General features: G+C 60.2%; 43 protein-coding genes and 1 pseudogene (2 of these 44 cut by a window edge). 21 read left to right on the top strand and 23 right to left on the bottom strand.

The genetic code is table 11. The features are described 5' to 3' along the window. Nucleotides 1-297, bottom strand: the 5' portion of a protein-coding gene (gene recF, locus OBACDRAFT_RS07015) for a DNA replication/repair protein RecF (protein ID WP_043584121.1). It extends 831 nt beyond the left edge of the window; 297 of the gene's 1,128 nt are visible here — the first part of the coding sequence; the start codon lies at nt 295-297; its stop codon lies off the left edge, out of view. A 173-nt stretch (nt 298-470) separates the two neighbouring features. Between recF and ilvE the strand changes: the two genes are divergently transcribed. Both ilvE and OBACDRAFT_RS07005 read left to right on the top strand, forming a co-directional pair. After that, nucleotides 471-1,337 (top strand): branched-chain-amino-acid transaminase, encoded by an 867-nt coding sequence (ilvE, locus tag OBACDRAFT_RS07010; protein WP_043584071.1) that lies wholly within the window; start codon nt 471-473, stop codon nt 1,335-1,337. A 115-nt stretch (nt 1,338-1,452) separates the two neighbouring features. Further along, nucleotides 1,453-2,820, top strand: coding sequence for an O-acetylhomoserine aminocarboxypropyltransferase/cysteine synthase family protein (locus OBACDRAFT_RS07005; RefSeq protein ID WP_052361378.1), 1,368 nt, complete (start codon nt 1,453-1,455; stop codon nt 2,818-2,820). A gap of 87 nt (nt 2,821-2,907) precedes the next feature. Here OBACDRAFT_RS07005 and OBACDRAFT_RS07000 read toward each other — a convergent pair whose 3' ends face one another. The 3 genes from OBACDRAFT_RS07000 to OBACDRAFT_RS06990 form a co-directional block, all read right to left on the bottom strand. Further along, complete coding sequence (locus tag OBACDRAFT_RS07000; RefSeq protein WP_043584069.1) at nt 2,908-4,944, bottom strand: ATP-dependent helicase; 2,037 nt, start codon at nt 4,942-4,944, stop codon at nt 2,908-2,910. 73 nt (nt 4,945-5,017) lie between these two features. Then, nucleotides 5,018-5,491, bottom strand: coding sequence for an SsrA-binding protein SmpB (gene smpB / locus OBACDRAFT_RS06995; RefSeq protein WP_043584068.1), 474 nt, complete (start codon nt 5,489-5,491; stop codon nt 5,018-5,020). A gap of 165 nt (nt 5,492-5,656) precedes the next feature. Next, nucleotides 5,657-5,854 (bottom strand): DNA-directed RNA polymerase subunit omega, encoded by a 198-nt coding sequence (locus tag OBACDRAFT_RS06990; protein ID WP_043584066.1) that lies wholly within the window; start codon nt 5,852-5,854, stop codon nt 5,657-5,659. A gap of 274 nt (nt 5,855-6,128) precedes the next feature. Here OBACDRAFT_RS06990 and cysC point away from each other — a divergent pair, with 274 nt between their 5' ends. From cysC to OBACDRAFT_RS06975, 3 genes are read left to right on the top strand one after another with little or no spacing between them, the layout of a single operon-like run. Next, the gene (cysC, locus tag OBACDRAFT_RS06985; protein WP_043584064.1) at nt 6,129-6,800 is read left to right on the top strand and encodes an adenylyl-sulfate kinase; all 672 of its coding nucleotides are present in this window, start codon (nt 6,129-6,131) and stop codon (nt 6,798-6,800) included. Next, nucleotides 6,797-7,858 (top strand): sulfate adenylyltransferase subunit CysD, encoded by a 1,062-nt coding sequence (gene cysD, locus OBACDRAFT_RS06980; protein ID WP_081721864.1) that lies wholly within the window; start codon nt 6,797-6,799, stop codon nt 7,856-7,858. Before cysC ends, cysD begins: the two co-directional genes overlap by 4 nt. A 40-nt stretch (nt 7,859-7,898) precedes the next feature. After that, nucleotides 7,899-9,227, top strand: a complete 1,329-nt coding sequence (locus OBACDRAFT_RS06975) for a sulfate adenylyltransferase subunit 1 (RefSeq protein WP_043584062.1) — start codon at nt 7,899-7,901, stop codon at nt 9,225-9,227. Between the two features lie 281 nt (nt 9,228-9,508). Here the strand turns inward: OBACDRAFT_RS06975 and OBACDRAFT_RS06970 are convergent, their stop codons facing one another. From OBACDRAFT_RS06970 to OBACDRAFT_RS06905, 12 genes are all read right to left on the bottom strand, one after another. Continuing rightward, nucleotides 9,509-10,474: a type II secretion system F family protein gene (locus OBACDRAFT_RS06970; RefSeq protein ID WP_043584060.1), complete on the bottom strand. Its 966-nt coding sequence runs from the start codon at nt 10,472-10,474 to the stop codon at nt 9,509-9,511. Nucleotides 10,475-10,556: 82 nt separating this feature from the next. Further along, entirely contained in the window at nt 10,557-11,864 is a 1,308-nt protein-coding gene (locus tag OBACDRAFT_RS06965; RefSeq protein ID WP_043584058.1) for an endo-alpha-N-acetylgalactosaminidase family protein, read from the bottom strand. Nucleotides 11,865-11,874: 10 nt separating this feature from the next. Further along, entirely contained in the window at nt 11,875-13,290 is a 1,416-nt protein-coding gene (locus OBACDRAFT_RS06960; protein ID WP_043584056.1) for a hypothetical protein, read from the bottom strand. A gap of 26 nt (nt 13,291-13,316) precedes the next feature. Then, the gene (locus tag OBACDRAFT_RS25080; protein WP_052361374.1) at nt 13,317-14,078 is read right to left on the bottom strand and encodes a prepilin-type N-terminal cleavage/methylation domain-containing protein; all 762 of its coding nucleotides are present in this window, start codon (nt 14,076-14,078) and stop codon (nt 13,317-13,319) included. Nucleotides 14,079-14,093: 15 nt separating this feature from the next. Next, nucleotides 14,094-18,011, bottom strand: a complete 3,918-nt coding sequence (locus OBACDRAFT_RS27485; RefSeq protein ID WP_157836944.1) for an alpha-amylase family protein — start codon at nt 18,009-18,011, stop codon at nt 14,094-14,096. 121 nt (nt 18,012-18,132) lie between these two features. Beyond that, nucleotides 18,133-18,816 carry a hypothetical protein gene (locus OBACDRAFT_RS06935; protein ID WP_043584048.1) on the bottom strand — a complete coding sequence of 228 codons (684 nt, stop codon included), beginning with the start codon at nt 18,814-18,816 and terminating at the stop codon, nt 18,133-18,135. A 47-nt stretch (nt 18,817-18,863) separates the two neighbouring features. Next, nucleotides 18,864-19,700: a hypothetical protein gene (locus OBACDRAFT_RS06930; RefSeq protein ID WP_043584046.1), complete on the bottom strand. Its 837-nt coding sequence runs from the start codon at nt 19,698-19,700 to the stop codon at nt 18,864-18,866. Between the two features lie 69 nt (nt 19,701-19,769). Continuing rightward, the gene (locus OBACDRAFT_RS06925) at nt 19,770-20,999 is read right to left on the bottom strand and encodes a substrate-binding domain-containing protein (protein ID WP_052361373.1); all 1,230 of its coding nucleotides are present in this window, start codon (nt 20,997-20,999) and stop codon (nt 19,770-19,772) included. A 237-nt stretch (nt 21,000-21,236) separates the two neighbouring features. Beyond that, the gene (locus OBACDRAFT_RS06920) at nt 21,237-21,545 is read right to left on the bottom strand and encodes a cupin domain-containing protein (protein WP_043584045.1); all 309 of its coding nucleotides are present in this window, start codon (nt 21,543-21,545) and stop codon (nt 21,237-21,239) included. A 363-nt stretch (nt 21,546-21,908) separates the two neighbouring features. Then, entirely contained in the window at nt 21,909-22,355 is a 447-nt protein-coding gene (locus OBACDRAFT_RS06915) for a GreA/GreB family elongation factor (RefSeq protein WP_043584043.1), read from the bottom strand. A 58-nt stretch (nt 22,356-22,413) separates the two neighbouring features. Further along, nucleotides 22,414-23,382: an aldo/keto reductase gene (locus tag OBACDRAFT_RS06910; protein WP_043584112.1), complete on the bottom strand. Its 969-nt coding sequence runs from the start codon at nt 23,380-23,382 to the stop codon at nt 22,414-22,416. 269 nt (nt 23,383-23,651) lie between these two features. After that, nucleotides 23,652-24,638: a serine O-acetyltransferase gene (locus OBACDRAFT_RS06905; protein ID WP_232766763.1), complete on the bottom strand. Its 987-nt coding sequence runs from the start codon at nt 24,636-24,638 to the stop codon at nt 23,652-23,654. Nucleotides 24,639-24,847: 209 nt separating this feature from the next. Between OBACDRAFT_RS06905 and OBACDRAFT_RS06900 the strand changes: the two genes are divergently transcribed. Continuing rightward, nucleotides 24,848-27,433 carry a glycogen/starch/alpha-glucan phosphorylase gene (locus OBACDRAFT_RS06900; protein ID WP_043584041.1) on the top strand — a complete coding sequence of 862 codons (2,586 nt, stop codon included), beginning with the start codon at nt 24,848-24,850 and terminating at the stop codon, nt 27,431-27,433. A 123-nt stretch (nt 27,434-27,556) separates the two neighbouring features. Here the strand turns inward: OBACDRAFT_RS06900 and OBACDRAFT_RS06895 are convergent, their stop codons facing one another. After that, nucleotides 27,557-30,115 carry a glycoside hydrolase family 95 protein gene (locus OBACDRAFT_RS06895; protein WP_052361371.1) on the bottom strand — a complete coding sequence of 853 codons (2,559 nt, stop codon included), beginning with the start codon at nt 30,113-30,115 and terminating at the stop codon, nt 27,557-27,559. A 102-nt stretch (nt 30,116-30,217) separates the two neighbouring features. Continuing rightward, nucleotides 30,218-31,279 (bottom strand): LacI family DNA-binding transcriptional regulator, encoded by a 1,062-nt coding sequence (locus tag OBACDRAFT_RS06890; RefSeq protein ID WP_043584039.1) that lies wholly within the window; start codon nt 31,277-31,279, stop codon nt 30,218-30,220. A 108-nt stretch (nt 31,280-31,387) separates the two neighbouring features. On the opposite strand from OBACDRAFT_RS06890, the gene OBACDRAFT_RS06885 reads away from it, so the two are divergent. The 11 genes and pseudogenes from OBACDRAFT_RS06885 to lpxB all read left to right on the top strand — a co-directional run bounded on the left by OBACDRAFT_RS06885 (nt 31,388) and on the right by lpxB (nt 45,044). Next, on the top strand, nt 31,388-33,328 hold the full coding sequence (locus OBACDRAFT_RS06885; RefSeq protein WP_052361370.1) for an FAD-dependent oxidoreductase: 1,941 nt from the start codon (nt 31,388-31,390) through the stop codon (nt 33,326-33,328). A 101-nt stretch (nt 33,329-33,429) separates the two neighbouring features. After that, complete coding sequence (locus tag OBACDRAFT_RS06880; RefSeq protein WP_081721863.1) at nt 33,430-33,801, top strand: DUF3817 domain-containing protein; 372 nt, start codon at nt 33,430-33,432, stop codon at nt 33,799-33,801. A gap of 52 nt (nt 33,802-33,853) precedes the next feature. Further along, nucleotides 33,854-35,094: pseudogene (locus tag OBACDRAFT_RS31115) on the top strand (LL-diaminopimelate aminotransferase). Nucleotides 35,095-35,187: 93 nt separating this feature from the next. Then, complete coding sequence (locus tag OBACDRAFT_RS06870; protein WP_043584037.1) at nt 35,188-36,360, top strand: substrate-binding domain-containing protein; 1,173 nt, start codon at nt 35,188-35,190, stop codon at nt 36,358-36,360. A gap of 128 nt (nt 36,361-36,488) precedes the next feature. Beyond that, nucleotides 36,489-37,211 (top strand): type II secretion system protein, encoded by a 723-nt coding sequence (locus tag OBACDRAFT_RS06865; RefSeq protein ID WP_043584035.1) that lies wholly within the window; start codon nt 36,489-36,491, stop codon nt 37,209-37,211. A 98-nt stretch (nt 37,212-37,309) separates the two neighbouring features. Further along, the gene (locus OBACDRAFT_RS06860; protein ID WP_157836943.1) at nt 37,310-39,271 is read left to right on the top strand and encodes a family 10 glycosylhydrolase; all 1,962 of its coding nucleotides are present in this window, start codon (nt 37,310-37,312) and stop codon (nt 39,269-39,271) included. A 5-nt stretch (nt 39,272-39,276) separates the two neighbouring features. Further along, entirely contained in the window at nt 39,277-40,155 is an 879-nt protein-coding gene (locus tag OBACDRAFT_RS06855) for a hypothetical protein (RefSeq protein ID WP_043584031.1), read from the top strand. Nucleotides 40,156-40,203: 48 nt separating this feature from the next. Then, nucleotides 40,204-41,823 (top strand): sodium:solute symporter family transporter, encoded by a 1,620-nt coding sequence (locus tag OBACDRAFT_RS06850; protein WP_052361368.1) that lies wholly within the window; start codon nt 40,204-40,206, stop codon nt 41,821-41,823. Nucleotides 41,824-41,885: 62 nt separating this feature from the next. Beyond that, the gene (locus OBACDRAFT_RS06845) at nt 41,886-42,584 is read left to right on the top strand and encodes a hypothetical protein (protein WP_043584029.1); all 699 of its coding nucleotides are present in this window, start codon (nt 41,886-41,888) and stop codon (nt 42,582-42,584) included. A gap of 109 nt (nt 42,585-42,693) precedes the next feature. Then, nucleotides 42,694-43,707, top strand: a complete 1,014-nt coding sequence (locus OBACDRAFT_RS06840) for a Gfo/Idh/MocA family protein (protein WP_043584027.1) — start codon at nt 42,694-42,696, stop codon at nt 43,705-43,707. Between the two features lie 176 nt (nt 43,708-43,883). Next, nucleotides 43,884-45,044 (top strand): lipid-A-disaccharide synthase, encoded by a 1,161-nt coding sequence (gene lpxB, locus OBACDRAFT_RS06835; RefSeq protein WP_043584025.1) that lies wholly within the window; start codon nt 43,884-43,886, stop codon nt 45,042-45,044. A 228-nt stretch (nt 45,045-45,272) separates the two neighbouring features. Here the strand turns inward: lpxB and OBACDRAFT_RS06830 are convergent, their stop codons facing one another. The 3 genes from OBACDRAFT_RS06830 to OBACDRAFT_RS06820 all read right to left on the bottom strand — a co-directional run bounded on the left by OBACDRAFT_RS06830 (nt 45,273) and on the right by OBACDRAFT_RS06820 (nt 48,159). Continuing rightward, a complete protein-coding gene (locus OBACDRAFT_RS06830) occupies nt 45,273-45,674 on the bottom strand; it encodes an ExbD/TolR family protein (protein WP_043584023.1) in 402 nt (133 codons plus the stop codon). 10 nt (nt 45,675-45,684) lie between these two features. Continuing rightward, nucleotides 45,685-46,293, bottom strand: coding sequence for a MotA/TolQ/ExbB proton channel family protein (locus OBACDRAFT_RS06825; protein ID WP_043584021.1), 609 nt, complete (start codon nt 46,291-46,293; stop codon nt 45,685-45,687). A 294-nt stretch (nt 46,294-46,587) separates the two neighbouring features. Further along, nucleotides 46,588-48,159 (bottom strand): hypothetical protein, encoded by a 1,572-nt coding sequence (locus OBACDRAFT_RS06820; RefSeq protein ID WP_052361367.1) that lies wholly within the window; start codon nt 48,157-48,159, stop codon nt 46,588-46,590. Here OBACDRAFT_RS06820 and OBACDRAFT_RS06815 point away from each other — a divergent pair. Then, complete coding sequence (locus OBACDRAFT_RS06815; RefSeq protein WP_232766759.1) at nt 48,158-49,189, top strand: tyrosine-protein phosphatase; 1,032 nt, start codon at nt 48,158-48,160, stop codon at nt 49,187-49,189. The genes OBACDRAFT_RS06820 and OBACDRAFT_RS06815 overlap by 2 nt on opposite strands. Nucleotides 49,190-49,194: 5 nt before the next feature. After that, a complete protein-coding gene (locus OBACDRAFT_RS06810; RefSeq protein ID WP_043584017.1) occupies nt 49,195-49,779 on the top strand; it encodes a DNA-3-methyladenine glycosylase in 585 nt (194 codons plus the stop codon). Between the two features lie 179 nt (nt 49,780-49,958). Here the strand turns inward: OBACDRAFT_RS06810 and OBACDRAFT_RS06805 are convergent, their stop codons facing one another. Next, on the bottom strand, nt 49,959-52,163 hold the full coding sequence (locus OBACDRAFT_RS06805) for a protein-disulfide reductase DsbD family protein (protein WP_081721861.1): 2,205 nt from the start codon (nt 52,161-52,163) through the stop codon (nt 49,959-49,961). Between the two features lie 697 nt (nt 52,164-52,860). On the opposite strand from OBACDRAFT_RS06805, the gene OBACDRAFT_RS06800 reads away from it, so the two are divergent. Both OBACDRAFT_RS06800 and OBACDRAFT_RS29490 read left to right on the top strand, forming a co-directional pair. Next, a complete protein-coding gene (locus OBACDRAFT_RS06800) occupies nt 52,861-53,685 on the top strand; it encodes an AraC family transcriptional regulator (RefSeq protein ID WP_232766757.1) in 825 nt (274 codons plus the stop codon). 95 nt (nt 53,686-53,780) lie between these two features. Continuing rightward, the gene (locus OBACDRAFT_RS29490) at nt 53,781-57,161 is read left to right on the top strand and encodes an FAD-dependent oxidoreductase (RefSeq protein ID WP_232766755.1); all 3,381 of its coding nucleotides are present in this window, start codon (nt 53,781-53,783) and stop codon (nt 57,159-57,161) included. Between the two features lie 97 nt (nt 57,162-57,258). Here OBACDRAFT_RS29490 and hisI read toward each other — a convergent pair whose 3' ends face one another. Beyond that, nucleotides 57,259-57,671: the 3' portion of a phosphoribosyl-AMP cyclohydrolase gene (hisI, locus tag OBACDRAFT_RS06785; RefSeq protein ID WP_043584012.1), read on the bottom strand. Its footprint extends 46 nt past the window's final position; only the last 413 of its 459 coding nucleotides appear in the window; the start codon falls outside the window, past its right edge; its stop codon occupies nt 57,259-57,261.

Genomic DNA, 57,671 nt, shown 5'->3' with positions numbered 1-57,671 from the left:
GCCGTCGCACCAGACCTCCTTGCCGTCGGTGCGGAGTTTGATGAGGAGGCGGGTGGAGCCGAGGTGTTCGTGCTCGAATTCGCAGGCGATGGCGGCTTCGGGCTGGCCCTGACGGATGAGGATGCGGGCGTCGGTGGTGCGAAAGGAGCGCAGGGCGGTGACGAAGCCGGCGGCTTCGAGGAGGTTGGTTTTGCCCTGGCCGTTGGCACCGACGAGGAACTGGAGGCGTCCGTCGAGGGCGAGGTCGGCGAAGGCGATGTTCCTGAAGTTTTGCAGTGTGATCCGGCGCAGGCGCATGGTGGTCAAGAGAGACGCCGGAGATCAGAAGGCAGGGGAGAGGCGGTTTCCAATCCTTTCGCATCGGATACGGAAATGCGCCCTCTTTTGGGAAAAATCATGCGGCAGCCTTTATGGGCCGGCACGCAGGGCAGGCTCGACAAACTTGAGCGGGGGTTTTTAGCGTCAACGGAATGAAAATTTACCTTGATGGGAAGTTTGTCGATCAGGCGGATGCCAAAGTTTCCGTGTTCGATCACGGTCTGCTCTACGGAGACGGAGTCTTCGAGGGGATTCGCATTTATCAGGGGAATATTTTCCGACTCGAAGAGCATCTCGAACGGCTCGAATACTCGGCCAAGGCCATCCTGCTGGATCTGCCGTGGTCGCGCAAAGAAATCGCCGAGGCGACATGCGAAACATGCCGCCAAAACAACCTGACCGACGGCTACATCCGGCTCGTGATCACGCGCGGTGTGGGCGATCTGGGGCTCTCCCCGTGGCTCTGCCCCAAACCGTCGATCATCATCATCGCGGCCAAAATTTCGCTGTATCCGCCAGAACATTACGTCAATGGCCTCAATCTCGTGACCGTGGCGACGCGCCGGCTGAACCCGGCGGCGCTGCCTCCGATGGTCAAATCGCTCAACTACCTCAACAACATCCTGGCGAAAATTGAGGCGCGTCAGGCGGGGTGCCTGGAGGCGATCATGCTCAACGATCAGGGCTATGTGGCGGAGTGCACAGGCGATAACATTTTTATCGTCCACAAGGGCGCGATCCTCACTCCCGCGGCTTCGCAAGGGGCGCTCAAGGGGATCACGCGCGATGCGATTTTCGACATCGCCAGGGAGATCGATGTGCCGATTCGCGAGGTCAATCTGACGCGCTACGACATCTGGAATGCCGACGAGTGTTTCCTTACCGGTTCAGCCGCCGAGGTGGTGCCGGTCGTGAAACTCGATGGCCGCGTCATTGGCCCGGGCAAACCGGGCGAGATCACCAAGCGTGTGCTGGAGGTGTTTCACCGCCACGTCGTGGTGGATGGAACGAAAATCTAAAGCAACGGAGGGCGGATCTCCTGACCCGCCATTCCGGAAGGGCGCGGCTTCGCCGCGTCTGGCGGGTCAGGAGACCCGCCCTCCAGCAAGTTAATCAAATCTTAGGAAAAATCCCATGAACAACGTTTACGGTTTGGGCACCAAAGCCCTTCACGCCGGCCAGGTGCCGGACCCTGTCACCGGGTCGCGCGCGGCGCCGCTCTATCAGACGACGAGTTATGTGTTCCGCGATACGGAGCACGCCGCGAATCTCTTCGCGCTGAAGGAACTGGGGAACATCTACACGCGCCTCATGAACCCGACGAGCGATGTGTTTGAGCAGCGTGTGGCGGCGCTCGAAGGCGGCACGGCGGGGCTGGCGCACGCGTCCGGGCAGGCGGCGATCACCAATGCGATTCTCAACATCGCTGGCGCGGGCGATCACATCGTGTCGGTTGCGCAGCTTTATGGCGGCACCTATGCGTTGTTGCACAACACGCTGCCGCGCCTGGGCATTGAGGTGACGTTTGTGGATGCGGGTGATCCGGATGCGTTCCGGCGTGCTCTGCGGCCCAACACGAAGGCTTTTTATGGCGAGGGGCTGGGGAACCCGGCGCTCAATATTTTCCCGTTTGAGGAGGTGGGCAAAATCGCACGCGAAGCGGGTGTGCCGCTTATCATCGACAACACCTGTCTGACCCCGTGGCTGAATCGTCCGATCGAGTGGGGGGCCAACGTGGTCGTGCATTCGGCAACGAAGTACATCGGCGGTCACGGCACGTCGATCGGCGGCATGGTTGTGGACGGCGGCAATTTTGATTGGGGCAACGGTCGTTTTCCCGGCTTCACGCAGCCGGATGCAAGCTATCACGGGCTGGTGCATTGGGACGCGTTCAAGGCGTTCGGCGCGACGGCTGACGGAACGGGCGGGGCCAACGTGGCGTTTGCAATGAAGATCCGCCTGCAACTGCTGCGCGACATGGGGGCGTGCATTGCGCCGTTCAATTCGTGGTTGATGTTGCAGGGATTGGAGACGCTGCATTTGCGCATGGAGCGCACGTGCGCGAATGCGTTGCGCGTGGCCGAGTTGCTTGCGGCGGATTCACGCGTGGCGTGGGTCAATTATCCCGGACTGAAATCGAGCCCGAATCACGCCGCGGCCAAAAAGTATCTGCGCGGCGGATACGGCGGTTTGGTGGGCTTTGGCGTCAAGGGCGGGTTTGAGGCGGGGCGGCGCTTTATCGAGTCGCTGCGCTTGTTCTCGCACCTGGCGAATATCGGCGACGCAAAGTCGCTGGCGATTCACCCGGCGAGCACGACGCACAGCCAGCTCACGCCGGAGGAGCAGCTTTCAACGGGCACGTCGCCGGACTTCATTCGCCTGTCGATTGGCATCGAGGATTTCGAGGACTTGCAGGCCGATCTGGAGCAGGCACTGGCGCGGGCCTGCGGCCCGAACGTCCAACATCGAACGTCCAACATCCAACATCCAACGTCCAAGTAAAACCACTGGCGCGTCAGCGCGGTTCGATCATTGGATGTTGGATGTTCGGCGTTCGATGTTGGATGTTCGGCGCAAAGCGCCGCCTGCTCACCAGCCGTAGTGGCGTTTGATGCGCAGGGGTTCGTAGAGGTGCGGACGCAGTTCGGCCAGAAAACGGCTGGGCGTGAGCATCATGCCGTTGGGGCCGGGGCGGCTGCCGATCTTGGGCACACAAAGATAGAGTTCGTCGCGCGCGCGGGTGACCGCGACGTAGAAAAGGCGGCGCTCTTCCTCTTCGTCGCCGTTTTCAATGGAACGGCGCAGGGGGAAGAGTCCGTCGGCAAGGTTGATGAGAAAGACGGCGGCGTATTCGAGTCCCTTGGCCTGATGGACGGTGGTGAGGCGGATGGCGTCGGCGTCGGGCTCGACTTTGCGGTCGCTGGTCTCGCCGTTGAGGAGGGTGATCTGCGCGAGCATTTCGTGGATGTCCTCGTGGCGCTGGGCGAAAGTGATGAGGGCTTTCAACTCGTCGAGGCGTTCGGTGTAGTCGGCGAAGGCTCCCTTGAGGTAGTCGCCATACCAGCCGTCGATGGCGAGTTCCACGGCCTTGGCAGGCTTGGGGTCGGAGTGCATGGCGGCGGCGACTTCGCGCAGGGAGGCGCAGAAGTGCGCCCATTCGCCGCCGTCGCTTCCTTCGCGGGCGTCCTTGGAAACCTTGCTTTTCACGTCGTCGGAGGAGAGGGCGTCAATGAGGTCGAGATTGAGCAGCCGGGCGTGTTCGCGGGCGGCGGCGTGAATCTTGGCCGCGCCTTTTTCGCCGATTTTGGGGAGGAGGCAGGCAATGCGCGCCCATGCGGTTTCGTTGCCGGGGTTATAGACAAACTGGAGGAGGGCAACGAGGTCGCGGATGTGCTGGCGCTCGAAGAATTTCACGCCGCTTGTAATGAGATAGGGGATACCGCGTTTGGAGAGTTCGACCTGGATTTCGAGCGCCTGAAAGTGGGCGCGGTAGAGGATGGCGATGTCGGAGAGGGCGCAGCCTTCGTCCACGAGGCCGCTGATGCGTTTGATGATAAACTCGGCTTGTTCGCGGGCGTCCATGGCCTGGACGAGAAAGGGTTTTTGGGAGTTGGAGCGGTGGGCGCGGAGTTCTTTTTCAAAGTGGCGTCCGCGGGGTTGTGCTTCGAGGACGCCGTTGGCGAGGGCGAGGATTTGGGGGGTGGAGCGGTAGTTGGTTTCGATGCGGTGGATGACGGTGCCGGGGTGGCGCGTCTCGAAGGTCATGATGTTTTCGAAGTCGGCGCCGCGCCAGGAGTAGATGCACTGGGCGTCGTCGCCGACAGCCATGATGCGGTGGTGCGCGCCCATGAGGTCGATGATTTGCGACTGGAGTGTGTTGGTGTCCTGATACTCGTCCACGAGGAGGTGCTCGAAGCGGTGCGAGAAGTAGGCGGCGACGTCGGGGGCTTTTTTCAAAAGTTCGAGCCAGAGTTCGAGGAGGTCGTCGTAATCGAGGAGGTTTTGCTCGCGTTTGCGTTTTTGGTAGGCGTCGGCAAAGGCGGGGAATTTTTGGGAGATGTCCTGGTATTGGGGGAAGTATTTTTCGACGGTGGCGGCAATGGTCTGGCAGGTGTTGCGGGCGAGGGAGAGGACGGAGTGGAGGGGGCCGGGTTTGGGGTTGGTTTTGTTTTTGAAAAAGAGTCGGTCGGCGCTTTCGACGGCTTGTTTGAGGATGGTTTCGGAGTCGTCGGCGTCGAGGATGGTGAAGTTTTTGGATACACCAATGGCGTCACCGTGCATGCGGAGGATGCGGCTGCCAATGGAGTGAAAGGTGCCGCCCCAGAAGCGTCCGGGTTCGACGCCGGTGAGGTCCTGCACGCGGTGGAGCATTTCCTTGGCGGCTTTGTTGGTGAAGGTGAGAAGGAGAATCTGCCAAGGTTTGATGCCTTGGGCGAGGAGCCAGGCTACGCGATAGGTGAGGGTGCGGGTCTTGCCCGATCCGGCGCCGGCGAGGACAAGCAGGGGACCGGGGGGGGCGGTGACAGCGGCGAGTTGTTCTTCGTTAAGCTCGTAGGCGAAGTCGATGGTGGCGGCAGTTGTCGCGGCGCTGTCGGCAGGGGGCTGGTTGTCCAAATAGTAATCCATGAGCGGGAGCTTCAAAGGGACAAATCCTCAAAAGGACAAATCCCAAAGGGAATCCGCGCCTTGGGCTTGGGGGTCAGCGGTATTTGAAGGCCTTTTTGACTTCCATGTCGGACTCGCGTTTGCGGAGGTCGGCGCGTTTGTCGTAGAGTTTTTTGCCGACGCCGAGCGCCACTTCGATTTTTACGAGCGAGTCTTTGAAATACATGCGCAGCGGGATCAACGCACGCGCCCCGACCTGCATGGCTTGGGCGATTTTGCGCATTTGGTGCTTGTGGAGGAGCAGCTTGCGGATGCGGCGGGCGTCGTGGTTGTAAATGTTGCCGAAGGAATATTCCTCGATGTGCGCGTTGTAGAGCCAGAGTTCGCCCTTCTCGAAACGGCCAAATGCGTCGCTGATCTGGGCGCGGCCCGCACGGATGGATTTGACCTCGGTGCCCTTGAGCTGGATGCCGGCCTCAAAGCGTTCCTCCACGGTATAATCGCGCAACGCCTTGGCATTGCGGACTTCCGTGTAGCGTTTGGTATCTTTTTTCTTGGCGGCGCACATGGCGGGAGGGGAGGGAGACAGAGTGAACGCCGGTTCTTTACGGTTGTTAACGAAAAACCGTCATCAGAAATGCCGCTTTTGAAAGGCGGGCGTCCCGGATGACGGTTGGAATCGGATGAAGATGGATTGGCCAGAGGTCTGGGCAACAACCATCAAGGGGAAGCGTCAGGCGGCCACCTCGTAGGTGATTTTGCCTTCGATGACTTCGCGCAGGGCGATGTCCTCGGGAGCGAGTTTTTCGAGGGACTCAACCAGCGGGCGGTGTCCGCGGCGGAGTTGCTTAACGCGGCGCGACACCACGTTGATGAGCAGGTTGGGGTCGGTAATGACCTTTTGAGCTTCTTTCAGGTAATCGTCTCTCATGGTGCGTGGATCAGATAAAATTAGGCGAACTGGAGAGAAAACGCTTCGTGCCGATCACGGTCAAGGCGTTTTTCCTTGGATGCCGCCGCCCCCCCCCCCCTCCGTCGCTCCCGGTAAATGAGGCGTCCGTGCAACATCGGAATTTACGTAGCGATTCTCTTTTTACGATATCATGTTGAATGTGAGTTGGTTATTTTAATTCCCCTTTTGGTCGGGGTATTTTGAGCTTGCGCCAAGCTTTTAACTTCTCAAAGTTTATCAACTCACTAAACAAATGAGCCCTGTGGCCAGTTTCGACACTCACCTTTATCCCGTTTTCGACCGCGTTCTTCCGCGGGCGGAAAAGGAGGCCCGGCTTCGGCAGCGTGGACTGGTGGTGTGGCTTTACGGGCTTTCCGGCTCCGGCAAGAGCACCCTCGCGATCGCATTGGAGCGCCGCTTGTTCGCGGAGGGAGTCACCACGCACCTGCTGGATGGCGATAACATCCGCACCGGCCTCAACCGTGGACTCGGCTTCACCGACGAGGACCGCGCGGAAAACCTCCGGCGCGTCGCCGAGGTGGCGAAGCTCTTCGCCCAAGCCGGGTTGGTGGTGCTTTGCTCATTCATCACGCCGCTGCGCGAGAACCGTACCCGCGTGCGCGAGATCATCGGCGTGGACGATTTTTTTGAGGTTTACGTCAAGGCGTCGTTCGAGACCTGTGCGCGCCGCGATCCCAAGGGCCTCTATGCGCGGGCGGCTGCCGGCGGAGTGGGGCAGTTCACCGGACGAGATTCGGCGTTCGAACCGCCGCCCCTCCCCCCCCCCCCCCCCGGTTCCACAACCGCTGCTCCGTTCGTTGTCGATACGGAGACGGCCACGCCCGAGGTCTGTCTCAAACAACTCCACAACGCCATTTCCAATCGTATCCAAATTTCCAGCACAATACCAATCACGACCACATGACCGCCATCGCCATCGAACCGCCACCCTCTCTTCCACCGCCCGCCTCGTCTGCCACATCCACCACATCCGCCGCATCAGCAACAGCAGCGTCCCGCCCGACTCAGGCGACCGCCGGAGCCACCGCCAGCGCCGCCTCTGCCACAGCCTCCGCGTTTACATCCTACAACCTCTCGCATCTCGCCCAGCTCGAACACGAAGCGATCTTCATCATGCGTGAAGTCGCCGCGCAATTCGAGCGGCCCGCGCTCCTGTTTTCCGGCGGCAAGGATTCGATCGTCATGGTGCGCCTCGCTCAGAAAGCCTTCGCGCCGGCCCGCTTTCCGTTTCCGCTCGTGCACATCGACACCGGGCACAATTTTGTGGAGACCATCGAATTTCGCGACTGGCTGGCCAGGGAGACAGGAGGCCGTCTTGTTATTCGTTACGTGGAGGACTCGATCAAGAGCGGCGCTGCCGTGGAGGAAAGAGGACTCAACCCCTCGCGCAATGGACTCCAGACGATCACGCTGCTCGAAACCATTGAGGAATTTAAGTTCGACGCCTGCCTGGGCGGCGCGCGCCGCGACGAGGAAAAGGCCCGCGCCAAGGAACGCTTTTTCTCGCATCGCAACGAGTTTGGCCAGTGGGACCCGAAGAACCAGCGACCCGAACTCTGGAACCTCTTCAACGGACGCAAACAAGTCGGCGAACATTTCCGCGTTTTTCCGCTCTCCAACTGGACTGAGATGGACGTGTGGCAGTACATCGCCCGCGAGAATCTGCGCATCCCGTCGATCTATTTCGCGCACCGCCGCCGCGTCGTGAACCGCGGCGGTACCCTGTTGGCGGATACGCCCTTCATCAACCTGCTCCCCGGCGAACACTTCACCGAGCGCACGGTGCGCTTCCGCACCGTCGGCGACGCCACTTGCACGGGCGCCGTGGAATCCACCGCCGCCGACCTCGCCGAAGTCATTCAGGAAGTCGCTTCCGCCCGCGTCACCGAACGCGGTACCCGCGCCGACGACAAACGTTCCGAAAGCGCGATGGAAGACCGCAAAAAAGCCGGTTATTTTTAAGAACATCTCTCCCCCCCCCCCCCCCTCTCCTCACCATTTCATGCACACCGACCAGCATTATCTTTCCATGGACCTGCTTCGTTTCACCACGGCAGGCAGCGTGGACGACGGCAAATCGACCCTCATCGGACGCCTTCTCTACGACTCAAAATCCATCTTCGAAGACACCCTCGAAAACCTGGAGCGCGTCACCGAACAGCGCGGCGAGGACACCCTCAACCTTTCGCTCCTCACCGACGGCCTGCGCGCCGAACGCGAGCAAGGCATCACCATCGACGTCGCCTACCGCTACTTCGCCACGCCCAAGCGCAAGTTCATCATCGCCGACACGCCCGGCCACATCCAATACACGCGCAACATGGTGACAGGCGCCTCCACCGCCAACCTCGCCATCATCCTCATCGACGCGCGCAAGGGCGTCATTGAGCAAACCTGCCGCCACTCCTTTATCGGCTCGCTCCTCGGCATCCCGCACGTCATCGTGGCGGTCAACAAGATGGACCTCGTGGACTGGTCCGAGCAGCGCTTCAACGAAATCGTTGCCAGCTACAAGGAGTTTTCCTCGCGCCTCGCCATCCCCGACATCCAGTTTGTACCCATATCCGCACTACGCGGCGACAACGTCGTGGACCGCTCCGCCAACATGCCTTGGTACGCCGGCGCTCCGCTTCTCCACACGCTGGAAAACATCTACATTGGCAGCGACCTCAACCACGTTGACCCGCGTTTTCCGATCCAGACCGTGATCCGTCCGCACACCGACGCGTATCACGATTTTCGCGGCTTTGCCGGACGCGTGGCGGGCGGCGTTTTTCGTCCTGGCGACGAGATTCTCGCGCTGCCCTCCGGACTGCCTGCGAAAATCAAATCCATCCACGGACCCGACGGCGAGATCCAGGAAGCCTTCGCGCCGATGTCGGTGACGATCACGCTCGACCGTGAAATCGACTCCTCGCGTGGCGACCTCTTTGCGCGTCCAGCCAACCAGCCTCACGTTACTCAGGACGTCGAGGCGATGGTGTGCTGGTTCTCGCCGACGGCGCTTCAACCCGGCGGCAAATACATCCTTCGTCACACGACGCGCGAGGCCAAGTGCGTGGTCAAGGCCGTGCTCTACAAGGTCAACATCAACACGCTCCACAAAGCGGGCGACGACCTTGCGATCGGCATGAACGACATTGGCCGCATCCGCTTGCGCGTGGCGCAACCGTTGATGGTCGATTCGTATCGTCGCAACCACACGACGGGCAGCTTCGTGCTTGTGGACGAATTTACCAACGCGACGATTGCCGCCGGGATGATTCTCTGGCCCGAACCCAATGCCGCGCCTTCTTCCGAGAACCCGTGGGTGGACATGGGCGGTTTGTGAAAATTAGAGCATTTACAATTGAGATGTAGCCGTCGTCTTAACGGTAGGGAGGCCTTTGTGCCCTCTGCCGAGGGCAGCCCTTCGGGCCATCGCCTCCGGCGATGCCATCTCCGCGCTGCTGCGCTCCGTCCGAGGCCTCCGAAACCACGCTCCATTTACCTATGAATTTCGCATTCTGATACTACGCACGGCGGAGGCCTCGGAGAGGCCTCCCTACCAGGTATCAAATGGCTACAATGGATGGGCGCGAATAAAGACAGGATTTCCGTGCGAAACGCGGTTTACATCAGGCTGTTGAGCTTGTCCACGTAGCCGAGGATGAAGCGGATCACGTGATAACCGACCACCACGGCGACGATGCCGAATACCACGCCGGGGTAGAACAAACTCGCCATCTTCAGCCGCGCTCCGGCGTAGTCTTGATGAAGGCCCGCGAGCCGGATCATGTTGGAGTCGAGTTGTCCGGCGGTCTCCCCCGTGCGATACATCGTGACGAAATCATCGGGGAAACAGGAAAACTCCTCCAGACGCGTGCCGGGCAGACCGCCCCCTTGCACCGTGTCGCGGATCGAACGTGCGGCGGCGATGAGGGCGGGTGAACGCGAGGAACGCCCGGCGGCGATCCACGCGTCGCCGATGGGAGCCCCGGCATCGAGGAGGTTGCCGAGCGCGAAACAGAAATCCGCCAGCGCTTGCTCACGCCGGTAGCGGCGAAAAATCGGGAGCAGCGACAGCGCGCGGTCCCAGAGCGGACTCTCGCGTTTTGCCAGCACGAAGCCGGTGACGCCCAGTGCCCAGAGCGGCAGCAACGTGACGGCGAGCGAACCGAGGTAGGCGGATTCGTCCCATTGGAAACCACGTTCCCAATCCAGCATTCGCAGGAGCGGGAACATGAGCAGCGCCACGTGCAGGATGACGACGGGGTAAATGCACGCCATGACGACGCGACCCGAAGCGGCGGCGAGTTGTCCGTGGCGGGAGGAGAGATTGCGCAACGTATGCGGCAGGCGTCCGGCGATTGAGGCTGTGGCGAGAAACAGCCGGTCGCCACGCGGCAGCCAGGGCCCTGCGGCGTCCAGCGCATCGGGAAACGACATGCCATCCTCCAGACGGCGAACCATGGCATCGCGGTCGGGTTTGGGCGCGCCGGCGTTGCCGCGAATGGCGGCGATGAGAGGCAGGCCGGCTTCGAGTTGTTGCGCCAGTTGCAGATACCACGCCGAGATTTTTTTGTGACTGAGCGCCATGCGGGGTAACTGAAACCGGGAAACCCAAACCGGAAAGCTGAAAACCAGCCCATGCGGGAGGTTTTTAATAAAACAAGTATGGTTATTTTTTCCGAATCCAAGCCGGCACACCCGGTTCCAGATCAATTTCCAATCGTCCTCCAAGCGTGTGCTGGATGTGCCCCCCACTCTTTGAAGAACTTGATATTTCCACGTTGCCCCAGTCTTTCGGCAGCGTGTCGAGGCAGGTTGGACCACCGGCTTTGTTGTATGCGACAAACGTCTCATCGAGCCATGGAGCAGGAAGGCAATAACAGTCGCCCTGCTTTAGCACTTGCCCCTCGCGAGTGACCGTGTGCACACCGTCTGCAATCACACTGTGCACGCCGTTTTCGAAGATCACTTCGTAACGCCGCGCAGTGTGGATGTGTTCGATGGCGCGGCTCAGGTTGAAGAACAACCACGGTATCGTATGGAGAAAGACCTGCTCCAAAAATTGGCCGACCTCTGGCACCCAGAAAATGTCACGATCCACCGAATACCCCCACGCCTCTTCGTGGAGACAGCCCGCCTCCGGCGCGCCGAAAGTGGCGCCCCAGTTGATCGCCTCGTAAAAACGATAGTGGCGTTTGTTCCATTGGGGACCGCCACCGCAGATCACATCGGGCGGATATTTTAACCGGCTCGCCTCGTCGAGATTGTGATGGACAACCATCGGCACGAAGCCGGCCAGTTCGTGATGGAACCACTCCTTGGTGACATCCACTCCGCGGCTTTTCCAATAATGCAGAATTTCCACCATCGCGGCAGTGTCATCTTCACGCGTGACTTTGTGGAAGGGACTTTCACGTGGAGCGAAAACATCAATGTGCACCGTCCCCGCCTCCGCGATGGGCAGCATTTCAAGAAACGCATCAATCCGACGCCGCGCCAGGCCGCTGTCCCATTCGCGTTTTTTGCAAATGATGTAGGACTGCTCGCCGCCCCATAACGCTCCCTTCGCAAACGAACCGTCAGCATTTCTAGCCAGCAAGTCGCGTTCGGCATATTCGCCCCACAGCGGACTGTTTTCGTAGGCGTCACACATGTTGATGTGAACGCTGACGATAGCATTATATCGCCGGGCTTCACGCATGAGCCAAAGCAGGCTGTCGAGCGCCGTGGCATCCTCCTCGCGTTTGAGCCGCGGGTTCACCTCGCTCCATGCCGGATACTTCGAATCATGCCCGTCGAACTGCCAGCCAACAATGTAGGCGATCTGTGGCAGACCTCCAGTGGCTGCGTATATCGTGCGGATGATGTCAAGCGCCTGCGAAAAAGTAATGTGCATCTTGGGTTCCTGTTTTTCCGCAAGGAAAATTTTGTAAACCAGGGACTGGTGATAATGGTGATTGTATTTGAATTTTTCCATGTAGTTGAAATTATATTACAGAATGGATTTGACAGAATGGATTGACGATCTCCAGCAACCCGGGTTCACAGAGGCTGTCCGAATTCATCCCGGGTAAGCTCTCTTCGGGGCCGATGGCGATGGCAGACGGGTTACACTTCACCCCGGCAAATTTTTGCAAGCCTCGATCCGAAACGGACCAATGCCGGGCATTTTCACGAAACACCACATCGCCACACGTCCGTTGGAGACTGTTCAACGGCGGAATGTCCGCCGTCAGGCAGGCATTCTTTCCAAGTCGGTTGATGAGGAATGTCCACAGTGATTGCGCATGACCGATGGCTGAGAAGAGAGAGTCACCGCCAAGCGCCACGGGAATCGTGCCGTCGTCAAAGACATAAGCCGCAAGTGTTTTTTCCAAATCGCAGACAATTGATCTGTGTTCGATGGAAGAATGACGGCGCACATGATCTCCCATGATTTCAATCAACTCTGGATACGCGCTGAACGTGCATGGCAGACGTTCCCAGCCGAGAATCTTGTCCTTGTTGGCCAAATCAGTGGTTGCACCCCACGCGATGTGACGCAGGCCGTCCGGCCCCACATACGTGGCTCTAAAAAGTCCGTTCACAACGTTGTCGATGACTGGCGGCAAGCGTCCGTCTCTTGTCAGCGTGTGAATGATTTTGAGCATCGGCACGATGATCCCGTAATAGGAGCTGCGCTCGGCAAAATTGGAGCGGTCTCCCCGTTCAAAAAGTCCCGTTTCCGAGTGATAACACGCGGGGCTCAAACAGGCATCGAGCACGGGACTCCCGAACTGGTCGTAACGCGTCCAGTCTCCGTTCGTCTGCGCTTGTTTTGCCAGGCACGCGACAATGACAAGATCCTGATTGGTGACGCCGCAAAAGCCCGGCTCCTCCAGTGGTTTTTTCCATGCGTTGCCGCGCTTCCACCAATGGCGTTCGATCCACCGCCACCAACGTTCAAAAGCGAGGTGAATTTGCGCCACTCGCACGGGGTCGGCCTCCGGCCACTCTGCATAATTCAGCAGGCCGAGCATCGGCAGCCCTTGATGGATCGGGCAACTTTCCTCGCAGGAATAAGTCGGCTCAAATTCGCCCGACGCATGAAAGAAACCTCCGTCATCGGTTTGTAAATACAACACGTTGCCAATGATGTCGTGAGTAAGAAGTAACCAGCGTGGGTCACGGGAATTTCGATACAACGCGATGATCCCGGCCAACAGGCCATGATAGCGATGGATGGACTGTCCGTGATAACGCCGGGCGAGGGCGGAACTTTCACTCCAGCATGCGTGCAAATGGAGTTGCCCGAACTCGCCCGCCCCTTGCCGCCAGCTCCACAGGTTTGCGGTGCTCTTTGCGAGCAACTCGCGCGAGAAAACATGCGCGGCATCGAGCCGTGGATAATGGAGCGTCTTCATCGAGATGAGGAGGAGTGGGGGGGCTGCTAGAAGGCGCGGAAGTGGTCGTAGGGCGAGCGAATCCGCCCGGGCGGCATTGCGGATACATGCCCGTCAGCAAATGCGACATTGATGACTCGTCCGTGATAAAACTCACCGTTGAGTTTTCCCGACGGACTACCGTCGATGACGCATTGAGGCCCGGCAAACTGGAATTGTTGCGTGGAAAACACCTGGCCGGAGCCGTCTGTGAAATGTTCCGCGAACAAGGCGCTTTTCGACGCGGCGGCGAGCTCCGACAGGTTGCGGCTGACTTCCTTGCCATTTACGGCGCCAAAGAGTCCCATGCCTCCCGCCCAAGTGTCCGCCGTGGTGGCGGGAACGCGCATCAACGTGTAGGAGCGCGCCCATTGCTTTTGAGCCTCGTCAATCACCAGTGGACGCGGGTCAACCGGGCATTTCAGGATTTCCGAATAGATGAGCGGATTGCCATTGGCATCCGCTTTTACGTCGAGGTAGGAGCTGATTTTTGCATCCCACCGCGGAGCGGTGATATTGCCCGGCAGGGGAAGGGCGCCTTTATTGTCGTTCGCGAACATCAGCATCGCCATGGCGATTTGGCGCACATTGCTTGCGCATTGCGCGCGTCTGGCAGTGCCGCGCACTTTGGAAACCGTTGGGATGATTATCGCCGCAAGAATTCCGATGATCGTGATCACGGTTAGCAACTCAATCAACGTGAAGCCAGTCCGGTTCAGCGCATTGCGATGTGTTGCAAGGAGGGGAGGGGGGATGGATGCGGAATTCATGGTGTCGGGGGGGGATCAAGGCGTTTCGTCGGGATGTGCGGGTTCCAGTTTATAGACAAGCGTTTGTGAGAGAAACATGCGGGCTGTGAGACCTCGAGAAATTTCCCCGGTGCTCTTGATTCCGCGCATTGAGTCGGCGCTTTGACGTGCGCCGTCGATTTGTTCAAGGCCAGTCAGTTCGGAAACGCGCCAGTGACCTTGCGGCAATCCGTTCAATTGCCATACAACATTGATCTGTGCCATCATTTTGTGCAACGCCTCACGATCCAGATCGGGGATCGGCATTGGCAGGTGCGGGCGGAACGAATCCGGCAGACGATGAACAATCGCGTAGTGAACATCGCCTTTCTTCAGGTGGGTGATTTCCACGTCCGGGCGCGATGTGTCCGATGAAAGAATACCGCCAGCCCATGAATAAAAACCACGCATTAGCCCGGTGACACGCGGCCAGTCCGGTTGACCTGAAAAAGCCACGACGCGCCCCTTTCCCCGTTGCCACGAAATCACTGCAGGGGAACCGTCTGTGAAACGCGCTTCAACCTCGTGAGCGCCCGTCTTACCCAATTTCACCGACGGGCTCTTGCGAATCCACAATCTTTGTCCTTCCGCAAACAACCTGGAGCCGCGCACGGGAACCGCCCCGGCAAATGCGTCCTCGTTGTCATTGCGAGGCAGGCCGCTGTTGCCCACATCCGAAGTTTGTCCGTCTTTTCCTCCGGCCGTCGTCACGCCTGCAGCCTGCCAGCCAAGGCGTTTCCACAGGGCATCGTCGTTTGTCGGTTCTTCTATTACCCAGCGTCCCGAATCGGGAAACACCACGATGCGCCCGCCGGCGTCCACGTAACCGGCAAGTGCATCCGCCATGCGGCGCGGCATCACCTGTGCCCCCACCGGAGGCACCACCAGCAGTTTGTAGCGGTCCAAATCCTGCATCGTGCCATTCTCCGAGAACCACGCGGGCGCCAGTTTGTCGCGATACATCGCCGCCGCCGGTCTTGTCACATAATCTCCCATGCGCAGAGGGAAAAACGACCTCAGTCCAAACTGCATGGTGCTCCACGTGTGCACAGCAGCCATGTCAGGTTGTCGGGCCAGTTCCGAATCACGCAATTCCTTCCAGAGTGGCGACCACAACTCCACCCATTCGGCCAAGCCCGCCTCGCGATTCGGAGTCCATGTGCCGACCGGGATGTTGTTCCTCCAGTAAAAATTCCAGTGATACCCCTCGCCGCCCGAACCGCTGATCTGAAACGTTGCCTGTTCCAACCCTGCCGGGACAGGTGTCAGCAGGTGCACCTCGTGCGGCCACGCCATTCCTGTTTCCGTTACCGCCCGCTTTGCCTCCAAAGGCACCTGATAATACAGTTCACAACCACCCGTGTGGCGGCGCCAACGTAGCGAACGCGCCGACTCGCTCAAACGCGGCGAGGCAAAATCCAATCCAAAATATCCTACGATTGAACGCCGGTCGTCCAATCCACGAATCGGCTTCAGCACATAATCGATAAAAAATGTTTCCAACCCATGTCGGCGAAATTCCACCCAATCTCGCCATCCATCACTCAAATCCGGGCGGCTCCAATCTTGGGAGGCCATCGGGAGACGCTCCGCGTAGCGTCCCTTGCTCCATTGGTTGAACGCGGCGACAGTCGTAGGCGAATAATCTGCGCGTTGCCCCCAGTAAGGCTTGTCGATTGTCGTCCAGTCGAGCGATCCCGGCAGTCCCCACACATGATAACCGACAATCGCGGGACGATTACGATAATGACGCACGGCTACCTCCGTGTAAGTGCGAATGGAGTCCAGCATTCCCGGCGTCCATACTGATGGGATGCGTCCCACTCGGCAGCGTTGCCACACATCGGCCCGTCCGTAGTTGTTGAGCTGATGCTCCACAGGCAGCCAGACTGGCGCCTCATAACGCAACTCCAGGACCACGCGCCCGCCTTGCCGTTCCACCTCGTTGATTATACGGTCAAGCATCACGAAGTCATACACACCGGGGAGCCGTTCAATCTTGTTCCAATCCGCCCGGATGCGGAACAAGTCAAACCCTGCCTTTCGACCATCTTTGATCCATTGGCATGTATCCGAAAAAAAACGCGGATCGTCCGGGTGATTCTCATACATCGCCCATGTGAAGTAGTTTTTTCCCGGCCCGAACAGTTCCGCCTCCGTGGGGGCTTTGTCACGGTAATCAAAGGAATCGGAACCGGGGGGGGAGAGGGGCGTGTGGCCGCCAAGCGTTCGCGAATCGCGATCAACAGGGGTGCCGTCAACGAGACGTTCCGCCGTATAGCGGAATATGCCCCCCGCAGGTGGCGCCCATCGGATGGGATTGTTCGCATCCATCACGCCACTACCAACGATCTCACCCGACGCATCGGCCACCACACGCCATGTTTTCTCGCCCGGTAATTTGGCCCACGATGGCGCAGGGATGATTAATGTGTCGCCAATTTTTGTGCTTGAGACCGTGGATGCACCAGAGGAACGGTTGTCTCGCATGACGGAGGAGGGAGCCGACAACACCGACAACGCCCAGCGTTCTTGATGCAACACGCCAGCTACCTGCGCATTGCCGTTCACGATCATTTCCGCGCCATCGGCCAGCCGCTTCAATGATATGGCGCTGAATGCGGCATCGCCCTCGCGAGTGGCCATCAAATCCAGTTGAATTCGTGCGACCCCCTCCGGCCAGTCGAACACACGGGATATCCGGTGGGATTTGTTTCCCGAAACAAAAACTTCCTCTTCAACTGCACCCACCACGTTCAATCTTTCGTCCATGGGCGCAGCACGGACAACAGGCCGACCGCTGCCACCGCCCGTCACGCTCAACTCATAACGCCCCGCGCCCGGCACTTTTACCATTTGTCGCCAGCCCGCACTGCCCTGCTCTTCGCCTCCGGTCTTTTCTCCGCGCAAGATACATGCTTCTGGCATGGCGCGACCTTCCCAGCGGGCCTCTCCCGTCGCACGCCAGATCAGGCGATTCCAGCCATCTGGCGTTGCCTGCCCCAAGTCTATCGATCGCCGTGTGACGATCACTTCATAATTCCCCGGCGACAGGTCTCCCAGCTTGGCTACGCGCTCGAATTTTTTCCAAAAATCATGCGCGTCAAATGTCAGTCGTTGCTCACCCCGCAAGACAGGCGCGCCTTGGAATCCTTTCAAAACTTCCCACGACACGATCGCATCTCCGCCACCCGGCAGCAATTGATCGGCCAGCAAATATGGAGCCACGCCTGATTGCGTCCATGTCTGCGTCATATTGTAACGCAATCCCGGCACATTTAACGCCCAATGATAGCCTCCTTTGCCCAGTGTGTATTCATCCGCGACTATATGCCCCAGTACCCATTCGCCATGCGCGTCGCCTTTTGCCTCAAAGCGGATTCCGGTCAGTTGCAATGGCCTCACGGGCAACATCCCGCCACCTTCGTCGGTCCGATCCACCAGACGCCCCACCTGCGGATGCAGTTTGCCCATTTCATTGGCATCAAAGGCGAATGTTTCCAGAAACTGCCAGCCCGGCTGCCAGGACTCCAAGCGCGGCAGCGTGTATTCAAATTCACGTCCCTTCGCGTCCACAAACGTCAGCCAGGCGTCATCCAGCGCCGGCCGTTTTTTGACATAAACCCACAGCCCGGCTCGCACGGTTTCCTTGGGCAAGGTCACCCAGTTTTTCAGCTTCAACTCAAACTTGCGTCGCGCTGCCGCATCCCCCGTCCCACTCAAGATTAAGCGCATCGCTCCATCGGTTTTTTCGACAGCAATGCCGGGCACGGATGATGGCGGCAGACGCCACAGGCTCTCATCAGCAAAGTGTTTGACCAATTGGACATCGGCCCGCGCCGTAATTGTCATGGCAACAGAGGAAAGCAGTGACAGAACGGCGAACGAGCATGAGACGAGAGCACGATAATTCATGGCAATGGAGGTAAGGAAAATGAGAGAGACGGAGACAGCAGGGAGGGAGAGCAGGCGGGAGGGTTGCGGAGAACGGGGAGAGGGGCGAGGTAACAGGGATGGAATAAACAAAGCCGGGGCGTTATTTGGAGGCCCCGTCCTGAATCTCGGAGACAACGATGTCGGCATAATACTGCGACTGGTTGCCTCTGATGTAGATGGCGGCAAACTCGTCAAAATCCTTGTCCACGACCGATGTCACTTGCACGCCATCAACCAGCACCTGCAACTGCCCGGTGGCCTTGTTCCAAGAAAATTCAAACTGAGCAAACGGCTCTTGGTTGATCACATGCCCCGAGTCTTTTGCCTTGCCCAACATTTTGCCGGTCTCGCTCCAGTTGACCAGTGTTTCGGTCAGATCGAACTTGCGCACGGATACCGATCCGTTGCCCGTGCCCGAGGCCGGATTCCCGGAATCCCAGAGCACGGCGTAACCGCGTTTTCCGGCAGCATCGAACAAGCCGAGCCATGTGCCGCGGCGAAGATCGGTGTGCAGCACTTTGAAACTCACCTTCCAACTGCCCTTGAGCACAACGGGCAGTTGCCGGCGCTGGAGGCTGTTGGAGAAAACGCCATAGGGCCGTCCATCGTTGACGCCGGCTTTGTTGCCTAGGCCGGCAAACGATCCCGTGTTGCCTACGCGTTCCCACGCGGCGCGCAACGCACTTTCGGTTTTGTAATCGAAACGTTCCTCGAAAACGGAGGCCGCGTTTGATTGTAGCGAAAAAATAAATACGATCAGGAGTGCGAAGGTCAGTTTGTTCATAAAAATGGGTGCGGTGAGTGGCGTGTTTGTGCGGGGGGGGAGGGGGATCAGCCGCGATTGAGACGACGCTGGAGGACGGTTGCGAGAAGGCAGGCCGCGCCCGCCAAGACGGCCACGGTACCGGGTTCCGGGACTGGTGTCGCGGTAACTCCTATGTTGTCGAAATACACATTGGCATTTCCTTTGATATATACCTTTGAGACATCAATTCCGGTGATGGAGACGGTTTTAACATAGGCACTGTCAGAGGAGACGTCCGTTGAAAGTGTGAGCGTCGAGGCCGCGCTGTCATAGGCCAGTGTCACGGTGACGAAGTGGTTGTTCGTGACGGAGTCGAAGAACGGATTTAACGTCGGCACACTTGGTTCCGCCGAGCTTTGCAGAAACGAGAAGCTTCCATTGGGCAATGAGGTGAGGGCGGGGTTGTCCGTGCTTGGTGCCGTGGTGCTACTGTAGGATCGTATACTGAAAGAGGAACTGGCGTGTTCAACTCCCCCCGAGTCCCACAAGGCGACATAGCCGTTTGTTCCGGCCTCATTGAAGAGGCCCACCCAGCCACCGCGTCGGTCAACGGTATGGATGATGTCAAAGGTCAGTGTCCAGTCTTGCGAGGTGGTTATGGTTTGGGAGAGGGGACGGTAGATGACGGCATTGGGACCGACGAGGTAGGGCGAGTGCGGCACGTTGGCATCGGTGGCGACGTTGGGTGTGCTGCCGCCCGTGTATGGCTTCGTCCACACTGCCATGAGCGCAGCTTGATTCGCGTAATTGAAGGATTCATTGAAGACTTCTTGTTGGACGGCGGCGAGGAGCGATGAGGTCGCACTCGCCAGCAGGATGAGTGCGACAATCGCACTGCGCGGGGTGTGGATGGTGGCTTTCATGGTATTTGGATGGTCTGGATTAACGGTCCGGGAGTTCGGAATTCTGAGACGAAGAGAGAGGGGGGGGCGTCACACGAGACACACCGACTGGCGTTCGACGAGTCGTCCGCGCACGAGGTGAATGGAGGTGATGGGGCGCCGGGCGGTGGCCGGGGTGGCGATGAGATTGAGGAGATGCCGGGTGGCTTCGGACGCCACGACAGTCAGCCCCACGTCGAAACTCGTCAGTTGCGGGGTCAGCGACTCGCAGAGGAGTTCCATATTGTCGAAGCCCGCCACGCTGATGTCGTCGCCAACACGCAGGCCGCGTGCAGCCAGAGCCGTGTAGAGGCCGCGGGCCATCCAGTCGTTGGCCGTGAGGATCGCGGTGGGGCGTTGCGACGGAGGAAGCGCAAGGAGTCGGTCGAGCGCGGAACCCATGTCAGGCGAGGTGCGTTCGGGTTCGTTGATGGTGGCCTCAGGTTTTTCCGTCATATCGACAAGCGCGGGGTCGTAGGCGGATTGCTGGCGGAGGCAGCTTTCGTAGCCTTGAAGTCGGTTGATGAAAATGGGATTGCGCGCGTCGGTGCAGAGGAAGGCGATGCGGCGGTGGCCGTTGTTCCAGAGATGCTCGGTCATCACCCAGCCCGCGCCGTGGTTGTCGGAGGCGACTTGGGGAAAGGGGACGGCGGGGTTGTTGAGCGCAAGGAGGACAACGGGAAGTTCCGGCGGCAGGTGTTTGAGGAACGCGGGCGCGCCGCGCGCGGCTTTGATGAGCAGACCGTCAACCTTTCGTTCGCGCACACAACCCGGCACTTCGGCGGGATTGACCGGAAGCTCCATCAACGCGTGGAAACCGGTGCCCTGACAGCCTTCTTCGACGCCCAGCATATAGGAAGCGATGAGCGGATGGTTGCTCCACGAGGGGCTGTTTTCGGCAAAGACCATGCCGATGTTGCCCGTCTTCGTAGCAGAGGCGGGCGCGTTGTCTGTATTGGAAAACAAATTACCGTTGGCGGTGCCAGTGCCGTTGGCGAAGGACGCATCGGGGGCGGGGTTATTGCACACGACACGGGTGCCGGTGCGGGTACGGCGCTCGACGAGGCCTTCATGCACCATGAGCGCAACGGCTTTGTTGATGGTGCCGGAACTACACGCGAAACGGGCGGCAAGCTCGGCTTCGTTGGGCAGGCGGTCGCCGGCCTTCCAGACGCCGTCGATGACTTCCTTCCGGAGTTCCGCATGGATCGTCTCCACCTTGCCGGAAGGGCGAAGGGGAGCAGGATTCATGGAGGGGAGGGCGGCGGCAACGGAACTCATTGCCGGAAAGTTGAATCATTGAGTGAGAAATGGCGAGAAATAAATTACTCGAGAATGGATTATTGAATCATATTTGATTTTAAAAAATAATTTAAAATACTTTTTTTAAATAAATTATGAATAATTATTCATTTGTGATTATTTTCAAAATTTTCCACACGGTAATGCAAGAATCGCGTGGATCGAATGAAGAAGGCGGAATGCGGAGGGGGGGGGGGGGCGCGGGTGACTGTGCCGCTACAGCAGCGCCATGCGCAGGAGTTTGGCAGAGTGAGCGGGGCTGGGGTTGCGGATGGAGTGGCGGGTGCCGGCGGGGATGAGCAGGGTCTGGTCTTGATGGAGGGTGACGTCGTCGCCGTTGAGGCTCACGGTGACGGAGCCTTCGGTTACATAGATCACGTGGTCGTGCGGATGCGCGTGGTCGGCGAGGCGGCGACCGCCGGGGCCGATGAGCGCGACGAGGCATTCGAGCCGGGCGTCGTCATAGATTTTCTTGGTCAGAAAGGCGGTGTGCGCCTCCGGGGTGATGTAGTCGGTTTGTGGCATGGGCTGAGGTGTGGTGGGATACTCCGAGCGTTGAGGGAGAGCCGCGTTCGGAGCAATGGATTTGTAACGATGGAACGGCGGCGTTCCGCCTCAGCCTTTCACCCACTTTTGAGAAATCATGGCATCAATATTCTTTTGGAAGCGGCTCCGCCTCAACCGAAGAGAGGTATAGCCGCAAAAAAACAGGTCGGCTGCGCCAAAACCAATCGAGCCAACCGCGAATGAACGCGAATAGACGCGAATAAAAAGGCAGAATTCATTGGTTTTATTCGCGTCTATTCGCGTTCATTCGCGGTTGTTTTTTCGGAGATTACCAGAGGGAAATCATACGTTTTGGCGGCAGGGGGGGGGGGGGGGGCGGTTTCACGAATGGTTGAAGCCCAAGCCGGACAGCGTCATCGCGGGAACCACGGGGCGGGGCTGGCGGCGCGCTTCCAGGATGCGCAGGCGGCGGGCTCCGCCGGGCATCTCCCAAGTGACGACGTTGTCCACTTGATAGCCGAGGAGGGCGGTGCCAATGGGGGCGAGGATCGAGATGCGGTGGGCCTCGGGATCGGCGTGTTCAGGCAGGGTGAGGGTGTAGGTCTCGATTTCGTTGGTATCCAAATCCTGGAGACGGACTTCGCAGTGCAGGGTGACGACGCCGTCGGGCATGGCGGTGTCGTCCTCGATGATGAGTGCGCGGTCGAATTCGGCGCGCAGGCGGGCGAGGTTTTCGCGGTCGTGCCGGCCTTCGGCAATGAGATTGAGGCGGGCACGGATTTGCAGGAGGTCGGCGCGGGAGATGTAGATGGGTTGTTGTTCGTTCATGGTGGCGGGCGTTTAGGGTTGGATCGGGAGGGCGGAAGGCAGAGCCGGGTGTTGGGATTTACAGCGCGGCGGTTTTGTGGATTTCCGCCGATCCGGCGGTGAGGCGTTGCATGTCGTCTTCGGTGAGTTGAAGGCGGGTGGCGTCGAGCGCGGACTGGAGGTGTTCGAGCGCGGTGACGCCGAGGACGGGCGCGGTGACGCGGGGGTTGGCGAGCACCCAGGCAAGGGCGATTTGCGAGGGGGGGGCCTGACGGGTGGTGGCGATGTCCTGAAGGGTGGCAAGGGTGGCGTCGGTGTGCACGGAGGCGTAGCGGGCGCGCAGCCATTGCGAGCGGGCGGTATGAGTAGGGGCGACGGGGTTGATGAGATAGCCGCCTGCGAGTGGGGAGCGGGCGAGGAAGCCGAGGCGGTGTTCCTGACAGAGATCAAGGGTGTCTTCTTCGTAGCGGGTGTGGTCGAGCAGCGAGTAGTCGCTTTGCGCGACTTCGAAGCGGTTGGTGTTGAGGCGGGCGGCGCGGCCGAGGCTTTCCATGATGCGCCAGGTGGGGAAGCCAGAGGCGCCGACGCAGCGGACGAGGCCGGCGAGTTTGAGGCGGTCAATGGCGGCGAGGATGTCGTCGGTGGGCGGCAGGCTTTCGTGCCACTCGATGAGGACGAGGTCGAGGTGCTGGCAGTGGAGGCGGCTGATGGCGGTTTCGCAGCAGCGGTGAAGGGTGCGGGCGATGTATTCGGGGCCGCGTTGGTGGCGGCGGAGGGCGATACGGGTGCCGATGATGAGTTCGTGGCGGGGGATGCGGCGGCTCTGGAGCCAGCGTCCGACGTGTTCTTCGGCGGGGTTGGCGGGGGCGGCAGAGGATTCGAGGTCGGGGCCAAGGCTGGTGCCTTGGATGAAGTTGCCGCCAGCGGCGCGAAAGGCGTCAAGGATGGCGTGCGAGGTGGTCTCGGGCGTGGTCCAGCCAAAGCTGAGGGTGCCGAGACAGAGTTCCGAGACGTAGAGTTCGGTGCGGCCCAGTTTTCTCTGTTTCATGATGGAGGTGTGCGGTAAGTGTGCAGGATTGGCGGGAGGTGAGTGTGTGTGGTTGAGTGTGGGAAAGGCGTGAATGAAGCAGGTTGGTTGCGAAAGGGGCCGGGGTGGGCGGCGGGGTTGTCACATCAGGTAGCGGGTGGGTCAAGGCCAGAGGTCAACTGGACAGAGGCCGGAAGCCAGAGCCCAAAGGCCAGACTTCGGCTGCGAAAGGTTTGAGGCATTCGAGCATCCTATTTTTGCTCTCCGGCCTCTGTCCGTTAACCGCTGCTCTAAATCGACCAGTTCCAAGCCTGCAATTCGTCTTGGTTGCGGGTTTCGACGGCCTTCTCCTGTTTGCGACGGGAACGGACCACGAGGTTTTCGCCTTTGTAGTAGGCAATGCAGTGAGCGGGGATCGATTCGAGCAGCCACACGTTGGCACCGACGATGGTGTGCTCGCCGATGGTCGTGTCGCCTCCGAGAATCGTGGCGTGCGAGTAGATCGTCACGTGGTCGCCGATGTTGGGATGACGTTTCACGCCCTTGATCGGGTTGCCGTGGTTGTCCACTTCGAAGGATTTCGCGCCGAGCGTCACGCCTTGGTAGATCTTGACGTGGCTGCCGATGATGGCCGTCTCGCCGATGACGACGCCGGTGCAGTGGTCGATGAAAAAGTGGCTGCCGATGCGCGCGCCAGGATGGATGTCGGTGCCGGTTTTTTCGTGCGCGTATTCCGTAATCATGCGCGGCAGGATGGGCACGGCGAGGTTGTAGAGGAGGTGCGCGATGCGTTGCAGCGAGATCACGAGCACGCACGGGTAGGCGAGGATGATCTCCTCAAGACTGCGGGCGGCGGGGTCGCCATTGTAGGCGGCCTGCACATCGGTCTGCACAATGTCGCGCAGTCCGGGCAGGCCCCCGAGCAGGCGCATGGTCACGTGTTCGGCGTGGCCGACCGGGTCCTCGTACTCGGCAAAGCGCAGGCTTTTTTCTATCTCGGCGCGGAAGCGGTCGTGCAGGGCGCGGACGCGCGCGGCGGTGTGCGCGGCGATGTCCTTGCGGCTGATGCCCGTCTGGTCGAAGTAGCCGGGAAACAGCAGGTGCATGCAATCGACGGCGAGGCGGTTGACGGACTCTTCGGAGGGCAGATTGACCCCGTCGAGGTGATTGATGCCTCCGTTGGATTCGTAGGAGGCGAGGAGCGCCAGTGTGATGTCGTCGAGCGTCATGATGAGCTGATTTCCGCGCAATTCCGATGCGGTGCGGACGGTGTGCACTGTCGGCTGGGAGCGGCCCGGGTTAAAGCTGATTCTGCGGCACGGTGACTGAAAAGGCTTCCTGCCGCCTGCTTCGCCGTCCGGCCTTTGGTCGGGCCACCATCCGCCGGGCATTGTTCGTCGCCAATTGTTCACAATTTAAAGATTGGTTCCCGCCGCTCGCCTCTGGCACGGTTCCTGTTTTATTAGCGTAAACCTGCTTCATACACATGTCCGCCGCATCCACCTCCACCAAATCCAAGAAAAAGTCCGCCGCCCGCCCCACCACCTCCAGCCGCGCCGCCATCGCCGAAACGCTCCCTCCCTTTGCTCCGGCGGCAGTCGAGCAGTCCACTCCCCCGCTTGACGGCACTCCGACCGACGCCTTTCGCATCAAGCAAGCCATCCTCCGCCATCTCACCTACACCCTCGGCCGCGATTCGCACACCGCCACCACGCGCGACTGGTGGATCTCCACCGCCCACGCCGTCCGCGAGCACGTCCTGACACGCCTCATTGCCACCCAGGCGGTTCACAACCGGCAAAACTCCCGCCGTCTCTACTACCTCTCCCTCGAATATCTCATGGGCCGCCTGATGGAGAACAACCTCCACAACACCGGCCTCTTCGAGCAGACTGTCGAAGCTCTCAAGCAACTCGGCATCGAATGGGAAACCATCCGTGAATCCGAGGTGGACATGGGCCTCGGCAACGGCGGCCTCGGACGCCTTGCGGCCTGCTTCCTCGATTCGCTCGCCACGCTCGATCTGCCTGCCATCGGCTACGGCATCCATTACGAATTTGGCCTGTTCAAACAGGAATTCGTCAACGGCTCCCAAGTCGAGCATCCCGACAACTGGACCATCTTTGGCACCCCTTGGGAAATCTGCCGCGCCGAAAACACCCAGCGCGTGCAACTTTATGGCCGCGTCGAAACCGTGTTTGACGACCTCGGAAACTCCCGTCCCCAGTGGGTCGATACCAAGACCATTCTGGGCGTCCCCTACGACATACCTATCGCCGGCTACGGCACCAAGACCGTCAACCTCCTCCGCCTCTGGGCCTCCCGCTCCACGGAAGAGTTCGATCTCGCCGCCTTCAACAGCGGCGGCTACGTCGAAGCCGTCCGCGAGAAAGCCGTGGGCGAGACCGTATCCAAAGTTCTTTACCCGAACGACAAAACCGAGAACGGCAAAGAACTCCGCCTCGTGCAGCAGTATTTCTTCGTCACCTGTTCCCTGCGCGACCTCATCCGCCGCCACTTCCGCGAACCGGCCAACTCTTGGGAAAACTTCGCCGAGAAAATCGCCATCCAGCTCAACGACACCCACCCCGCCATCGCCGTGGCCGAGCTTCAACGCATCCTCGTGGACGAAGCGGACATCGACTGGAACCGCGCTTGGAAAATCGTCACATCGACCTTCGGTTACACCAACCACACCCTCTTGCCCGAGGCCCTCGAAAAGTGGGGCGTGCACCTCTTCATGCGCGTCCTCCCGCGCCACACCCAGATCATCTACGAAATCAACCGCCGTCTCCTCGAACACGTCGAGACCGTGTGGCCCGGCGACAACGACAAAAAACGCGTCCTCTCGCTCGTTGAGGAGAACGGCCAGAAATCCTTCCGCATGGCCAACCTCGCCGTCGTCGGATCGCACGCCGTCAACGGCGTCGCCGCCCTCCACACCGAACTCCTGAAGAAAGACCTCTTCCCCGAGTTCAACGCCCTCTATCCCGGCAAATTCCAAAACAAAACCAATGGAATAACCCCCCGCCGCTGGCTCGAAGCCTGCAACCCCCGCCTCGCCGCCCTCCTCGTCGAAACCTTGGGCAACACCCGTTGGGTGCGCGACCTCAACCTCCTCCGCGGCCTCGAAGCCCACGCCGGCAAACCCGACTTCCAGCGCCGCTTCATGGACATCAAGCGCGAGAACAAGGTCGAACTCGCCGCCATCATCAAGCAGGACTGCGGCGTCGAAGTCTCGCCCGACGCCCTCTTCGACGTGCAGATCAAGCGCCTCCACGAATACAAGCGCCAGCATCTCAACCTCCTTCACATCCTCACCCTCTACCGCCGCATCCTCCAAAACCCCACGCTCGACATCGTCCCCCGCGTCGTGATCTTCGGTGCCAAGGCCGCCCCCGGCTACGACCTCGCCAAAAACATCATCCGCGCCATCAACGTCATCGGCGACCGCATCAACAACGATGCCCGCGTCCGCGGCCTGCTCAAAGTCGTGTTCCTGCCCAACTACCGCGTCTCCCTCGCCGAGCGCATCATCCCCGCCGCCGACCTCTCCGAGCAAATCTCGACTGCTGGCAAGGAAGCCTCCGGCACCGGCAACATGAAACTCGCCCTCAACGGCGCCCTTACCATCGGCACGCTCGACGGCGCCAACGTCGAAATCAAACAAGAGGTCGGCGACGAAAACATCTTCATCTTCGGCCTTACCGTCGAACAAGTCGAAGCCCTCAACGCCCGCGGGTATTATCCTTGGGACTACTACCACGCCGACGCGGAACTCCGTTCCGTCATCGACTGGCTCGGTTCCGACTACTTCACGCCCGGCGAGCACGGAGCCTTCTGGCCCTTGCATCACAGCCTGCTCGACGGCGGCGACCCCTTCAAAGTCCTTGCCGACTACCGTGCCTACGTGGAATGCCACGAGCGCGTCGATGCCGCTTATCGCGACAAAGCCGGCTGGGCCAAAAAGGCGATTCTCAACACCGCCCGCGTTGGCTTCTTCAGCAGCGACCGCACCATCAGCGAATACGCCAGGGACATCTGGAACCTCCCCCCCGTCCCCGTGCCGTAACGCATAAAAAAGTGGCGCGGGCGTCCCGCCCGCAATCTGTCCCGAAGCGGGCGAGACGCCCGCGCCACTTTTACTGACGAACTGACGTTCCTGTTCCAAACGACAGACGCCCGCCGCTGTCGATTATGCGTCCAACTCCGCCCCTTCGAGCACCATCTCTCGCCCCTCAGCTCCGCCGGCGGGCAGGCGCAGTTTTTTCAAACGCGAGCTGCCGCCAACGCGCAAGTAAACCGACGTCTCCACCGACGCGCAGAGGCGCAACGCCACCCGCACCGGCTTTCCGTCCACCCATCGCAAGTCCACCTCGCCGCCACCGCGCGTACGCAGCCCGCGAAATTCGCCCGCCGCCGCCCACGCTGACGGCAGCGCGGGCAATAGATGGATCACCGGCAATCCAAGCGCCTCGCCATCCGTAGTGACATTTCCATTACAATCGCCATCGCCGTCGCCGTCATCCGGCTCCGTTTCGTGACTCTGCAACAACATCTCGATGATCGCCGCCGCGCCGCCAAAGTTCCCGTCGATCTGAAACGGCGGATGCGCGCACAGCAAATTTGGATACGAACCGCCGTGCAGGTAAGCCGTGTCTTTGCTGGACGGCGGCACGGTCTCGACCGGATTGAGCAAATTGCCCAGCAGCCGGTGCGCACGCTCCCCATCTCCGAGCCGCGCCCACATGCACGCCTTCCACGCCATGCACCAGCCCGTGCCCGCGTCGCCGCGACGGTTGAGCGTCACGCGTATCGCCTCCGCCAACTCCGGCGTGCGACGCGGCGAAATCAAATCCCCCGGATGCAACCCAAACGCGTGCGACACATGCCGGTGCTCCGGGTCCAGCTCCTCGTAGTCCTCCAGCCACTCCAGCAACTGCCCGTGACGCCCGATTGTCATCTTCGGCAACCGTTCCGCCGCCGCCGCAACCTGCGCAAGAAATTCGCGTTCGTCCCCCCCCCCCCCCCCTGCCGTCGCGTTGCGTTGCTCCAGCAACCTCGCCGCCTGCAACGTGCGCCGGAACAAAATCGCCAGCATCTGGCTGTCCATCGTTGAACCCACGCACAACACGCCTGCCTCGCCATTGGGCAGACGGTAGGTGTTTTCCGGCGAGCACGACGGCGAAATCACCAGCCGCCCGCGCGCATCCTCCACCAGAAAATCGAGGAAAAACAGCGCCGCTTCCTTCAACCGCTCGTAGGCTGCGGCGAGCGAAGCCGGGTCGCGGTCAAAGTCGAACCGGTCCCACGCATGAAGCACAAACCAGGCTCCGCCCAGCAGCCAGTAGGACGCGCCGGCGTTGCGGTCCGTCGGGCACGTGTCGGCCCAGATATCGGTGTTGTGATGCACCACAAACCCGCGGCACCCATACATCACGCGCGCCGTCTCGCGGCCCGACTCCACCATGCGCTCCAGATGATCGAACAACGGCTTGTGGCAGTCCGCCAGGTTGGCCGGCTCAGCGATCCAGTAGTTCATCTCCGTATTGATGTTGATCGTGTATTTGGAACCCCACGACGGCCAGAAGTCACCATTCCACAACCCCTGCAAATTGGACGGCAGGCTGCCCGGCCTGCTTGACGAGATAAGCAGGTAACGCGCGTAGTTGAAATACAACGACGCCAGCGCCGGGTCACCGCTCGTCTCGTGCGCGTGTCTCAGCCGCTCATCCGTCGGCAACGTCGCCGTCGCGGTAGGGGCTTCGCTTGCGAAGCCCGCGCCTAGCGTGAGCGAAGCGCGGTCGAAGAACGAGCGGTATTCGCGTTCGTGGTCGGCGAGGATTTTTTCCCAGCCCCGCGCCAGTGCTGCGCGCGTGCGCTCAATGACAGACGCCGCCGGGTCCGCCTCACGAAACGATGTTGCGGCGGCGAGCACGAGCGTCACCGAGTCCGCGCCGTCGATGTAGAGCGTCTCGCCGATATGGCGCAGCGCCCCGCCGCTGATTTGCGCGCGCAGTCCGGTGGCAAACCTCACTCCCTCCTCGCCGCCCGCGCGTCCGCGCAACAGCAGGGTGGGCGATGACGAACAGGCATCGCTGACGAACCCGACCGTATCCGCGTAGCGCGTGGAGTAGCTGTTGCGCGGGCCGCGTTCCATGCGCACGCGCAATGTGAGCGAACCCGGACGTCCCGCGCGCAGTTGGATGGCGATTACCTGGTCAACCGCGCTTGCCACCATGCGGCGCGAGTAGGCGATGCTGTTAAGCGTGTAGTCCACCGAAGCCACGGCGGTGCGCAGATCGAGCGCGCGGCGGTAGTGAGAAAGTAATGACGGATCGAAACGCGGCGTGGTGTAACCGGCGGCGAGCGCCATTTCGTCCGCGGACACGCTGACGGGTGCGCCCGGATGTTCGAAGTTGAGAAACAAATCCGCCAGCGGCTCATAACACCGCTGGCTGTCCGGGATGCCCGCCATCACATCATGCACCAACTCGTGCGCCGCGGCGAGCCGCCCATCGGCGAGCAACTGACGCAACACCGGCAGGTGTTCGCGTGTGTCGGGATTGCGCCGGTCGCGCGGCCCGCCATTCCAGAGCGAATCTTCGTTGAGCTGGAGGCGTTCGCTGACGATGTCGCCAAAAATCATGGCGCCAAGACGCCCGTTGCCGACGGGCAATGCGCGGTTCCAATCCTGCCCGGCAGGCTGGCTATACCAAAGAGTGGTGGAGGGATCGGGAAGAGAGTTGGACATAAAGAAAGAAAAACGGTGAATGGAAAAATGAGGGAACCTCCCTCCATGACCGCGACGAGGGCGGGCGTGCAAGCGTGAAGAAGCCGGGGCATGGGAAAAACACTACATGTGCCGCCGCACGCTTGGTCCCGCGAACCAATCCCCCGTCACCAACACCGCGCGCGGATGCTCCGGCACGCCGTAGGCATTGCGGTTGATCTGTTCGATGACCAGGTGCGCCGCCGCCTCGCCCACCTGGCGGTTGTTTTGCCGCACGCCTGCCAAATCCCGCCACGCCGTATCGAGCCCCAGATGGGCAAACCCGATGTCATCCGGGAACCGATACCCTGCTTCGCGCAGCACCTCCAATAAATCATGCTGCGCACCAATGATGACCTCCGGACGGTGTCTGCGCACCCAGCGCAAAAACGCCCGTCCATCGCACCATTCCGCCCAAAACGGTGGCACCGCATCTTTCCCCGCGCCCATGCCCGATTGAGTCATCCATCCCTGATAGGCCGACAGCGCGCGATACTCCGTATTCTCGACCCACGGCATCCGTGTCATGGAGAAACCGATACGCCGGTAGCCAAGATCCGTGAGACTCCTGATGGCAATGAGCGTATTGCGAAAATGATCTGCCCCTGCGAAATCGCATGGAACCGACAGCATCCGGTTTCCCACCGACGCCATTGCAAACCCATCCCATCCTTCGCGGCACCATTCTGGCACATCGCCTCCGTGAAAAATCACCCCCGGCACCTGCCGCGCCCGCAGCACGGAAAACAACCGCTTCGGCGACTCTTCGAATTCCTCCCAAGTAAACTCCTCCAATATAAACCCCGCCTCATCGCATGCTGCGCGGTAACCCTCGAACGCCTCGCGCACCGTAGAGGTTTTCGTCCGGGCATCACGTATCCGTTTTTCCGTGATGCACGCGATGATGGCGCGCATCTGCCGGTTGCCGCGACCCTTGCGATGTCCGCTCATGAGTGCCGTGACGAGCGGGTTGGGTTTGTAACCGGCCTTGCGTGCGATTTCCCGGATACGCTCCCTCTCTTCCACTGAAACGCCGGGTCGGTTGCGCAGTGCGCAGCTCACCGTGGACAGGCTCACCCCCGCCAGCCGCGCCAGTTGCCGATAGGTGAAGGAAGCCGGTTTCTGTTCGGATGAAGAATGAGGCATACGAGGGACAGCAAGCGGAACCGAACGTGTTCGGCAACCAGGTTCTTGTTCGTTTCCGCGCCCCGTGCTTTATACCTGCCGAACTCTTCCGCTCCGGATTTCTTCATAATGACCAAACACCTTCACGCAGACGTGTGCCTTATTGGCGTCGGTTTCGGCGGCTACGCCGCTCTCCTCGCCCTTCTCGAACGCGGTCTCCGCGTCGCCGCCTTCGAGGAATACGAATGGATAGGCGGACAAGTCACCAGCCAGGCCCTGTGCGTCCTCGACGAATTTCACGACCCCGTCGCCGAAGGCATCGGCGCAAGCCGCCGTTACGAAGCCTTCCGCGAAGCCCTCCGCCAGCACTATAAAAAATACTTCCGCCTCTCCGACGCCGGACGCGACCAACTCTACTTCAACCCCGGCAACGCCATGAACTCCTTCATGGTCGCCGAGCCGCAAGTCGCCCACCGCGTCCTCAGCGAAACCCTCGCGCCCTATGTAGCCAGCGGACAACTACAACTCTTCTGCGGCTGGACCGCCGAGTCTGCCCGTTGCGACAACGAACGCCGCCGCATCTGCTCCGTCACTTGCAAAAAAAACGCCAGCCCCGCCGAACGCATCGAAACAACCGCCGCCTTCTTTCTCGACGGCACCGAAGCTGGCGACCTTTATCCCATCCTTCCCGTCGGCTTCCGCATCGGCATCGACGGACGCGCCGCCTTCGACGAACCCAACGGCGAATCGTTTTCCGACCCCCTCGCCATCCAGAGCAGCACCGCCTGCTTCGCCATGGAATTCGTCCCAGGCGGCGACCACCGCATCCCCCCCCCCCCCGGCTATGAGTCATGGAAAAACAAATACCATTTCGTCCTCAACGCCCCCGGTGCCACGCCCGAGGAACCCTCATTCATGTTCCGCCGCCGCATCGGAAAAAACGGACGCATGATCCCGCCCGCGTTTTATTACCGCTCGGTGATTGACCACCGCAATTTCAACGACCCCGACCGCTGCCACAGCCGTGCCATCATGAACGCCGGCTGCCACGATTTCAAAGACGAGCCCATGGTCGGCGGCGCGCGTTCCACGCACGACGTTTTCCAACAGGCCCGCGCCCTTTCGCTTGCCTACTTTTACTGGCTCCAAAACGAAGCTCCGCGTGATGCCGACGATCCCGACAACCCCGCCACCGGCACCCGTTTCGGTTATCCCGAACTCCGCCTCTGTCCCGAACTCACGGGCACGCCCGACGGCATTGCCATGGCCCCCTATATCCGCGAAGGACGCCGTATTTGCGCCTCCACTACAATCGTGGAACAAGACATCGCCCTTGCCAGCAACCCCGGCGCGCGCGCCCGTCACTTCGACGACTCCATCGGACTCGGCGGCTTCGTCATCGACATCCATCAACGCTGCACGACGAAAAAGACCTTTCACGGCGGCGTCCGCACTCGTCCTTATCAAATCCCGTTGCACAGCCTTGTCAGTCCCGCGCTCGACAACTTTGCCGTTGCAGGCAAGTGCATCGGCACCACGCAAATCACCAATGGTGCCTACCGTCTGCACAACATCGAGTGGGCGATTGGCGAAGCCGCCGGTGAACTCGCTGCCTTCTGTCTGCGCCAGGCCGAACCGCACCCGCGCCTCGCGGGTCGCGCCCTGCTTGATTACCAGCGCGAACTCGTTGGGCGTGGCGTCCCGGTGTTTTGGTATGACGACCTGCCCTCCACGCATCCCGCGTTCACGGCAATCCAACTCCTGAGCGCCCGCCGCATCTGGCCTGCTTCCGCGCGCCACCTCCGCGCCGACGCGCAGCACAGCGTGGCGCGTTCGCTGCGTGCAACGGAGATTTTTTTCCGTAACCTGCGCTCGCTCGGCGTCGAACTCGGCGACCTTCCCGAAATCGCTTTCATCGGCCACGGCACGCGCAAAGCCGACGTCCTGCATCGCGTCTGGCGCCTGCTTGAAACCCAAGGCTGGCCCGCCCGCCTCTGGTCCTCCGACTGGCAACCGGAAACCCTTCCGCCCGACGCCACTGGAGACGACATCCCCGGCCCGCTGGAGTGACGGCCGGCACATTGCGCTACCCGGCGCGCAACGCGTTGCCAGTTTTTTCCAACTCCCGTTGCGCGCTGCGTGTTTTCGCATAGCCGTGTGCGCGACTCTTGATGAACGCCACCACTGATTCCGTCGCCGCCGATTCCACCACTGCCACGGCCGTCACCAGCCAGCATCCTGGCCTCGGCCTCAAAACCGCGCTCGGACGCCTGCGCCTCGCTGGTTACGCCGAAGGCATCTCATTTTTGCTCCTCCTCGGCGTCGCCATGCCGCTCAAATACCTCGCCGATCAACCGCAAGCCGTGCGCATCATCGGCATGGCGCACGGCATCCTGTTTCTCCTTTACGTGTGGCTCGTGATCCAGACCGCGCTGGAATACCGCTGGACGTGGCGCCGCACCACTCTCGCTTTCGTTGCCAGCCTCCTGCCTGCCGGTCCCTTCATCTTTGACAGACGGATTTACAAACCGGGCGTAGTCTGATTCGCACTATCGTTTCCACTCAGCGATTTTGCAACCGACTCGGCTACCGACCATGATCCGCATCAACGAACACTACCTGAAGCTCAAGGCTTCCTATCTGTTTTCCGACATCGCCCGGCGCGTGACGGCCTATACCGCGGCCCATCCCGACAAGCCCGTCATCCGCCTCGGCATTGGCGACGTCACCGAACCCCTCCCCCCCGCGTGCGTTGAGGCGTTTCATGCCGGCGTGGATGAGATGGCGAAACGCGAGACGTTCAAAGGCTACGGCCCCGAACAAGGCTATGCCTTTCTGCGCGATGCCATCGCTGCCAACGATTACGCCGCGCGCGGCTGCAACATCGCGGCGGACGAGATTTTTGTCTCCGATGGCTCCAAGTGTGACTGCGGCAACATCCAGGAAATCTTCGCCACCGAAGGACTCACCCTCGCCATTCCCGATCCCGTGTATCCGGTTTATGTGGACACCAACGTCATGGCCGGACGCACCGGTCCCAACATTGAGGGGAAGTATCAAGGAATCCACTACCTCGACAGCACCGCCGCCAACGGCTACGTCGCCCGCCCCCCCCCCCCCGCCCTGCCGGCGTTGCCGCCGACCTGATTTATCTCTGCTTCCCCAACAACCCGACCGGCGCCGTCGCCACCAAGGCGCAGCTCACCGCGTGGGTGGATTACGCCCGTGCCAGCAAGGCGATCATCCTTTTCGACAGCGCCTATGAAGCGTTCATCCGCGACCCGGAGATCCCTCATTCCATCTACGAAATCCCCGGCGCGCGCGAAGTGGCGATTGAGTTCCGCAGCTTTTCCAAGACCGCTGGTTTTACCGGCACCCGTTGCGCCTACACCGTTGTTCCCAAGTCGCTCGTCGCCTACGACGCCGCGGGCAACACGCACCCGTTGCACGCGCTCTGGAACCGCCGCCACACGACGAAATTCAACGGCGTTTCATACCCCGTGCAGAAGGCCGCCGCCGCCATCTTCACCGACGAGGGAAGGCGACAGGTCAAGGCCACGACCGACTACTACCTGGCCAACGCTGCGCTCATCCGCGACGCCGTGCAAAAACTCGGTTTCAACTGCGTCGGTGGCGACAACGCGCCCTACATCTGGATCAACACCGGCCGCGATTCCTGGGAGTTTTTCGATCTCCTTTTGAACAAAGCGCAGGTCGTCTGCACGCCCGGCGCCGGCTTCGGCAAATGTGGCGAAGGCCACGTGCGCATCAGCGCCTTCAACTCCCGCGAGAACGTCGAGCGCGCCCTCACCCGCATCGCCGCCACGCTGGCGTGACGCGCCGGGGAACGTGCCTTGGGCGGCCCTTGACGCCGCTCCGTGTAAAACAACCTTGACGCACTGGTTCCGAAACAAGACCAGTGCGGTGTCATGCCCCGTCTTCGTCCCTCACGCACCTCACGCACCACGGCCACCACCCCGACATCCGCTCTGGCGTCCATCGCGCCCGCCCTTGCCATTGAACGCCCCCGGCTCCCTTCCGAAGTAGCACGCCGAATCGTCGCCGAACTCCAGCAAGGACGCTGGACGAACTACCTTCCCGGCGAGCGTAAACTTGCCGAGATGCTGCAAGTCAGCCGGACCTCGTTGCGTCCGGCCCTGGCTGAACTCGAAAAACAAGGCTGGCTGCGCACTGCCCACGGCTGCCGCCGCGCGATCATCGGAAAACCGGGTCGTGGACAGGCAAAACCTCTCGGCAAAACCATCGTCGTGCTATCCCCGCGCTCGCTGGAAAACATGGACCCGTTTATTGTTTTCCAACTTGAGAGCCTGCGCGAACTCCTCACCCGGCGCGGCATGACGCTTTCCATCGAAGTGCGCCCCGCCTGCTACGAAACCGATGCCACTGGTACGCTTGCGCGCCTCGTCTCGGAGGTCGAGGCGAGCGTCTGGTTGCTCTGGCTTTCCACGCAATCGATGCAGGAGTGGTTTCTCGCCAAGGGAGTGGCGCACATCGTGTTTGGCTCCGCATTTCATCCCGACGCCAGCATCTCGATCGACCTCGACCACTTTGCCACCGGGCGCCACGCCGCCATCACCATGAAACGCTTTGGACACCGGCGCATCGCCCTGATTTTTTCGCGACTCGGTCTGGCAGGCAACACGATGGTCGAGGCTGGTTTTCGTGCCGGAGCGGGCGAAGGCGTGCAGGTCGATGTGGTGAAGCACGACGACACTCCCGTCGGGATCCGTCGCAGCGTGGACCAGTTGCTGGCGCTCACGCCGCGCCCCACGGCGATCCTTTCTGTGCGCGGGCTGCAAACCGTGGCCGTGATCACCTATTTGCTCGGCAAAGGCCTGCGCATCCCTGACGACATTTCCATCATCAGCCGTGACGACGACCCGGCGCTGGACTTCGTGAACCCTGTGCCGACACGCTATTATCGTTCTCCGGCGAAGTTCGCCCGTCTGGTCTTCAAACTTGTCCTCGGCTGTCTGTCCGTTGGCAATTTCGCGCAAAAAGCGATCCGCGTTTTCCCCGAGTTCCAGACCCACGCCAGCTTGGGACCGGCTTCGGGAGGAAAGATGGATACTCATGAATAGGTTTTAAGACTGGTCTTTGTAAAAGACCAGTTTGGGATGGTTGAAGGAACTCGCTCCAATATGCGACCTTTGCGTATCAATTACGAATGCCCTGTGGAGAACCAATCTCTGCTATCCCGACTCAAACCATGAAAACTCCTTTGATTTTAGCTTTTGAAAACACGTCTGAAACGGTCATTCGCCATCGTACCAGTCAGCGGAGGGAAGCCGGGTTCACTCTTATCGAGCTTTTGACGGTCATTGCCATTATCGGCATTCTTGCGGCTCTTTCATTCGTTGGCATCTCCAGAGCGCGCCAGCAGGCGCATTCCAGCAGGGACATTGCCAATCTGAAAACGATCGGAACGGCCAATGCTCTTCACATGGAAGAGAACCGCGGAGCTGTCGCACCGGGGCATTTTCCGCCGACCAACGAACTCTGGTTTTTTCAACTTCTTCGCCCCTACCTGAACTATCCCTTGAACAATGATGTGGAAGGGCCTGCGTTCATCAGCCCGCTCGATCCGGACAAGGGAGGCGTGAATGTCGCGGTTTTTCTTCCCGTTCACCGCCGTAGTTATGCGATCAATCGCAAGACGCTACTCGGTAGCGCCGGGGATTACCGCAAGGCCAACATCAGCGAAATCACCGCGCCCGCCCGCACGCTCTACGCTGTCAATTATCAGGTCTCCAAAAAGAACACAAACTGGGTCGATGCCTCGGATTCCGCCTCGCTTGAGGCCATCCCCAGCGAATGGCGTTCGGGTGCGAAAGTGGGTGTCCTTTTTATGGACGGACATGTCGAAGTCGTCCAGCGCGCCGATATCATGCCCGGTGGCGTGCGTGAGGATATTTTTAAATTGGATCAATAATCATGCCAATTCGCCTTGTTTTCCGCCGTCGGTTCCGTGCTCGCAAAATATTCGGTATCTTTAAGTTAAATACATTCAATCTGTCCAAGACGCCCAAAATGAGGGAATACATCACAGCCATCGTCCTCGGTTTCATGTTCGTCCTGCGCGCGGGGGGCGGGGAAATGAACGCATCGGGACGGTTCGCCGGCACGCCAATGGCAAGCTCCGGGGTCGTCACGTATTCGGACTGGATGCATGTATTCAGGCAGGACTACAAGGATGAGCGTTGGTTTTGGGGAGGCAACGGTGTCGAATACATCGTCGATCGCGCGAAATTCGGCGGGATGAATCGTCTTTACTGGCGGGTGTTGAACGGCTCGTGCAGTTTTGCGCCTCTCAGGACCGATTCGCAGGGTGTGGGGCGTTCCGACATCTCCATGATGTCGCAATATCACTACGATTGGCCCGCCTACAAGCGTGTGTATCGCAAGCCCGCGCCCGCGCCTTTTCAGGTTACTTTCCGGCGCGGAGGCACTGCGGGCGCCGCTGACGGTGCGAGCGGAGGGGGGGGAGGGGTTGTCGAGTCGCTGCCCGGCGTGCTGCCATCGGGAAACGAGCCGTTTACGATTGAGTTTCGCTGCCGGGTTCCGAACGCGGCAGCGGGAGGCAAGGTGTGGTGGTTTTTTAATGACGAACGATCTGGGGGCGTCCGCGTTCCGCTCGTGTCGCCTGATGAATCGGGGGCTGCCTATGCGTTTTTTCGCATTCTGGTGACGCCCTCCTCGAACGCCGTGTTGGTGGTTAACCATGACGAGGGAAGCGTCCGCAAGTTCCCATTCGCCGGACGCTTCACCCCGGCAGGGCAAGGTTCGCGGTTATCGGCGGGATTTGTTTTGGAGGGAGATGGAGCGAAGCTCGAACTCGACAAAGTTTTTCTGAACAAAGGCATCAAGGCTCCCCGCGATCTTTACCCTGATGAACCCTGGCAGTTCATGGCGGATTATGGTCCGACAGACGGCTCATGGAGAGATGATTGGAGACGCCACTGGCGGGCCTCGTCCGATCTGGTTGTATCCACGCAGGAGGGCGACGTCATCCGCCGGGAGGACTATGCGCAGCCGCCCCTCGACAAAGTTAACTTCTTGAAGCTGGCCGTGGATGCCACCCGTTCCCGCGGGTTGCAAAGTGTTCTCTGGTTTTCCTTGATGGAGGAAAACCACTACGGCACCGGTCCCCTGACTTTGTTTGCCCGGAGAAATCCCCAATTTCGAGAGATCGACGTGTCGCAGCGCGAATGGACGGGGCGGCTTTCACTCGGCTGGCCCGATGTGAGAAAATACAAAGTGGCTCTTGTCCAGGCCGCGGTTGCCGAGGCCAAGCCCGATGGCATCCTTGTCGATTTTGTGAGGCGCGGATTGATGGACCCGTGGCTTGAGCGCCAGGAGCGCACACATGTTCCCGTCCGGGATGCCGCTGGAGTCAGCATTTTCGGATACGATTCCAACCTTCTCGGAGAATTTGAAAAAAGATTCGGACGCCGCCCGTCCGCCAAGAGCAACAGCGACCCGGACTGGATCGATTTCCGGTCCGCGCAAACGACCCGGTTTATGCGCGAGCTTCGAAATGCGATTCCGGGGACGCGCATCACGGTTCTCGTCTTTTCCGGGGCGGCGGTCGATTCTCGGCGCGGAGATCTCGTGGACTGGCAGGCATGGGCGCGTGAGGGACTTTGCGACGAGATAGCTTTTCTTGTGGACAACAGCACGGACGGACGCCCCTTCGTCTCCCCATTTGGCGGCCAGCCACGCCCGCTTGAATCCGTGCGAACCCTCATCACCGCCCGCCGCAGAGAGCTTCCCCCCGGCTTTCCCGTGACGGCCGCCGTGCATGGCTATCGTATCGATGCCTCCGCGGTAAATTCGATTTCCCGATACGCAAGGGAGGCGCGGGCCGCCGAGCTTATGTGGTGGGAAACATCTTCCCTGGAATGGGCCGACTACAAAGGCTCCGTCTGGCGAGAAGTCCGCAAGCAGGCCATGCCTGCCGGACAGTCCGAAACCCGAAACACACATCCATAAATTCCATGAAAATAATAACTGAGACGGCGCTTTTTCCTGCCATCATCATGGGCTTCGCAGCCCCCCATCTCTCCGCCGCGATCATCGCCACGGATTTTTCCGCCGAATCCGCATTCACCGGCAATTACAAGGTGATGACATCCAACACCCATCTGACATGGAACTCCGGTGGTTACGTGCAGGGGCAGCAAGGCACGAACTGGTTTGGCTATGCTCTCTACACGACAACGCCTTCCGGCAACGGCTACACGAATAACTCGTTTTTGGAAGAAACGCTTTCGCTGACTTTTTCACACAGCGTTTTGGGCACCACGCCGGCGACCACGATTGTCAGCCGGGTGAATTCCGAGACAAACCTCGGTGTCTATGCCCGAGTTTATCTCGGACATGGCAATATCAACAATGTCCGCATCCAGCTTGGATGGGGTTTTGACGTCACGACAAATTCAACGACCGGCGGGCAGATTTTGCTTGATGTGGTGGCGAACGTTTCCTCTGGAAATGCAGTTTACAATACAGGTATTAATTCATCTGGAGTCACCGTGAACAGCGGGCACACGCTGGCCGCAGGCACCGAATACAAGGCGATTTTCGAGCAAAAGAACGATGCCAGCGGTACGGCCTCCTTTGCGCTGAGCATTTATAATTCGGCTAACGATCTCCTGATATCCACCGGCTGGCAGTCCAATGCGACCCTCAACGCCGCCGCAGGCAACGCCGGTTCGGTTGGCTTTGGAAGTTCCACCAATACGGCGAACGGTCCCAACAAGTATTACAGCCTTGAAATCACATCGATTCCCGAAACCAGCAGCACGGCCATTCTGTTGAGCGTATTCGCGGTGGGCATCTGCCTTGTTGTACGAAAATCCCGACTCAAACGCTGAAGCCGGGGCAGCCAGTCGATATAACACCCTCCATCGCCGTTGCCATCCATGCACATCAGCCTCCTCAATCTATTGGTTATTTTTGCCTATTTCACCGGCATGGTGGCGCTAGGCTTCTATTTCAGCCGCCGTCAGAACAGTCAGGACAACTACTTTCTGGGCGGAAGAGGATTTCCGGGCTGGGCGCTGGGTATCAGCATGATCAGTGCCCTTATTAGCTCGGTTACGTTCATCGCAGGTCCCGCCGACACGTTCAAGACCGCTTGGTTGCGCGTAGTGCCCCAGCTCATCTTGCCTCTGGCGGCTTTGGTAATAGCCTTTTACATCATGCCTTTTTTCAGGAAAAGGGGCATCGTATCCGCTTACGGTTACCTCAACAGCCGGTTCGGGCGCTCCATCTCCGTCTATGCCGCCCTTGTCTTTCTTTTGGGTCAACTGGTGCGGACCAGCACCATTCTCTATCTGTTGGCCATCCTGATGCAGTCGATCACGGGCTTTGGTTTCGGAACCTGTCTGCTTGTCATGGGGCTTGTGACCGCAATTTACGCGGCCAAAGGCGGTTTCAATGCTGTTGTGTGGACGGATGTCGTGCAGACTGCTATCCTTGTTCTTGGCGCCATTATTTGCGTGGCTGTCATTATTTCTTCTTTACCAAGAGGCTTGAGTGAGATTGTCAGCGTGGCCGTGCGAGATCACAAACTTTCTTTCTGGGATGCCGCTCCCGGTTCGACTGAACTCATTCCCACACGGTGGAGTTTTAGCCTCAGCGAGAAATCAATCATTGCCTTGATTACGACCGGTTTCTTCGGCGTCATCCTAAGTCATTTGGATCAAGGGAACGTCCAGCGTTGGAGCGCCGCCAAATCGGATGAGGCAGCCCGGCGCTCGATTCTCGTGCTTGGCTTTGGGGCTCTGCCAATTTGGGTCGCATTCAAGTTTGTTGGCACCGGCTTGTATGCCTACTACGAGCGTTTCCCTTCCTCGATTGCCACTTCGATTCTCGAAGGAACTGCGAAGGCGGAGGAAATTCTGCCGCATTTCATCATGACAGCGCTGCCCAACGGTATTGCCGGTATCGTCATTTCGGGTGCGCTTGCCGCCGGTATGTCCACCGTGGCCGCCTGCATCAACGCATCGTCGATGGTATGGGTGCGGGACCTGTATTCGCCATTGGTTGCCACCGGACGGGATGACCAGCATTACTTACGCGTGGGTAAGCTGGCCGCGTGGATAATCGCCGCCGCCATGATAGGCGGTGCATGGCTCGTCGGTCTGTCGAGCGCGGCCACGCTGGCCGATCTTGTCCTCATGATTGGCGGCATCCTGATCGGCACGGTTCCAGGCGTATTCCTTCTTGGGATATTCACGAAGCGGGCCAATTTGCGTGGCACCTGCGTCGGTCTGGTGGCGGCATGTGTCTTTCTCGGTTGGTGCTCGCTGGGCGAAATGGATTTTATTCCGGAGTCTGGACGGCTTCCCTTCCATATCTATTATAGCGGACCTCTGGGCAACTTGGTTACGATTGTCGTTGGATATTGTGCTTCGCTGGTGAAAACAACGAGAAGTCGTTCAAATATTGAAATAAAAGAATCTGATTCGGTGGCCGTGCCTGGGAATATGTTGCCGCCAGTTCCCACTCCCAGCGGCTCAGATCAGGTGAATTCTTAAATTTGGAAGAGAGAATGGAAGTAGTTCTCGTGTCCGCTTCATGGAAGTGACATCAAGGGCTCATGCATCTTGTTCGCTCCATCCTCCCCCGTTGGATCATCCTTTCCCTGCTGGCTGCATCCGGTTCGTTTGTCTTCGCCCAAAACAAAACCGCCACGCTTGGGGACTACTATGCGACGTTGCTGGAATGGGAGGGCAACAAACCGGCTGTGATGATCGAGGCGTGGCCTCGTGAACTGGTGGCGGCAATCGAGGCCGACGTTGCAAAGGCCGTGGCGGAAGGCGCGCTCATCGGTTTTCGTTACCCGCTCGAACAGGCGGACAGCACCAACCAGAGCATGGGCAACCAAATTGAACGCGGTGTGCTGCCCCGTATTGCGGAAAAACTACAACACTTCAAAATGACAAAATGCCCCGGCGCCGGTTATCCTGACTGGCTTGTCACTCGACTGGCGGACGGGTTGCGCATGCCGCTCGAAATCAAGGCCACCACTCATTGGGACGCCAACGATTCCAATCGTCGTGTGCTCACTTCGTCGTCGGCCAAAGTCCGTCGGCAATTCACCGCGCCGATCCATCATCTGTTGCTGACGATATTGTATAAAGTCGAAGCGAGTTCCGTGGCCGTGATCGAAGGCATTCGGCTCGATTTTTTGGAGCCCGATACTCGCGTCAACGTGCGCCTCGAAGCCTCGGTCAACCACCGGATTTTGTCTGACGGCACACATGAAAAATTCATCCTGCCCAAAGCGAATCCGTAGACACGCCGCTTGCAGCGTCCGCGTCCCTGTGACGTTCGCATACATCTTGTTTTTTCAGCATGGCGCAGACCGGAGGAATCGGTAACGTCGGACCTTTCTCCTTCCCACCGTGAGCCTCTTTTCCCGATCCTCCCGCTCCTCCAAAACTGACAAACTCCGCTGCGGCGTCGTTGGCACCGGCTCGCTCGGCCAGCACCACGCGCGCATTTATGCGGCCATGCCCGACATCGAATTTGCCGGCATTTTCGAGGCCAATGACGCCCGTGCGAAAGAGATTTGCGAACGCCACAACTGCCACCGCTTCGCCACGCTCGACGAACTCGGCGACGCCTGCGACGCCGTTTCCATCGTCGTGCCCACCGACAAACACGCGGAGATCGCCCTCCCTCTGCTCGCCAAAGGCTGCCATCTCCTCATCGAAAAACCCATTACCGCCACCCTCCCCGAAGCCGAGCAAGTGCTCGCCGCCGCCCAAACCGCGGGCGTGATCGTACAAGTCGGTCACATCGAACACTTCAACCCGGTGATGAGTTTCCTGGAGAAAAACATCAAAAATCCCCGCTACATCACCGCCGAACGCCTCGCACCCTTTACGCCGCGCGGCACCGAAGTAGGCGTCACGCTCGACCTCATGATCCACGACATCGGCATCGTGCTCGCGCTGGTGAAGTCTCCCGTCGCCCGCATCGAAAGCGTGGGCGTCAACATCCTCTCCAAAACCGAGGACATCGCCAACGCCCGCATTGTTTTCGAAAACGGTTGCGTCGCCAATCTCAGCACCAGCCGCATCAGCATGAAAAAGGTGCGCGAAATCCGTGTCTTTCAAGAGGACGCCTACCTCTCGCTCGACTTCATGAACCAGAAGGGGCACCTCGTCAAAAAGAGCGATCTGCTTGGTTACGGCATCAAGCTCAAGATGGGCTTCATCCAGCCCGGCGACCTCAGCAAAGTTCCCGTCAAGGACATCCCCATCGAAAAAGGAGAACCGCTTGCGTTCGAACTTGCCGACTTCGTGGAAACCGTTCGCGCGCACCGGCAGCCCAAAGTCGGCGGCGGCCTCGGCAAAACCGCCCTCGAAATCGCCATCGCCATCAGCGACCAAATCCGCGCCAACACGAAATAAATCAAAATCATCTTTTAACCACTAATGCACACTAATGGACACTAATGGGGGGCAGGCAGGTAATCGTTGCTCGGCGCAAATGCCTCCCTCCCCCCCCCCTCGACACGATCCACCCGGGCTTCATTATTAGTGTCCATTAGTGTGCATTAGTGGTTAAAAATCTTCTTCGAAAAACCGTGTCTGACCAACGCCTCCAGCTTCCCTTCCGACTTTCACCGCCCGAGGGTGGACGCGTTGACCTGCTTATCATCGCGGGCGAGCACTCCGGCGACGAACACGCCGCCCGAATCGTCGCCGATCTGCGCCGTCGCGAACCCGGTCTGAACATCGCTGCGCTCGGCGGTCCCCGGCTCGACGCGGCGGGCGCGCAACTCCTACACGACATGACGACCTCCTCCGTCGTCGGACTCGTGGAGGTCTTGAAAAATTACTCCTTCTTCAAAGCCCTGTTTAACGAAATCCTGCGCTGGATCGGCGTTTATCGTCCGCGTGCCGTCCTCTTTGTCGATTATCCCGGCCTCAACCTGCGGCTCGCGGCGGCGCTGCACGAGCGCAAGCTCTCGATCAAGGGGGGCGGCGACATCCGGCTCCTCTACTACATCTCGCCGCAAATCTGGGCCTGGAAGGGCGGACGTCGCTTCAAGATGGCGCGCCACCTGGATGCGCTCGCCGTGATTTTTCCGTTCGAGGTCGAGTGTTACAAGGACACCGCGCTGCCCGTCGAGTTTGTCGGTCATCCGTTTTTGGATACCGATTATCAGCCGCCCGTCCGCTACGATCCCGACGGTCCCGTGCTGCTCCTGCCGGGCAGCCGAAAACAGGCGGTGGCGCGAATATTCCCCGTGTTGCTGGCCGGGTTCACCGCCGCGCGCGAGTCGGGACGCGAGGCCGTTGTCCTGTACCCGAGCGAGGCGATCAGGTCCGTATTGGAGCAATCACTACCACCGTCCGGTGTGCGGCTGGTCCGCATGGCGGAAGGTGTGACGGTGGCGGCGTCGGCGGTACTGATGAGCAGCGGCACGATGTCGCTCCATGTGGCGCTGGCGGCGATCCCCGGGGCCATCGCATACCGGGCCAATCCGTTGACCTATCTGCTGGGACGAATGCTCGTAAAAATCCCCTATTTGGGCATCGCCAACCTGTTGCTGCGCGAGCCCATGTATCCCGAATACTTGCAAGGTGCGGCGAGTCCGGAGGCGCTGGCAGGCGAATTGGGCGAATGTTTCGAAAATTCCGAACGTTTGATCCGCACCCGCGATCATTCGGAAAAGCTTCGAACGCTTCTCCGCCAGCCCGCCACCGGCACGGCAACCGACTGGGTGTTGCGGCATTTGTAACAAGGGCGGAGGGCGGGTCTCCTGACCTATACGCGCTAACATCTTTTCAATCGCCACGCATTTCTTGAGATTATTTCAGCAGAAAACAGCGATTTTTAGATTTAAAAGGCTGGTTTGAATCAAAAAATGAAGAAAAAAACGAAACATGTTAGCGCGTATAGGTCGGGAGACCCGCCCTCCTTAGGTAATACCGCACCTGTAAGTGAGTATCGTCGGCGCGTCCGTGCGTCAGCGGCTTTGCAGGCTGAAGCGGTTGAGACCGGCTTTGCGGCAGGAGTCCATGACGAAGGCGAGTGTCTTGAGCGGCGTGGTCTCGTCGGCGCGGATCAGGACGGGGATGTCCTTGCTGAGCTGGCGCGCATCCTTCAGGCGCGCTTCCAGTTGATCCTGTGCGATCACCTCGCCGTTGAACGACATCACGCCTTCTGGTGTAATGCCAATCGTGATACTGCCCTTGAACTCGTTTTTGCCCGCCGTGTCCACGCGTGGCAGCGTGATGTTGAGCGTGGCCGCGCTGCGAAATTGCATCGTCACAAAGGCGAAGAAAACCAGCATGACGAGCACGTCGATCAACGGCACGAGATTCAACTCGTGGCGGCGGCGGCGGCGGATGCGAAGCGACGATTGCATTTTTTGGGATTTAGCCGCTTGGGATTTGGGATTTCCCGGCGGAGCCGGCCCGGGCCTGCCCGGCCAGGATACGTTCGAGCAACACGTCGAGTTGCGCGGCGAATTTGTCCACCTTGCGCTGGTAGATGCCGCTTCCAACGAGGGCGGGGATGGCGATGATAAGGCCGAGCACGGTGGCGGACAGCGCGAGCGAAACGCCGCTCGTGAATTTTACCGGATCGGGCAGTCCCGTCTCGCCCGAGATGCTGGAAAACACGCGAATCAGCGACCACACCGTGCCGGTCAATCCGAGCAGTGGCGCGCCCGTGTAGATCACGTCAAGATAGGGCAGTCCGCGTTCCATGCGCGTGACTTCGAGGCGGGCAAACGCCTTGACCGCGTCGGGGTCGTTGGGGTGGCGTCCGGCAAACGCGATGACGCGGGCCAGCACCGAATCCTGCCCCCCCCCCCCCGGTTCGCCCGAAACGACGGCGTCCACCAAGTCGTCGGGCAGCACCGCGGCGCGGCGCAGCGCGAAACCGCGTTCGAAGAGGATAAACACCAGAATGAGAGAGCACAACGCGAGCGGATAGATGAGCAGGTCCGCTCCCTTGATGATGTCGATGATCGCAAAAAACATGGTGTGGTTTGTGGTGTGTCAGGAACGGGGAAGAAGAGGCGTCATTTGTCCCGATGCGTCAAGCGAGGTTCCCGTGGCGCGGGCGTCCCGCCCGCATTTGCGATTTGTGGAGTGCGGCGATTCATCGCCGCTTTGACGGGCCGTTTCAACGGCCCGCCCAACATGTCGTCAGGCGACGCGATAAATCGCGCCGTCCAAAGCGGTGATAAATCACCGCATTCCATGGTGGCGCGGGTGTTCCGCCTGCATTCCAACGGAGTGGCAGAATTGCGGGCGGGACGCCCGCGCCACTTTTTATCGGGCCGCGGTTGCGAGGGCCCAGCGTTGAAGTTCGAGAGCCCGGCGCTGGGCGTTGAGTTTTTTCGTCCCCTCCACCGTCATCGGCGCCGGCCACACCCAGTCGCCTTTGTGCGGATTGAGGCTGCCCTCTTCGGTGAGCGCCACGACGCCGCCATTGTCGATCCGGTCGGCTCCCGTTGTATAGAGGACGAATGCCCGTCCGTCCGCCCGTTGTTGATAGCGTGGAGCTTCGCCTGTCACCAGATCGTGCAGGGTGCGGACACCGGGAAAGCCGGCGATGTTGTCCAGTGATTTTGGATACCGTCCATGGGCTCGGCGATAGACCTCCAGTCCGCAGGCGACTTGCGCCATCTCAATCTGCGTCTGCGTCGCCGCGCAGTTCGTTATAGCCCTGTAAAACCCCGGCATAAACATCCGGGCAAGAATCGTGTAGGGGCCTGGTTCCATGCCGCGCACCATCTGGTCCACTTGGGCGAGTTGGTGCAGATTCACGCGCCGCGCCACCGCGTCGTAGGAGGGGAATACGCCGTCAAGAAATATCCGGGCCGACAACGCCATGTTGCGATACACCCAGCCGCCCGGCACGTAGTGGACGAATCGTGCATCGTAACCGCCGCCGTTGGTCATGCGCGCCAGCGTGGCTTCGGGATCGTTGCCGAGGCGTTCCATCAATTCGGTGCTGAAGGCGAGTTCGGCGCGCAGCCCGCGCATGGCGTTGCCCAGCAAATTGAGTTGCGCGAGTTCCGTTGCGAGCGTTGTCAGCTCGGCGTCCGACCACACGCCGCGCGCCAGCCCTTCGCGCATCACTTGCAGGCCGACGGTGGCGTTGGCGTTGGCCGCCAGATGGGTGAGGATGAAGGGTTCGTCGCGCAGCGCATGCACGAGGCGGAAGACTGTGATCACGTCCGCAAGGGCCGCCGTGCCGTCGCCCTTCTCGATCTGTGCCGCCGCGCGCAGGGCAAAGAGTCGCGACAGGCTGCGCATGGCGGGCAGATATGGCATCCCGGCGAGCACGCTGTGTTCGTAGTCCACATTGAATCTCGCATAGGGCAGGCGGCTCGCCGAGGCGATCTCGGCCATGTCGGTCGCGTGTGTATTCAAGAATCCGAGCACGTCATGGGTTCCCAGATACGCGCGCCATTCATCCAGCGGCACCGCCTCGCCCTGCCACCAGAGGCCGAAGCCGGGTTCGGACATTTCGCAGATGGGGGAGGGGAGGGGGGGAGGGGGGGCGGTCATGCGCCATTTGGCGGCATCGGCGTCGGGACGGCGTCCGTTGATTTTATCAAGAGTGCCGCCCGCCTGCCGTCCGAATGATGAGGCAAATACGAGTGTCGCGCCGAAATTTTCCGTCGGCTGCACAGATGCGGGAAGGGTTTGGGCCAGTGAGAGGGGCTCGCCGCGGCTGGCCGCCAGTTGCTTCACCCCGGCCCACACACGTCGCCCCGCTGCATTTTCGATCTGGTAATAAGCTGTGACGCCAGCCGTCACGAGCACCGCGCCAGCGATCATGACCCAAGCTAGGATGAGGAGTTTGCGGCGGGTAAGGTTGAATGGGGTGCTCATGCGGAAAGCCTGTGACAATCGCAAAAACAGCGCACGTGGCAAGCAACAGGATGTGTCGCGGCAAGCCGGGGGGGGGGGGGGGGATGGGCGGGAGCGAAAGGAACTCGCCGCGACTGTCCGCGACGGCGTGGCAACTCCGGTTTCGACACCGTCCCGCCTTTGCTTTGCAATGGCGGGCAATATGTCTGCATCCGAACCCTGTTCCGCAACGTCCGTCCGCTTGTCCGCCCTCGCGGATACGGCGGCCACCGATCCGCGCCGCATCGTGTCGCTCCAGGGCGCAGTCAACTTCCGCGACCTTGGCGGCTACCCCGTCGCCGCTGCCACTGACACTGATGAACCGCGTCGCGTGCGTTGGGGGCGACTCTACCGCTCCGGGGCGATTCACGAACTGACCGGGGCCGATATCGCCATGCTCGGCGCGCGTCGCGTGTTCACCGTGCTCGATTTCCGTGAATCCTCCGAAGCGGCCAAAGCTCCCGACCGCCTGCCCGCCGGCGCGGTTCGTTACGGGCTTTGCTCTGGCGGACACGACAGTCCCGACGATTGGGCCCACATGCTGGCCAAAGCGGAGAGCGGGGTGCGTTTCATGTGCGGCTTTTACGCTGCGACGGGGTCGCTGGCGGTGCGTTACCGGCCGTTTTTCGAGCGCCTGCTTGCGCTGCCCGACGACCACGCTGCACTTTTCCATTGCACCATTGGAAAAGACCGCACCGGCATCGGCGCGGCGTTGCTGCTTGGCGCGCTCGGCGTATCCGAAGAAACGATACTCACGGACTATCTGCTAACCAACACCTGTCGCGCCGCCATCCCTGACGACGCACCGGTTCCCGGTTTGCTCGATGGTATAAAACTCCACCCGCAAGTCACACGAGACCTCCTCTCCGCCCGTCCCGAATACCTGCAATCGCTGCACGACTCCATTGCGAACGCACACGGCACGCTGGCCGGTTTCCTGCAAAACGTCCTCGGCGTCGGTCCGGCGGAGGTGGCTGTGCTGCGCGAGAAATTCACCGAACCAGCGGTCTGAAAACGATGACGCGCATCCTGACGCCGCAAGATTTGAGAAGTTTCGACACGCCAAGGCTGGCACGCTGGCTGCTCGGCAAACAACTGGTGGTCGCCGCCGGGGCATCCGGCGCGGCGGGCGAGGCGGGAACGCCGCGCCGCGTGCGCATCATCGAAACCGAAGCCTATGACGGCCCCGAGGACCGGGCCTGCCATGCCAGCAAGGGGCGCACCGCGCGCACCGAGGTGATGTTTGGCGACGCGGGGAATTGGTATGTTTACCTCGTTTATGGGATGCACGAAATGCTCAACGTGGTGACCGGCCCCGTGGATTATCCGGCGGCGATTTTGATTCGCGGCGTGGAGGGATTTTGGGGACCGGGCCGCCTGACGCGTGCGCTGGGTATTGAACGCGTGCGTTTCAACACTCGTCCTGCCAATCCCGATACAGGTCTATGGTTGGAGGACGACGGATTTCAGGTTCCTGATGCGAGTGTGCTGGCCACACCGCGAATCGGCATCGACTACGCCGGCCCCAAATGGGCCGCGAAACCGTGGCGGTTCGTGCTGAAAGGGAGAAACCCAAACCCAACCGCGAATGGTCGCGAATGATCGCGAATAAAACCAATGTCCTCGGGGGGGGGGGGGGGGGGAGGTAAACATCTCACGCGGGCACGCGGAGCACGCGGAGAAAAGAAACAACAAAACTCCGCGCCTCCGCGTCTCCGCGTGAGGTATTTCTGATTTCACTCGGTACGCGGTTAAAAACGGACCGGATGTTTTTTTGAAAACTATTGTTTTCCACCGCGCACGGCCTTCAGCACGATGTCGGGGGTGAGCAGTTCGGGGAGGATTTGCGGGGTGTCGTGGCCGGGCAAATACACGAGATTGAACGGCACCATCGCTCGGCCCCAGCGGGCCAGTTCCTCGGTGATGCGCGGGTCTTGGTTCGTCCAGTCGGCGCGCAGCGTGGCGATGTTCTTGTCGCGGAATACGCGTTTCACTTCGTCGGAACTGAAAACGAGTTTTTTATTTGTCTGGCAGGTAAAGCACCAGCGGGCGGTGAAATCCACGTAGATGGGGCGTCCCTCCTTGCGCAGTTCGGCCACACGCTCCGTGCTCCACGGCTCCCACACGATGTCCGTCGGGACCGCCGGGCGGGGCCAGCCGAGCGCGATGCCGGCGACAAGCAAAAGGAGTCCGCCGATAATGCCAGTCCGGATACGCCGGGACGGTGCGCCGGGGGTCGCATAGCGTCCGTAAAACCACACGGCCAGCGCCACCACGGTGAGGCCGAAAATCACCAGCAGCAGCGCCTGGTCCTGCACCTGCCCGGCCAGCACCCAGACGAGTCCGCCGACCGTCGCGTAGAGCGGGAACGCCATCACTTGCTTGAACGTTTCCATCCACGCGCCCGGACGCGGGAGCAGTTTTACGGCATCAGGAAAGATCGAGAGCAGCAAATATGGCGCGGCCAGGCCGAGCGCGATCGCGGTGAACAGAAGGAAAGAGGGCAGGGGGGGGAGCGTCAGCGCCGCGCCCAGCGCGGGCGCGAGGAAGGGCGCGGCGCATGGTGTTGCCACGATGGTTGCCAGCAGGCCCGTAAAAAACGATCCGGTAACGCCTCCCCTTGTCTGCAACCCGGTTCCCATGCCCGTTGCCGACAGGCCGAACTCAAACACCCCGCTCAAACTCAACGCGAACACGAGCAGCAGCACCGCCATCGAAAACACAAACACCGGCGATTGAAGCTGGAAGCCCCAGCCGAGTTGTCCGCCGCCGGAGCGCAGCACGGCAAGCAGCGCCGCCAGAGCCCAGAAGGATGTCACCACGCCCGCCGTAAACGCCAGTCCGTGCATGACGACTTTGCGACGGTTGGAACCAGCCTGATTAACGAAACCGAGGATCTTGATGCCGAGCACGGGAAACACGCACGGCATGAGGTTGAGGATGAGTCCGCCGACAAAGCCGAGCGCGAGTTGCGCGCCAAAGGTCGGCACCGCCGTCACCACTGTACCGCCCGGCGCTGCCACGGCAACGGCTCCGGCGGCGGATGCGTTTTTGATTGGCACATCGACGAGAAGACCCTGCGCGGTGGCATGGTTGACATCCCAGCCTGCGGAGGAGCGCAGGACGCCGCGGAGCCGTTTGCCGGTGCCGGGTTCGGCATACTCCGACACGGTTAATGTGAGTATCCATTCCGCGGATTGAGCGATGGTGTCAGTAGCAGCGGCAGTGGCGGCAGGGGGGGGGGGGGGGGAGGGAGCGAGAGAGGTGGTTTTCTGGGGGGCGTCGTAAGCTATAAAACCGTCGTTTGAGAAAAACCAGAGGTCGGTCGGGAGAGGCAAGGGAGGCGGGCGGGACGCCCGCGCCATGTTCGGAGTTTCGGATTTGGTTAGGCGCAGCTTTACCGTGTTGCCGGTGCGTTGTGCGGAGAGATGCCAGCCGGGGATTTCACGCGGTAGGGCGGCGATGGTGTTTTTGATGCGTGCGCCTTCATCACCGTTGGTCGTCGGGACTTCGGTGCGGATGGGGAGCGTGAGCGTCAGGTCGGCTTTGCCGGGGATGCAAACGTCGGCACACATCAGCCATTTGGCCGTGGCGCGGAGGATCGCGGTATCGCCAGGCTGGATACCACTGGCGGGCGGAGTGAGAATAACGGGAAGGTAAGTGACGCCTTCGTAGCCGTTGCCGGTGATTTCGCCATTGGTGGTGCGGGTGACTTGTGGTGTGGGCCATTGGATGTCGCCCGCAGTCCAGCCAGGGGGCAGTTGCCATTCAATGCTGGTGGGGTAGCCGGTGCCGGGGTTGATCCAGTAGGAATGCCAGTGCTCTTTGTGCTCCAAGCGGAGGGCGACCGTGACGGGTTGGCCCGGTTGGATCGATGTGTCCGCGGCGACGAGGCGGGCGACGACTTGAGCGTGCGCGTCGAGGGGAGCCAGCACGAAAATGGACAGGGTGAGGAGGGCGATGGAAAACAGACGCGAAACGACCATGCAGCGAAGCTAGGGAGTCCGTTCCCGGACGCAAATGCGGAGCGTAATACAGGTGGCTCGCAGCATGGAACTTGCTGCGTTTGAAGCATTCGCCGTTCAATTTGTCGCAAGGCTTAAGAGATCACGCAGAGACGCAGAGGCGCAGAGAGGTTCTTCGACGTTTTCAGTGGATAGACGAGAGTTGGCGCGGCAGCGCCCGTAGCGCAGGCATCTTGCCTGCAATCCAAACTACTGCGCGAAGCGCCGCTTGCCTTGACGTAGTTCGGAGCTTTAGCCCGAACCGTTACCTCTGCGTATTCGTGAGTCGCACGGTTCGAATTGGCAATAAAGCACCGAACTACGTGACAAACCGATGCCACCGCGCTTCGCGCAATCAATTTAGATGGCAGGCAAGATGCCTGCGCTACGGGCGCTACCGCGCCAACTCCCGCTATATCAACTTATCGAGTTTCCACTGAAAACGTCGAAGAACCCGCAGGGAAAACATAGATTACTAATTATAAATAAGTTACAAATATTGCCTTTTCTGGCTCTGCGTTCTCTGTGTCTCTGCGTGAGACAAAATAAACCGAAAATTCTCTATCGAAAAACTACCGGGTGGCGCAGGGATTTTGCCCCTTCCGAAAATATTCGATCAGACTCCTGGAAACAGTGAAATGCCCGGATGCAACTGATCAGGACGGAGAGTTTTTGCGATGTGATTGAACGACTGGAAGTGAGTCGGGACCGGTGTCCGCTGTTGAAGGAGTTGGGTCTGATCGAGGTGGGGATCACGCACGCCAGCGGCAACTGGTGTTTCATCCGGCCCGAGCCGGTTTTCGGGTTGGTGATCGCGACGATTGCGGGCGCTGGTTCGGTGGTTTGCAACGAGAGCTGGCAGGAGGCGGGGTGGGAAACGGTTTACATTATGCCGCCTGGCGTGGCGCACGGCTATCGGGTGGACCGACGTTTCGGCGAATGGAAATACGCGTGGGCAAAATTCGAAACGACGGAAAAATATCCGGAGCTTTTTCAGGATGCGCGCCCCGTGCTGATGCCCGCGGCTTCGTATGCGCTGGAGGCGGCAAACCGCGGTTTGTTCACCGAGGTGACGCGAGGAAATTCTCCGCAGCTTGTCGGCATCTGGTGCGATTTGCTCCGGGCCTCATTGGCCAGTCTGGCGAACCGGCGGGCGATTGATCCGCGAATCGAAAAATTATGGGAGGTGGTCGCGCAGCGGCTGAACGAGGATTGGGAAGTGGCGAAGCTGGTGGCGGAGGCCCATGTCGGCAGGGAACATTTACGGCGGCTTTGCCAACGACACTATGGGTGCAGCCCTCGTCAGCGGTTGACGCGGCTTCGCCTGCGAAAGTCCTGCGAATTGCTGTTGCTGACGGACAGCACGCTCGACGTGGTCGCGGAACGGGTGGGGTTCAGCGATGCGTTTTGTTTCAGCAAGGCTTTCGCTCGGGAATACGGGATGCCGCCGTCGCGTTATCGGGAGAAGGCGAGAACGAGCGCGCGGGCATCGGGCATGGTGTAGGTTTTTCCGCCGATCCGACGATGGGGATTTGAGACATGGACCGGGGCCGCCGGGACATGGCGCGCCGGGACGAAATCGGGTAGCCTCTGCGTCCCATGAAACCCATCGTCGCAAGACCTTTTTCGCAAAACGCCTACCGTGCGAGCGTGGCGGTCGATGTGGCCGAGGCATTCGGCGCAATCGAACCGGAAATCTACGGCCAGTATTTTGAGCATGTGAAGGAGTCCGAGGAGTGCATTTATCCCGCGGTGTGGGATGACCGTTCGCCCTTGTCCGACGAGCGGGGCTTGCGCAAGGACGTGGTGGCGGCGGCGCACGACATGGAGGTGCCGGTGGTGCGGTGGCCGGGCGGTTCCTTCGCGGACGTGTATCACTGGGAAAACGGAATCGGCCCGCGGGACAAACGCCCGGTGTTGCCGAACAAGCATTGGGGCGGGCAGGAGTCCCATCAGTTCGGGACCGACGAATTTCTCAACTGGTCGAAACAGATAGGCTGCAAGCCTTACCTCAATGTGAATCTCGGCTCGGGCACCCTTGATGAGGCGTTGCGCTGGCTGGAGTATTGTAATGCTGGCAAGGATACAGAGCAGGGCCGGCGGCGGGTTTTAAACGGACATCCCGAGCCATACGGAGTGACGTATTGGGGCGTTGGCAACGAGACCTGGGCCGCGGGGGAAACCGGGCACATGGACGCCGCAACGTATGCGAAGACGCTGGCGCAATGGGCGTCTGCGATGAAGGAACGCGACCCTTCCATCAAGATCCTCGCGGTGGGGTCGAGCGCCGGGAACGATCCGGAATGGGACCGCGAAGTGCTGGCAGGCGCGGGTGAGCTGATCGACTACCTGACGCTCCACATGTACGCCACTTCCACAAAAGGCGCGGCGGATGAATACGAGACCGTGGTTTTCACTCCGGTCTATTTCGATTTTCAGATCCGAAAAATGCTGGCGGCAATCGAGGAAGCCCGGAGCCGGTCAGGCCTGAAAAAGGAGCTGCGGATCGCAATCGACGAGTGGAATATCCGGCATTACGCGACGAGCAGCCGGGCTTCCCACGACGGCCTGTTGCGGAAGGATCCCCGCACCGTGGAGGATGCGGTATTCGTTGCCGGGACGCTGAACGTGATGCTGCGGCATTGCCCGAAGGTGGCGATGGCGAACTACGTGTTTCTGGTCAACGGCCACGCGCCTCTGTTGGTAAACGCCGATCAGGTGGTGCGGACGCCCCTCTTTCATGTGTTCCGCCAATACACCAAGTGGATGCGCGGGACGTCTCTCAGAACGGTTGCGGAATGCCCGTCGGTCGAGACGCCGCCGATCCGCAGCGCGTATCTGAAAGGTTGTGACACGCCGAAGGCTCCGCTGCTGGATTCCGCGGCGGCTTTGCAGGACGACGGAGCGATCGTGTTGAGTCTGATCAACCGGCATCGTTCGGATGCGGCGGAAGTGGAGCTGAAGTTGCCCGCCGGATACCGCGTCCGGCGCGTCTGGACGCTGGGCGACGAAGATCCCCAGGCGGCCAACGACTTTGAAAATCCGGAGCGAGTGCGGCCGGTCGAGCAGGACGTTGGCGAGGCGCTTGCTTCGTGGACCTGTTCTCCGAAGTCGGTGGTACTCCTCCGCTGCGAAAAAGAGGTTCTTCGATGTTTTCGGAGGTCCGACATGGAGTGCGGCGATTCATCGCCGCTTTCGACGGGTCGTTTTAACGCCCCGCCTCCTGCCTCCCGCCTTCTGCTCTCCGGCTTCCCGGTGCGTCCTTTGCCAGACGGAGATGGTAGCAAGAGGGTAAGGCGAGGCGACGTGATGAATCACGTCGTCCAAAGCGGCGATGAATCGCCGCACTCCATATCGGAAGCCAGTCCCTCCACCGAAAACGTCGAAGAACCGAAAAAGAAAACTGAACTTCAACGAAGCCTCAACGGAGCAACTGACATGGATAACTCGAAAGCGAACAACGCGATTCAGAAAAAAACGGAACCGGGAAAATCACGGGGCACTGTCATCGAACCGGTGAGGCAAGTGCCGGTGACGCACGAGCCGGATGTGCTCGTCATTGGCGCGGGTCCGGCGGGGATCGGCGCGGCGGTGGCCGCGGCGCGCAATGGAGCGAAGGTGCTGTTGGTGGAGCGTTACGGGTTTCTCGGAGGAAACCTGACGGCGGCGATGGTGAATCCGATGTTCACGTTTCACGACATCCACGGGGAGCAGGTGATTCGGGGAATCTCGGGGGAAGTGGTGGAGCGGTTGGTGTCGCTCACCGCGTCGCCCGGGCATGTGACTGACCTGACGTTTGACAACGCATCGATGACGCCCTTCGACCCGGAGGGGATGAAGTTGTTGTTGTTCGACATGGCGGAGGAGGCAGGGGTGGAGCTTTTGTTGCACAGCGCGTTTGTGGACGCAGTGGCGGAAGGTGGACGGGTGCGGCATGTGATCGTCGAAAACAAGTCCGGGCGTCAGGCGATCCGCCCGAAGTTTGTGATCGATTGCTCGGCGGACGCGGATGTGGTGGCGAGAATCGGCGCGCCGTTCGTCAAAGGGCGCGAGGGTGATGGGGCGTTACAGCCGGTGACGCTTTTTTATCGGATCGGCGGAGTGGACTACGATGCGCTCCGCCACTGGATGAAAGCGAACCGCGACTTGTTGAAAGATTCGCCGAGCGATGAGGAGATCGATTCGCACGAGACGCTGGCATTTCTCGGGCTGTCCGATCTGGTGAAACGGGCGATGGAGGCGGGTGAGTATCCGGAGGAGGCGGCGCCGCGAATCCTGATGTATCAACTTCCCAATGACGGACAGATCGCGGTGAACTGCACGCGTCTGCAAGGCATCGACGGGACGCAGGTGGAGGATCTGACGCGGGCGGAAATTGCAACACGCCGGCAGGCTTGGCAGATTCATCGCTTCCTTCGCAAACATGTCGGTGGATTCGCGTCGTCTTACATTGTCGATACCGGAGTGCAGGTGGGCGTGCGCGAGACGCGGCGGATCGTCGGCGATTATACGATGGCAAAAGAGGATGTGTTGAGCAGCCGGGCATTCCCGGACGGGATCGCGTGCGGGACGTTCGCCATCGACATTCATCCTCCGGATGGGAAAACGCAGATATTTACCGGCTCAGGCAGGGCGGTGTATGAAATCCCCTATCGCAGTCTGTTGCCTCAAGGCGTGGATAATCTGTTGGTGGCAGGTCGTTGTATTTCGGCGACACACCATGCGTTCGGTTCGGTCCGTGTGATGGCAACGGCGATGGCAGTGGGCCAAGGCGCCGGGACCGCGGCGGCGCTGGCGGTGAAGCAGGGAGTGACATCCCGGGCGCTGAACACCGACGAAGTGAGATCGTTGTTGTTGCAACAGGGGCAGTATTTGCTGGCGGCCGGCGCGCCTTCCATGACGGAGGCCGATTTACGATTGAAGCGGATACAGGGTGCGGGCGCACGGGCAGGGCATCACAATCCGTTCGTCCAAACGTAAAGGCGAAAAAGGATAAGCTGCGGATGGCAGCGCCATCAGGCTAGCTTGCCGGTGGCGACGGAGCCGGACGTCCGTCGCCCATTCAAGTCCGAAGGTTTCAGGCCTTCTTTTTGTAAACGACGGCCGGGTCGAAGAGGGGCTGGGAGACAAATTCCAGCTTGAAGCTGGAGCCCTCGGCGGCGGTGTCGAGGTCGGCGAGCTTGCGGTAAAAGCACGACTTGTATCCGTTGTGGCATGACGCATTGGCCGCGCCCTTTTGTTCCACCTTGATGAGAATCACGTCCTGGTCGCAGTCGGTGTAAAGCTCCTTAACCCACTGCACGTTGCCCGACTCCTCGCCCTTGCACCAGAGCTTGTTGCGCGAACGGCTCCAGTAGGTGGCTTTCTTCGTCTTGAGCGTGTGTTCCAACGACTGGGCGTTCATGAAGGCGAACATCAAGACCTGCCCCGTGACGATGTCCTGCGTAATGCAGGGGATGAGGCCGTCGGAGCCAAATTTGATCTGGAGCG

The sequence above is a fragment of the Geminisphaera colitermitum TAV2 genome (assembly GCF_000171235.2).
Lineage (GTDB): Bacteria > Verrucomicrobiota > Verrucomicrobiia > Opitutales > Opitutaceae > Geminisphaera > Geminisphaera colitermitum.
This window is presented reverse-complemented; position numbering and strand designations above follow the sequence as displayed.

Coding starts and splice junctions, on each gene's coding strand:
- ilvE (WP_043584071.1), top strand. CDS start 471: ATGAAAATTTACCTTGATGGGAAGTTTGTCGATCAGGCGGATGCCAAA.
- OBACDRAFT_RS07005 (WP_052361378.1), top strand. CDS start 1,453: ATGAACAACGTTTACGGTTTGGGCACCAAAGCCCTTCACGCCGGCCAG.
- OBACDRAFT_RS07000 (WP_043584069.1), bottom strand. CDS start 4,944: ATGGATTACTATTTGGACAACCAGCCCCCTGCCGACAGCGCCGCGACA.
- smpB (WP_043584068.1), bottom strand. CDS start 5,491: ATGTGCGCCGCCAAGAAAAAAGATACCAAACGCTACACGGAAGTCCGC.
- OBACDRAFT_RS06990 (WP_043584066.1), bottom strand. CDS start 5,854: ATGAGAGACGATTACCTGAAAGAAGCTCAAAAGGTCATTACCGACCCC.
- cysC (WP_043584064.1), top strand. CDS start 6,129: ATGAGCCCTGTGGCCAGTTTCGACACTCACCTTTATCCCGTTTTCGAC.
- cysD (WP_081721864.1), top strand. CDS start 6,797: ATGACCGCCATCGCCATCGAACCGCCACCCTCTCTTCCACCGCCCGCC.
- OBACDRAFT_RS06975 (WP_043584062.1), top strand. CDS start 7,899: ATGCACACCGACCAGCATTATCTTTCCATGGACCTGCTTCGTTTCACC.
- OBACDRAFT_RS06970 (WP_043584060.1), bottom strand. CDS start 10,474: ATGGCGCTCAGTCACAAAAAAATCTCGGCGTGGTATCTGCAACTGGCG.
- OBACDRAFT_RS06965 (WP_043584058.1), bottom strand. CDS start 11,864: ATGGAAAAATTCAAATACAATCACCATTATCACCAGTCCCTGGTTTAC.
- OBACDRAFT_RS06960 (WP_043584056.1), bottom strand. CDS start 13,290: ATGAAGACGCTCCATTATCCACGGCTCGATGCCGCGCATGTTTTCTCG.
- OBACDRAFT_RS25080 (WP_052361374.1), bottom strand. CDS start 14,078: ATGAATTCCGCATCCATCCCCCCTCCCCTCCTTGCAACACATCGCAAT.
- OBACDRAFT_RS27485 (WP_157836944.1), bottom strand. CDS start 18,011: ATGAATTATCGTGCTCTCGTCTCATGCTCGTTCGCCGTTCTGTCACTG.
- OBACDRAFT_RS06935 (WP_043584048.1), bottom strand. CDS start 18,816: ATGAACAAACTGACCTTCGCACTCCTGATCGTATTTATTTTTTCGCTA.
- OBACDRAFT_RS06930 (WP_043584046.1), bottom strand. CDS start 19,700: ATGAAAGCCACCATCCACACCCCGCGCAGTGCGATTGTCGCACTCATC.
- OBACDRAFT_RS06925 (WP_052361373.1), bottom strand. CDS start 20,999: ATGAGTTCCGTTGCCGCCGCCCTCCCCTCCATGAATCCTGCTCCCCTT.
- OBACDRAFT_RS06920 (WP_043584045.1), bottom strand. CDS start 21,545: ATGCCACAAACCGACTACATCACCCCGGAGGCGCACACCGCCTTTCTG.
- OBACDRAFT_RS06915 (WP_043584043.1), bottom strand. CDS start 22,355: ATGAACGAACAACAACCCATCTACATCTCCCGCGCCGACCTCCTGCAA.
- OBACDRAFT_RS06910 (WP_043584112.1), bottom strand. CDS start 23,382: ATGAAACAGAGAAAACTGGGCCGCACCGAACTCTACGTCTCGGAACTC.
- OBACDRAFT_RS06900 (WP_043584041.1), top strand. CDS start 24,848: ATGTCCGCCGCATCCACCTCCACCAAATCCAAGAAAAAGTCCGCCGCC.
- OBACDRAFT_RS06895 (WP_052361371.1), bottom strand. CDS start 30,115: ATGTCCAACTCTCTTCCCGATCCCTCCACCACTCTTTGGTATAGCCAG.
- OBACDRAFT_RS06890 (WP_043584039.1), bottom strand. CDS start 31,279: ATGCCTCATTCTTCATCCGAACAGAAACCGGCTTCCTTCACCTATCGG.
- OBACDRAFT_RS06885 (WP_052361370.1), top strand. CDS start 31,388: ATGACCAAACACCTTCACGCAGACGTGTGCCTTATTGGCGTCGGTTTC.
- OBACDRAFT_RS06880 (WP_081721863.1), top strand. CDS start 33,430: ATGAACGCCACCACTGATTCCGTCGCCGCCGATTCCACCACTGCCACG.
- OBACDRAFT_RS06870 (WP_043584037.1), top strand. CDS start 35,188: ATGCCCCGTCTTCGTCCCTCACGCACCTCACGCACCACGGCCACCACC.
- OBACDRAFT_RS06865 (WP_043584035.1), top strand. CDS start 36,489: ATGAAAACTCCTTTGATTTTAGCTTTTGAAAACACGTCTGAAACGGTC.
- OBACDRAFT_RS06860 (WP_157836943.1), top strand. CDS start 37,310: ATGAGGGAATACATCACAGCCATCGTCCTCGGTTTCATGTTCGTCCTG.
- OBACDRAFT_RS06855 (WP_043584031.1), top strand. CDS start 39,277: ATGAAAATAATAACTGAGACGGCGCTTTTTCCTGCCATCATCATGGGC.
- OBACDRAFT_RS06850 (WP_052361368.1), top strand. CDS start 40,204: ATGCACATCAGCCTCCTCAATCTATTGGTTATTTTTGCCTATTTCACC.
- OBACDRAFT_RS06845 (WP_043584029.1), top strand. CDS start 41,886: ATGCATCTTGTTCGCTCCATCCTCCCCCGTTGGATCATCCTTTCCCTG.
- OBACDRAFT_RS06830 (WP_043584023.1), bottom strand. CDS start 45,674: ATGCAATCGTCGCTTCGCATCCGCCGCCGCCGCCGCCACGAGTTGAAT.
- OBACDRAFT_RS06825 (WP_043584021.1), bottom strand. CDS start 46,293: ATGTTTTTTGCGATCATCGACATCATCAAGGGAGCGGACCTGCTCATC.
- OBACDRAFT_RS06815 (WP_232766759.1), top strand. CDS start 48,158: ATGCGGAAAGCCTGTGACAATCGCAAAAACAGCGCACGTGGCAAGCAA.
- OBACDRAFT_RS06820 (WP_052361367.1), bottom strand. CDS start 48,159: ATGAGCACCCCATTCAACCTTACCCGCCGCAAACTCCTCATCCTAGCT.
- OBACDRAFT_RS06810 (WP_043584017.1), top strand. CDS start 49,195: ATGACGCGCATCCTGACGCCGCAAGATTTGAGAAGTTTCGACACGCCA.
- OBACDRAFT_RS06805 (WP_081721861.1), bottom strand. CDS start 52,163: ATGGTCGTTTCGCGTCTGTTTTCCATCGCCCTCCTCACCCTGTCCATT.
- OBACDRAFT_RS29490 (WP_232766755.1), top strand. CDS start 53,781: ATGAAACCCATCGTCGCAAGACCTTTTTCGCAAAACGCCTACCGTGCG.